Genomic DNA, 57,671 nt, shown 5'->3' on the forward strand with positions numbered 1-57,671 from the left:
ACCGCTTTAACGGTTAATTTATCCGTTTCAAAACTAACGTCAGCGAGTTCTTCGTAGAATGGCTCTCGTTCTTCTTTAAGCGTTTCTAGACGTTGTTCTAAGTCGTCTGTTTGAAGTAACGGTCTTTTGGTATCGCGCTTAGTTCGCTCAAATTGCTGCTGAAGAGATGCTTTCAAATAAATCACCGTACCTCTGGCGGCTAAAGCGTTACGGTTTTCAGGAGACATCACGACGCCACCCCCTGTCGCTAACACAATATTGTTTTTTTGAGTTAACTCTTCAATGACCTTCTGTTCACGTTTTCTAAAGCCTTCTTCTCCTTCAACATCAAAAATCCAGGAAATATCGGCGCCGGAACGGTCTTCTATCACTTCATCGGTATCATAGAACTCAAGTTTGAGCTCTTTTGCCAAAGTACGGCCTATTGTACTTTTACCAGCTCCCATAGGTCCTATCAGAAATATGTTACGTACTTTAACGATGCTCATTTTTTATTACATACCTCTTTTATTGATAATTGTATCTAAACAGTTGTTTCAGATCGCCAGATTATTAATCTGGCCTATTGAGTCATTAACTTAAGTGTTTGAGAACGTCAAACACGCTCTCATTTTTGTACCCTCCCTCACCTCTCTATGGCGTGAGGATAACACAAAGTTTACCCTTTCCAAGGTTTTCTAGGCGGTGTCACACTCATTACCTGTGGTCGTGGCCCTACTGGCTTACCAAATTTATCTAACTCAACCCCTCTTTGATGCACCCGCGGAGGTCCCTTAATCGCTGTGATGGATAAATTGTTGGTTATTATCCTAGGAGTAATGAAAATGAGCAACTCTTCATTGCTTAATCGTGCGGTACTTCGTGAAAATAAATTACCCACTAAGGGTAATTGCCCCAAAAATGGCACACGCGTTACCGAATTGTTTTTATCTTGCTGATAAATCCCACCTAATACAATGGTTTGACCATTGTTCACCAAAACATTGGTTTCAATGGCTTTGGTCAAAATAATCGGCACACCTTGCACCCTTCTCCCTGAATCAGAGTCTTGATTAATCTGCAGATCCATTAAGAGCTTTCCATCTGGGGTAATTTGAGGCGTCACTTTTAAGCTTAAGACGGCTTTCTTAAAAGCCACCGCTGTGGCGCCACTGGATGTGGCTTCTTGATATGGAATGTCTTCCCCTGATTCGATAATAGCCGATTGTTGATTCGTCGTCATTAATCTAGGGCTTGCAATAATCTCCGCTCGACCTTCACTTTCCAAAGCGGATAATTCTAGATCAAGTAAGACACCATCACCAAGTTTTGCTAACGCAATCCCGATAGAAGCCGGTGAGGCATCAATGGGTAGCGCGCCTAAATCCACATTTAAACGATCGGCTATAGGAACATCAGCTGGGGGTGTGCCTGCAGCCAGTTCGTTTGCACCTTCAAGGGTACCACTTAAGTGGTTTGGCCTTGAAACGCCAAAGCGAACCCCAATGTCTTCTGCGCAATCTTTAGTTACGTTGACAATCCGTGCTTCAATCAAGACCTGTTTTACTGGAACATCCAGCTGCTTAACCAATTCACGGATTTCATCAATTTGAGCGCCCGTATCTTGCAGCCAAATGGTATTGGTACGCTGGTCAACACTTACTGTTCCACGCTCAGTAAGTAATGAATTTTCTTTGTCTTTGAGCATGGTAGCGATATCGGCGGCTTTGGCATAATTAATTTGCAGCAATTCAGAACGAATCGGAGCCAACTTCTTGGCTGCCTGAAGTTCGGCTAGTTCTTGATTTTCGCGCTCAGTAAATTGAGCGGCTGTATCGACGATAATAACGTTACCGGTTCGGCGCTTATCTAGGTTTTGAGTTGTTAAAATAATGTCTAACGCCTGATCCCAGGGCACATCATTTAATCGCAACGTGATATTCCCTTTAACGTTATCACTTACAACAATATCAATGCCCGTAAACTCCGCTAATAGATTTAGAACAGAGCGAATGGGAATGTCCTGGAAGTTTAAGGAAATTCGTTTTCCTGTAAACACTTTTTTCTTGAGTTTTTCAGCTTGTATTTCTTCCGGAGTTAACGGGAAAACATCGATAATAAATTGTTTATTAACCTGATAGGCAAAATGTCCAAAATCTCCTTGATTCAAAATTGTAATTTTAGCATCTTTACCCTGTTGGGTCGCGCTTACAATCCGAGCAGGGCTATGAAAATCAACGACATCAAACCGTTTGCGCAAACTTTGCGGCAAGCGGGTGCTATTAAATACTGCTTCAATCGTTTTTCCAGTTTGTGTGACCTCAATCGGAATACCGGCATCAGTTACATTGATGATTACTCGCCCTCCTTTCTTGGCCGTACCCCGAAAATCAATATTTTTTATGGCATACCGTGCATTAACTGGGCGATTCGTTACAAAAATTTCTTTGCGCTGCGGAACGAGCTGCTCCGATTTGCCTTTGATCATTAAGCTATAGACATTGCCAGCAGTGTGACCTGAATAAGCCACCGTATCCGACAAATCTAAAATCGCACGCACTCGATCCTTAACCGAGACAATACGGTATTTCACCAAAGAGGCAAGTTCAATGTTCTTAAACTTATCTTGCGGGTCAAGCAAAGCTAACTGAGTATTGATAAAATCCAGCACAAGCCGCGGGGGTTTTTGAGTAATAAAACTCGCTGGCAATTGTTCTAAGGGCTGTGCAAAACAAAAGTCGACCCGAATCCGATTATCGGGCATGGACTTGACCTTAACGGACTGTAATGCGTTATCTTTTGCATGCAGATTAGTAAACGCTCCCGCAAGTAATAAGAGCACAATAATAAATTTTCTCAAAGCGATCTCCCTTTTGAGAATTACTAAGGAATGTGATCGTCACGTTCCCTCAGGTTTATTAAGCTTGAGCGTAGTGGGTCTTTTTTCCCACTTACCGCCAACTTGTACCGTTTCTACCAGCTTAATTGTATCGTTTGTAATTTGAGTAATTTGTCCGAAATTCTTCCCCATATAATCGCCAGCCTTCACGCGTGTAATTAATCCATCTGGCTGACTAATGAGTCCCCAAGTTGTTGAGTTCACCTTGACGATCCCAACAAACTTCAATGCGTCTAGAGGAAAGACTTCTAAAGGTTGTTTTGGCCGATTAATATTTGGCGCTTGAATATCTTCTGTTTCAGCCACCTTTATCGGCTTAAATGGACTCCGTCTAATTGGCTGCTCAGGGTAAGTGAATTTCTTAGGCGCTTCAAATTCTGGAATAGGTTCAATTGGTTTCGAAGGTCTTGATTTAACTTCCTGCATGTAGTTTCTTAGTTCCGTATCATCTGGACCACAGCCTGCTAAAATAGCGCTCAAGCATACAAATACAAACCAGCTTAACCGTTGTCGGCGACACAAAATAGCTTTAAGACTGTAAGTTTTATTGTATGTCATAAGGTTTTATACCGGTAAATTTTTGCTGTCATTTGCATAATGAGTTGATCACCTGATTTTTTTTGTTTCTCAGTCGTGGCTGGTTCAATGACAAAGTCATGAATGGTAACAATTCGCCCAAGCTGAGCTACCCGACTTAAAAAAACAGCCAGTTGGTGATAATTGCCTACTACGGATATTTTTATAGGAAGCTCTATATAAAAATCATGTTGAATTTCAGGCATCGGGGCAAACAATTCAAAGGTTAAACCACTGGATAACCCCATTCTTGAAATATCTTCCAATAAACCAGGCATTTCATGTTTCAAGGGTAATTGTTTCAGCATCATGCCAAAACGACCCTCCATAATTTCCATTTGATTGCGATACGCTCGAAGATTAGCGGCTTTATGCTGAGTACGCTCGAACTCTGTCCGTAGCTCCTGTTCTTGTTGCTGCAAAGACTCATACTGTTCCAAATTAGATTTGATGATAAACCAATACCCGAGACCTAGGATCAAAAGCGCAGCAACAACAATTGCTGCTATCTTAATTTGTTTTGGCCATTGTCCAATATTTTCTAATGTTAGTTCATTTAGGCTGAGGTTTTTCATTCACCACACCGTTTGTTTAGGGCCAAGGATAAAACTCAATTTAAAGGTATTATCTACATTGTCTGGTGAGTCCTTTGCCTTTTTAATTTCCGTAAGTTCTGGTGATTGAATCCATTGGTTGGCTTCAATACTTCTCATGAGCTCTGAAATATTAGTATTGGACTCAGCATAACCAAAGAGCGTTACTTTATCACCCTCACGTTCGATCTGAGTAAGATAAACTCCTTTTGGTAATACGTTTACTAGTTCATCGAACATACGTACAGTTAAGATGCGTGTGGCTTGCAACTTTTGAATGATACTCATTCTAGCAATCAGAGCCTCGCGCAGCTTTTTAAGCTCTTCAATTTCTTTAATCTGCGCTTTCAAACGAGAAATTTCGGTTTGTAATAGTTGATTACGATTGGTTTGAGCTTCAATTAAATTTTTTGCATACATATTCCATAAAAATACAATAATTGCTGCCGCGGCTAACCCCACCCCAAGGTATACCGAAAATTCCTTTTTTTCTTTTTCGCGCCTAGCTTCACGCCATGGCAATAAATTGATTTCAGTCATTAATCAATCCTATACTTTAAGGATGTCTCCTAACTTAGAGCCTCTCTCTAGTTATTTTCTTTCTGAAGCTCTTAGCGCTAAACCACAGGCTACTAAATAGGTTGGTGAATCTTTATACAATTGATCCGGGTTAACTTTTTTAGTCACGTCCATGTGTTTAAATGGATTTGCAATTTGTGTTGGGATATTAATATGTTCTTGCAGTACTCGTGCTAAATCTGGTAGCTTCGCAACTCCGCCAGCTAACAAAATATAATCAACTAACGTATAGTGTGTGGATGAAAAAAAGACCTGCAATCCACGCTTAATCTGTAGCAGAATTAATTCGATGAATGGCTGCAATATTTCATTTTGATAATCTTCAGGTAAAGTTCCTTCCTCCAAAGCCTTCTCAGCCTCTTCCCTTCCCATCCCATAGGTTTCCATGATGGATTGAATCAGTCGTTCCCCCCCAAACTCTTCTTCACGCGCAAAAATAATTTTCTTGCCTGAAAGTACAAAAAAATGGGTAAACACGGCACCAATGTCAATGATGGCGATTACTTTATTTTCTTCTTCGGCAGGTAGATCCGATGCCAAAAGATGGGCAACTCGTTCAACGGCGTATGATTCGACATCTACAATAACTGCTTCCAGTCCTGCGCGGGTTATCGTCTCAACGCGTTTACTAACATTCTCGCTACGAGATGCAACGATGAGAACATCTTGCATGGCCGTGTTTTTGACTGAAGGACCAATAATATTAAAATCAATATTAATTTCATCAATCGGATAAGGAATATATTTATCAGCTTCTATAACTACGAGCTCTTCTATCTCATCTTCAGTCAAGCCTTGGTGCACTTGTATTGTGCGACTAATCGCCAAGGAATCTGGAACCGCCACCGCTGCTTTCCTTGAACTTAAGCGTGCTTGAGCCAGTAACGAACGAATAGCATCCGATACGGAATCAACGTTTTTGACAATCGCCCCTTCCATGGCCTGTTCGGGAAGCTTAACAAAACCGTAACCATCAAGAGAGTACTTACTGCCACTTGAAGAAATTTCAACAATTTTGACAGACGTCGAACTAATATCTACGCCAAGAATGGTTCGCTGTCGAGGGCTTAGCAGTTTGAACACTTGCCTTGTCTCCTTATTATGGCAATAAAATATCCATAGACCCCTGATGCACATGCCCGTGATCGTTCAAAATGCGTGATTTATACCACACAAAAAATCATATCGCCTAAACTATCGCATTTTGAAGTCTCTTGGGTATATTAACGTAAGTTATTAAAAAATGAAATTTTTATCCTGTCTAAGGGTATGAAATTAACAATTGCTTCATCCATTCTTGCGCACATAGCCTGCATTGCACTATAGTGGGTGTTGAAAATCTGTGCGTTTGTGATCTAAGGAGTAGCTATGCTGGATTTAAATGATTTAAAGCACGCCCTGTTAACGGTGGTTATTCGATATCACAGTGAAGTCAAAGACTGCCCACTCGAACGAGAAGAAGCTGAAACTAAAGCCGATAATATTTTAAAAGATATTACGACCCCCTTTGAACACCATCTGAAACAATTGGTTGATGAAGCCGTCAAGAGCGCTCCGACTCATCTAAACTTATTAACTTATCTCTCCAAAATCATGGTACTGCTTCATTCGGTAACCAATCCAATCGATAATGTATCTGAGGCATTGTTTTCGAAATTAAATGAACTGATAACAGGCATTCGGCAATTACAAACACTAAATTCTAGCAGCACTGTTCTATTTAGGCATGGAGAGGAGGAATATCCTTGTTATGGCCATGCTCCACGATTAGGGGCATCGGGCTCACGCCTAGGAAAGCTCTTAAATGAAGAAGTGTTAATGCGATTAGGTTTGAATGTAAACTCTTCCAATGAAAAAATCGAAAAAATATTAAGTCAACTAAAACTTGCGCACCAGAAACAATTGGAATTAATGCACTATCGAACAAGAGAGTTTATCTATAAGCCTTTGACCTTTGCTCCGCGATTAGGCTTTGGAGGGTTGTTTTTTTCATTATTTGCACCCCCACCGTGCCTGGCAGAGGAGCAAGCATCTGGCGAACAAGCGGCTCCTTTCAGCAAATAATTCGCATCCAGGCTAGAATTCAAGATATAATATTGTCAATTAAATTATCGTGATCATCTAGATGAATAAAACTGCTTATTTTTGGCGCAAGGGCCTTTGGGCTCTTATCAGTTTATTTTTTATTGGCCTTGTCTCATTGAGCCTGCTTTATCTCTACTTGCAAAGTCAATTACCTAACGTCGACTCTTTAAAAACGGTGCAATTGCAAGTTCCTTTGCGTATTTACACTCAAGATGGATTACTCATTCAAGAATATGGCGAAAAAAGACGCATACCCGTAAGCTATGAAAACATTCCTCCCATGTTGATTCACGCCGTGCTAGCCACAGAAGATCAGCGTTTTTTTGAGCACCCTGGCGTTGATGTTCTTGGGCTCGGCCGTGCTGCAATTCGCATGATCCAAACTGGCACAAAGTCACAAGGTGGAAGTACCATTACTATGCAGGTGGCCAGAAATTTTTTCTTGGATCGCGAAAAAACTTTTTTAAGAAAGTTCAATGAAATTCTATTGGCCATTAAAATTGACCAAGAACTAAGTAAAGAAAAAATATTAGAACTGTACCTAAATAAAATTTACTTAGGAAATCGAGCCTATGGTGTGGGGGCCGCCTCGCATGTTTATTATGGCAAACCATTGAATGAACTCAGTCTTGCTCAATTAGCCATGATCGCTGGATTGCCTCAAGCCCCTTCGACTCAAAACCCTATCGCGAACCCTTTGGCCGCAAAAAAACGACGCGATCATGTTCTTGAGCGATTGCTAGAAGAAAAATACATTAGCGAAGATGAATATCATCAAGCCATTAATGAACCTCTAACGGCAAAATACCATGGCGCTACGCTGGATGTAGATGCGCCTTATGTGGCTGAGATGATCCGCCAGTCTTTATATGATCACTTTGGCCCTGATGCTTACACGAAAGGCTATAAAGTGTATACCACCATTAAAGGGCCTATGCAGAAAGCGGCAAATCAAGTTATCGAAGAGAATTTGATTGCCTACGATAAGCGTCATGGGTATCGCGGACCCGTTGCAAAATTGGGAAGCTTAGATGAACTGTCAGAAGATAAACTTCATAAGAATTTACTGCAATATCCGATTATTAGCGATCTTCAGCCTGCTATTGTCGTCGATGTTCAATACCGAGAAGCTAAAGCCATTAATCGCATTGGGCAGACGGTTACCATTCCCTGGGAAGGCTTATCCTGGGCTAGACCCGCTCTTAAAAAAGGTTGGGTAGGTAAGCAACCCGCAGAAGCTTCCAACGTTGTTTCAGTGGGTGATGTCATTTATATCCGAAAGCATCAGGATACTTGGCACTTAGCTCAGATCCCCAAAGTCGAAGCCGCTTTAGTTGCGTTAAACCCTAAAAACGGTGCAATTGAAGCATTGGTAGGTGGATTTCATTTTGAGCGCAGTAAATTTAATCGTGCGACCCAATCAAGCCGCCAGCCAGGTTCGAGTTTTAAGCCATTTGTATATGCGGCCGCTTTAAACAAAGGATATACCTTGTCCACTATGGTCAATGATGCTCCTATTGTAGTCGACGATCCCAGTCAGCCAAATTTATGGCGCCCTCACAATGATAACCGTAAGTTTAATGGCCCCATGCGCTTGAAAGAAGGATTAGTTCGCTCGCGGAATATGGTTTCTATACGTATTCTTGATGATATTGGCATTGATTACGCCGTAGATTTTATTTCTCGATTTGGATTCCATAAAGAGCATCTCCCACGTGCGTTATCTTTAGCGCTAGGAAGCCTTGCTGTTAGCCCTCTGGATATGGCAGCAGCGTATGCCGTGTTTGCCAACGGGGGGCATAAAATTGAGCCTTTCTTAATTGACCGAATTACTGATAATGAAGGCAAGGTATTGCTACAAGCAAAGCCTGTCATAGCGTGCGGCAATCAATGCGAGGAACAAAACATTGATCCAGATTTAGTAGCGCCTCAAATCATTCCTGAAGACATCGCCTTTTTAATGGACTCTGCCCTTAAAAGCGTGGTTCAGCACGGTACGGCTAGAGGAGCTAAGGTTTTAAATCGCCAAGATATCGCGGGAAAAACAGGAACCACAAATGATAAGGTAGACGCATGGTTTGCTGGCTATCAAAATGAACTCGTGGTTACCGCTTGGGTTGGGTTTGATACCCCCACCCCACTTCATGAATATGCATCGCAATTAGCACTTCCTTTATGGGTTGATTTCATGAAAGTCGCATTAAAAGATATCCCCGAACAACACACCAAAATACCTGAGAATATTATATCGTTACGTATTAATCCCAAAACAGGTTTAATCGTGCCTGATAATGATCCCGAGGCTATCGTTGAATATTTTCGTGAAGAAGAAGTGCCTGTTTCAGACGACGACACTTCAAGTGCGTTTACTTCACAAAGTTATGAAACTCAGGAGCATTTATTTTAGTTCGGAATACTCCTGAGTCCATGGGTATCGAGTCTGTTGATTTTAGCGATTTTCCGCTCTAGCTACCCGTTTGCTTGCAAACGGGTTACATAAATTTCTTTCATGCTGTGAGTGCATCGGTTGCGGTTACATAGTCATAGCCTAAATCACGCGCAACCGCTTCATACGTGATCATACCTTTATGCACATTTAAGCCATTTAATAAATGTCCGTCACTTAGCAATGCGAGTTTAATTCCTTTCGTTACTAAACTGATTACGAAGGGCAATGTGGCATTGTTTAATGCAAAGGTAGAAGTTTTAGGAACAGCTCCAGGCATATTCGCAACGCAGTAATGCACGACATTTTCCTCTACGTAGGTTGGCTCTTGATGCGTTGTGGGACGACTTGTTTCAAAGCAACCGCCTTGATCGATCGCCACATCCACCACCACGGATCCAGGACGCATGGCTTTTAGCATCTCGCGGGTTACGAGTTTTGGTGCAGCCGCTCCAGGCACTAACACAGCCCCGATGACTAAATCAGCCGCGGTCACATATTTTTCTGTGGCTTCAACGGTAGCATAAATGGTGTTTAATTTAGATCCGAATTGAAAATCAAGTTCTCGTAAACGTGGCAACGATTTATCAAGTACGGTGACGTGAGCTTCCATTCCCATCGCCATACGCACTGCATTCGTTCCTACTACACCACCACCAATGACCACAACATCTGCTGGCGCAACGCCTGGTACTCCACCGAGCAAAACACCACTTCCACCTTGAGCCATTTCCAAGCAGTGGGCGCCGGCTTGGATAGACATGCGACCAGCCACTTGGGACATGGGCGTTAATAGAGGTAATCCACCATCATTCTGCGTAACCGTTTCATAGGCAATTGCCGTTACCCCTGATTCCTTGAGTAATCGTGTTTGTTGGGGATCGGGGGCTAAATGCAAATAAGTAAAAATAGCTTGATTTTCTCGAAGTTGTTTACATTCCACAGGTTGCGGCTCTTTTACTTTAACAATCAAGTCTGAGCGTGCAAAAATCTCCTCAGCAGAATCTGCAATGTTAGCCCCTGCCCCTTGATATTCTTCATCGGTAATGCCAATGCCTATGCCTGCATTTTTCTCAACTAGAACCTGTCCACCATGCCTTATTACTTCTCGCACACTAGCTGGAACGAGACCCACACGATTTTCTTGAGGCTTTATTTCTTTTGGTACACCTACTAACATAGTCAAACTCCATTAGCGCTGTAACTGTTGAATTAATTCGGGAACGATTTCAAATAAATCACCCACCAAGCCATAGTCTGCAATTTGAAAAATCGGAGCATCTTCATCTTTATTAATGGCCACAATCACTTTGGATTCTTTCATGCCTGCAAGATGCTGCACCGCACCAGAGATACCAATAGCAATATATAAAGCCGGAGCAACCACTTTTCCGGTTTGACCAACCTGGTAATCATTAGGTGCAAATCCTGCATCGACCGCTGCCCTGGAAGCACCAACGGCAGCTCCTAATGCATCGGCCAACGCTTCAATCATTTTAAAATGCTCAGCATTTTGTAATCCACGTCCACCTGATACAACCACCCTTGCACTGCCTAATTCTGGCCGATTCGACTTGCTTAATTCCTGGCTAACAAATTGAGTATTGGTTAACGGAAATACTTTATCGATACGTTCAATACAACATGCTTCTTGCTCCCCTGTTACCGGCTCAAAAGCGGTCGCTCTGACGGTCAGTACCTTTTTCGAATCGAGAACCTTAACTGTTTCAATCGCATTTCCAGCATAAATGGGGTGCTCGAAGGTATCTTCATCAATAATTGCCGTTATATCCGATACTTGGGCAACATTTAATAATGCGGCTACCCGTGGAAGAATATTTTTGCCGAACGTGGATGAGCTAGCCATGATGATCTGAAACGAATCAGCCAACTCGACCAATACTTTACTGACATTTTCTGCTAGTTGGTGCTCGTAAACAGAATCATCCACACGCCAAACCGCTTCCACTCCGTTTAAAGTCGAAGCTTTTTTCGCGACTTCTTCACATTGACTTCCGACGACGAGCAACGTTGGCTTTTTTCCAAGCGTTAATGCTGCTGATACGATATTTTTTGTGGAAGGATGCATTTCCATATTATTATGTTCAACAAGTATTAATACGCTCACAGTCCCTCCCTATCAAAGCACCTTGGCTTCGTGTTTTAATTTGTTGACCAATTCTGAAACAGACTCTACCTTTATTCCACCGCTTCTCATAGGAGGCGCTTTAATACTTAGAACATCCACATGTTGTTTTAAATTCAGATCTAAGTCGTTAAGACTAATTTTGTCAATTGACTTGCGCTTTGCTTTCATAATATTAGGCAAACTCGCGTAGCGAGGTTCATTTAAACGCAAATCTGTACTAATGACTGCCGGCATTGCCACCTTCAAGGTTTCAAGGCCCCCATCGATTTCTCTTGTTACAAGTAATTGATCACCTTCGACTTGAATCTCTGAAGCAAATGTTGCCTGAGGCCAATCTAACAAAGCCGCCAGCATTTGTGGTGTTTGATTGTTATCTCCGTCAATCGATTGTTTACCCAATAAAATAAGTTGGGGCTGTATATCCCTTACCATTTTTTCGAGAATTTTAGCGATATTTAAGCTTTCAAGCGCTTTTTCGGTGTGAACATGAAAGGCTCTATCTGCCCCTAATGCTAACCCGTGGCGCAATGTTTCCTGAGACGCATCAGGACCAATCGATACTAAAATCACCTCAGAGGCTACCCCTTTCTCGCGTAATCTTAACGCTTCTTCGATGGCTATTTCATCAAAGGGATTCATCGACATCTTTACATTGTGCGTTTCTACCCCTTTTCTATCAGGCTTTATTCTTATTTTTACATAAGGATCGATTACCCGCTTTACTGCAATCAATATTTTCATAGTTCCTCACTGGAAATATCGGTTAATTTTGATTTTGCCAGAGATGAACGCAAAAAGGAAATCGTCGTCCGCAGCGTTTGCGGCGACCCTACACTCAAAAACCACACTGGCCTGATTTGCTCACAGAACATCTCTTGAGAGAATAGACCTTGACCGAGCATGATTCACAAGGTGAAAATAACTAGAGTTCTTTAGCGTTTTGTAAGAATTGGCAAAAAGCCTCCCCTATTTCAGGGTGACGCTTTCCAAAAGCAACCATGGCTTGCAAATAACCAAGTTTTGATCCACAGTCATAACGCTTGCCATCAAATTGATACGCTTTTACGGATTCTTGTTTTAACAATTGCTGAATACCATCGGTTAATTGAATTTCACCACGACCGTCAAGGGTTGTTTGCTTTAAACAAGAAAAAATAGTCGGTGTGAAAATATACCGGCCAACGGACGCTAAGTTAGAGGGAGCAGATTCTCTCTGGGGCTTTTCTACCATGGCACTAATATCAGAAAAATGAGCATGGTCATCCGTAACACGGACTACTCCATACTGATGAACTTCGGCCCATGGCACAGGTTGCACCGCCAATACAGAACGTTTAGCAGTATTAAAATAATCCACCATGGCGCCTAGACAAGAATGATTTGCATCGTCGATCAAATCATCCGCCAACAATACTGCAAATGGTTCTTCACCCACCACGTGTTCTGCACAGAGCACCGCATGCCCAAGACCTAGTGGTTGATGTTGTCGAACGTACGTAAATTGGATACCTGGTGGAGAAATATTTCGGACTAAATCCAGTAAGCCCTCTTTTCTCTGTTCCTGTAATCTCGATTCTAATTCAAAATTATTATCAAAATGATCTTCAATGGCCCTCTTACTCGAGCTGGTGATAAAAATCATATGATGGATACCTGCTCGAACGGCCTCTTCTACGGCATATTGAATGAGGGGTTTATCTACGATGGGTAACATTTCCTTGGGATTTGCTTTCGTTGCAGGAAGAAACCTAGAGCCCAATCCAGCTACAGGGAAAACGGCTTTTTTTACGTTCATAAACTAAAATCCTTCTCAATGCCCACGGGGGGTCTTCCAACGGAATAATACAACGCAATTCCCGATTGAATCACTTCTGATAATGGAAAACAATTGCGCCCATCAATTAAAGGCGTCTTCTTTAGAGTGTGCGCCAGATTTTGAAGGGGATAGGATTTAAATTCATCCCATTCCGTTGCAATAACCAATCCATCAAGGGAATTGGTTTGAATCGCTTCTTGTGCACTTCTACACCAGGTAATCGTATCATGTTCGGGTAGAATTTTTTTAGCCGCACTCATCGCTACTGGGTCATACAATCTTAAATTTACCCCGGCATTTAATAAAGCGTTTATGATCACTAAACTACTCGCTTCCCGCATATCATCCGTACCAGGTTTGAACGATAGCCCCCAGATTGCGATCGTTCGGTTAGTCAAATCATGATTATAGTGCTGTAATAATTTATTATATACCCAGTTTTTTTGATGGTTATTAGCAGCATCAATGGCTTCTATTAAAGGGGCATTAATTCCTTTTGCAAGCGCGGTATGTTTTAAAGCGCGGATGTCTTTAGGAAAACAAGATCCGCCATATCCAATCCCTGCTTGAATAAAGTACGGTCCAATGCGATGATCAAACCCCATTCCTTCACGCACTTCTTCAATATCTGCGCCCGATTCTTCCGCAATTAAACTGATCTGATTCATAAAACTGATTTTGCAAGCTAACATAGCATTCGCCGCATATTTGGTTAATTCAGCCGATTGACGAGTCATGCTTACTAATGGAACACCCTTTGCAATAAGGGGTTTATAAATAGCTTTGAGAGGCTCTAGTGCCTGTTGTTCACCACCCAGTATAATCCTATCAGCGTTTAAAAAATCATAAACAGCAGATCCTTCTCGTAAGAACTCAGGATTAGAAGCCACGTCAATTATAAAGTTACTGGCTCTCGTTTGCTGTATGTTTCTAATAAGCGCGCTTAGTTTATCGCCAGTTCCGACAGGAACGGTTGATTTTGTTACCACTAAGGTATCTTTTTCGGTTTGATTAGCAATCTGTTGAGCAATCACAAGAACTTGTGATAAATCCGCATCTCCGTTAGACAAACTCGGCGTGCCAGTAGCGATGAAATGGACTTGCCCAAATTCAATAGCATAGAATACATCCGAAGAAAAAGTTAGTCGGCCCGATTCGAGTTCTTCGTGTAATAGTTCTGGCAATTGCTCTTCAAAGATTGGGCACGTTCCGTGCTTTAAGAGATTGATTTTTGACTCATCAATATCAATGCAGAGAACTTTATGTCCCATATGCGCAAAACAGACAGCGGAAACCAGACCGACATAGCCTGCTCCATATACGGAAATGTTCATGTTTTTCTCAAAAAATAAATGTGAGCATTATCGATAAATTTTGTGGAAATGACAAATTTAGTTTATCCCCGTGATCGTTCAAAAGACATGTTTTTAGGCGCCTTTATTGTTTGTCCTGTCGCATTTTAAAAAGCGAGTAACGGCTCATTCCCTTGCGAGTTTTTTAAAATGCGGCAGTGCGAAAAGCATAAATCACGCATTTTGAACGATCACGGGTATAGGTATCTCTATAGAGAGTCTTTAACTTACTGTGGCTTGCATCTCATATAAAGCTACCGTGCAAAAATCTCTCACTACTTAATTCTTACCTATGATAATATCCTATACTGTTTAATGAACCCTCATATCGAGTTTTATTTAAATGAATATTAGTTTTTTTGATTTATTTTCCATTGGTATTGGACCTTCCAGCTCCCACACCGTGGGACCTATGTATGCCGCAAATGAATTTTTAAAACTCCTTGTTGATAGAGGACAGTTTGATCAAGTTGCGCGCGTTAAAGTCGAGCTTTACGGCTCACTCGCTCTAACCGGCAAAGGGCACGGTACCGATAAAGCGATATTGAACGGACTGGAAGGTAAAGATCCGGAATCCGTTGACCCAGAAAGCATGGTTCCCAGGATGACAGAAATTATTTCCAATAAAGAACTGCTACTGGCTGGCAAAAAAATTATTTCTTTTCAGGAAAAAGATTTTATTTTATATCAAAAAGAAGTGCTTCCGAAACATAGCAATGGCATGAAATTTACTGCGTTTGATGCAAATAATCATTATTTATTAAGCCAAATCTATTATTCCATTGGTGGTGGTTTTATTACGACGGATGAAGCATTTGATCAATTAGAAGCGGATGACATTCAATTACCCTACCCCTTTGATACAGCGAAACAACTACTTGATTTGTGTAAAACGAATGGTTTGACCATTACTGAATTAATGTTTGCCAATGAAAAAAGCTGGCGTGATGAAGAGGCTATTTATTCAGGGATTTTAGAGATAGCCAGGGTTATGTGCGAATGCATTGACAATGGCTGTCATCATCCAGGCGAACTTCCAGGTGGCCTTAATCTTAAACGCCGAGCGCCTGATCTCTATAACAAATTAAATACGCAAAATGGCATTCCTAGCGCTTATGAGCGTTCTGATATTATGAATCGGCTGAATTTATACGCCATGGCTGTAAATGAAGAAAATGCCGCGGGGGGGCGAATTGTTACCGCCCCAACCAATGGGGCAGCGGGAATAATTCCTGCCGTTTTTAAATACTGTCAAGACGCTCATGGTAAATTAGATAAAGAGGATGTCTATACCTATTTCTTAACTGCCGCTGCCATTGGTATTTTATATAAAAAAGGAGCTTCCATATCCGGTGCTGAAGTGGGATGTCAAGGTGAAGTTGGCGTGGCGTCATCTATGGCAGCCGCAGGACTTACCGCCGTCTTGGGCGGCAGCATCGATCAGATCGAAAATGCTGCCGAGATTGCCATGGAACATCATCTTGGAATGACTTGTGATCCTGTATTAGGACTTGTCCAAATCCCATGCATTGAGCGCAACGCCATGGGTTCAGTAAAAGCCGTGAATGCCTCTCGCATGGCGTTAATAGGCGATGGTCAACATAAAATTTCTTTAGATAAAGTCATCAAAACCATGAAACAAACCGGGTTGGATATGCAAAGTATTTATAAGGAAACATCGACGGGTGGTCTCGCGGTCAATTTCACGGAATGCTAGATTTTCGCCCAGGATGAGATTCTTTAATGAGAAATAATACCAAAATTAAGCTTAAGAAATAACAACATGGCATAACCAACAGTGCTTTTTGATAGCTGCTAACGGTATACGTTGTAATACCATTTACAATGTCATAATCACCGAATCGGTGCAAAAACACACCAACCAGGGGCTGAAAGATGGCCCCGCCAATTAATACCGAAAGATTGTTAAATCCAGACGCCGTTCCAACTAAATGATTGGGATTATTGTCTTTAACTACGGCAAAACTAACCGTTTGACCGCCAGCGCCTAAGCCCAAAACAAACAAGACCAAATACATCCAGCTCATTTCAACACCAGGAACATAAAGTAGAACGCAAGTAGCCAAGAAACCGAAAAAAGCGCTTAATCCCAATGCTAAGCGTCGACTGTAGAACCGATCGCTTAACCAGCCTAATACTGGGCTGCCTATTCCTATGCCAAGCCAGATCATACTGCACATACCAGAAGCTTCAACAACACCGATTTGATATTTTTCTTCAAGATAAGGAACGCCCCAAAGTGCCGCAAACACCGCTATGGGAGTCCATATCGTAAAGGCATACGCCCCTGTTTTCCACGTATAAGCGTGTTTACAGACCGCCACTAATCGCTGCCATTCATCGCGAAACCGGTGCAATGGCTTTTCTTGAGTGGGATGATTTGGATAATCGCGGATAAAAGTCCAGAGAAAAATAGCGAGGATAAGTCCCATAATCGCTAAAATAAAGCTGGCCTCGCGCCAACCAAGCGCTTCTGTCATTGCCGCCAGCGGCATTTCTCCAAACATAGCACCCACTGAACTCATCGCCTGTGCAATGCCAGCGAGTATTGCAAAATATTGGGGGGGAAACCAACGAGAGAGCAACACCAATACACCAATAAATGAAAACGCTGAACCAATTCCAATTAAAAATCGCCCCATGGCTGCGGTAAATACACTGTCCGTGGAAGCAAAAAAGAATGAACCAATTGCACAAAGCACTAAAGCAAAGGTCATTAATTTACGCGGACCGTAGCGATCAAACAAAACACCGGCTGGCAATTGCATTGGGGCATAAGCATAAAAATAAAAAGCCGAGATAATGCCAAATCCTTCAGCACTGACTTTAAACGTTTTCATCATCGGATCGGCCATGACGCTGGGCGCTACTTGCAAGATAAATTCATACATGTAAAAAGAAGCTGCCAGAAAGAAAATAAAGTAAGCTTTCAAGAGACTATGTTCTGATGATTTTGATGGATATGTACTCAAAGCAATACCAGCGTTATAAAATACACATTAGACCCAAGCTAAATTCTTTTGTCAAGGCGTTCATTTTTAATCCATGATTCAGCTCTTATTTAAGATTAAACTTAGGCTGATTTTTCACTCGTTCGTGTTTGCCACCGGACATTTTTTTAGGTGGCTAGAGGTTGATGCAATCCAGTAGTTCTAGCTGAAATTGCTAAATTACAAGATTTTCGCTATCGCTCAACTATAATAAATTGCGCCCAAGATGGCGGGTTTTTGGGCACCTGTAATCGTACACATATCGACCGGCGTTTTTGTCATTGTTTTCTTAGCGAGCCAAGCAAACATCATAGCTTCAATATAATTAGGATCAACCCCGATGACCTCTGTGCTGCTTACGTTTGCCGCAGTAAGCTTCGCTGCTATTTCACTTAAAAGCTTAGTATTTTGCGCACCACCACCACAAACATACACCTTTTTAGGTTTGAAAGAGCTTTTCTCAATTGCATCGCATATTGTATTCGCGGTTAAGGCAAGTAAAGTCGCCTGCACATCTTCGAGTTTATAATGTTCTTCAAGATAATGCGTTAGCCAGTCAGAAGAAAAATATTCTTTACCAATGCTTTTAGGGATCGGTTTATGAAAATAAGGATCTTGTAAAAAATGATCCAGCAATGCGTGATTTACAATCCCTGTAGAAGCCCAATCTCCATTCGCGTCGTATGGGCGATGAAGATGCTTTTTAGTCCAATAATCCATTAAGCAGTTTCCAGGTCCAGTATCAAATCCGCGACTGGCCTGGCCTTTGTGTAAAAACGTCACGTTTGCGATCCCGCCAATGTTTACAACAGCAACAGGGTCTTCTGATAGAGTCTCGAATAAAGCTTGGTGATAAACTGGCGCAAAGGGCGCACCAATTCCACCAAGTGCTAAGTCACGCGTTCTAAAATCTGCAACCACGGTGATCCCTGTCTTCACAGCGATTGTGTGGGCGCATCCTAATTGCAATGTATAAGGTATCGTTGTCGTCACATCATGAGCAATGGTTTGCCCATGACTACCAATGGCCCGAATATGGTTAAAGGAAATTTGAGACTGCAATAAAAGTTCATTTACAGCGTCTGCAAAATCATGTCCGATTAAGGTATTTAATTGAGGGATAATGCCTAGAGAGTATTTTTTTTGAGTTAAAACTTCATTTAATAATTCTAAGGTTTGAGCGCAATAAGAAGTTGTAATGCCTGCAATTAATCGATTGCTATCAACATCAACGAGTGCTGCGTCAATACCATCCATGCTTGTTCCAGACATTAACCCAATATACAAATTCACAATTTAAACCCCAGAAATTAACTATATTCCGGCTTTAGCATTCCTTTGAATGCATTATAACGCGCCTGTACCCATGATTCAAAAGAATCTTCACGCGTGAATCTTGCTTTATCATCTTCTTTCCATCCTTCAATTAATGTCATCAGTGGTCTGGATAATAAACTGACAGATGATTTGAGAAAAAAACAAACACCTACCAATAACATAGCCCCGGAAAATAACAAACATTGAATGGCTTTGTTGCTATGGTTCTCTCCGTCTTTTTGCTTTATTCCAGCGTTAATGGCTAACAGCTGTATACTTTCCCAAAAAGCTAACGCAAGAGACGTTAAAGAAATGGATATCCCTAACAGTGAGACCGCGGTTGCCCCAACAATCTCATCGAAATAATCATACCGATCATAAATCGGTTCTAACATAGTTAATCGCTTTAATACCTCCTGGCTAATTTTTGATAATGCAGTATTAACGTCTCCTTGAGAGAGATCATTTTCAATATCATTCATTGTTTCGGTTAAATCCTCCAGTAAGCAATTAATATGATCATAATAATTTTGGAAAGTATTTTTTGTACGGCTTGGTTTTTTTTGTTTTTTAAAAATGGTATACACTGAAATTTCCTTAATAACACTTAAACAGGTTCTTAAAATATTTAATATGGTATGATGTAGTTGATTTTAAACAAATAAATTCGCCAGACATGCCAAAAAGTCGCGAGCAAGCTAATTGGGGTAAGTATATCTGTAAATAAAACAGGGCCGACATTCCCAGACTTGTAATTACCCATCTTGATCATTTCACGAAGATGACCCCAAGCTACTCCGAATGAGAAAATTGAAAAAGAAACCACAATGCCCGGAGCAAAAACAGGATAAAAATAAGCCAGCACACCGCCGACTCCAAATCCCAAATCGGCATAGCCTGCCTCATGTTGGAAAGGCGAAGGCTTCCAACCCATTTCTCTGGCTGTTTTGCGCGTTTTGTAACAATAATAAAACCATTCTATGATGCTCAAAATCCCAACCGAAAATAACAATAAACAAGATAATAAAGCTGCGAAATAAGTAGGAAATAAAGGAGATACCAAATAAGCGTATATAAACGAGGTGGCGAAAAGCACCGGAGCGAGAAAATTCATGATCAAACCCTTAATAGTTATGAAAAATTTTTGTTACTTTACTTAAATTTATCTTAAATAAATAGTGGGGTTTGGCCGCGTCCCAAGTTTTAAAAAGCAACCAGTATTAATTTTTCCTTGTCAAAGTCGCTTCCTATACTCATTCCACCTGAAGATACTGGTTTTTTCGCGACTTGATTTTTGTGTCAGCGATTTGTTCAAAAGCGAAGTAATTGCGAGCTTTTGAACAAATCGCTGGCGTAAAAAGCGATAGCGAAAATCCAGTACCTTCAGGTGGAATGGGTATATATTGCTCTAATGCGTGTGACAAAAACAAAAAATGCCTTATTAGAAAGGCATTAATGGGCGTAAACGGTAGGAGTGCATGAATAATGATTCGATATTTACTCAAATAACTATTACGATGGCGGCTTTTTTTATTTTACAGGATCAATTTCTTCATATTCTATTAACTTCATATGTAACAGAGGGTATGGTTTACCCTGCCCATCTAATGGTGAACGAGCAATAACTTTAAACCCCATTTTTTCATAAAATCGCCTTGCTTTAGGATTTTCCTCGTTAACATCCACTTCGTCAACATTCATTTCTTTGATAGCAAATTTACACAACAAAGAACCCACCCCCTGCCCTTGATACTCAAGAGAAATAAAAAGCATTTCAATTTTATTACTGGCGACACCTATAAAACCAATCCACTTACTGTCTTTATTTTTAATACCTTTAAGAGTAACTTTGTCGAAATATTGATTCAAAATCAGTGGTTTTAATTCTTTTATATCGTTTTCTTTTAAAAAATCATGCGTTGCCCTAACTGATTTCTCCCATAACTCAATAAGCTCATGCTGGTCTGACTTGGTTATATCGATAATTTTTTCTATCATGCTAGTCTCTATAATATAGCGAACGTTATGCTGCATTTAAGTCTAAATTTTGTTCATGAGTTGTTACTTGTGAATACACTACGTGTACTTATTGCCATTTTCGTTCAGTAAGTCCACGACTTACACCCTGTAACGAACTTTGATTTGTGACTAGAATATACGAAATAATTTTAGGGATAAATTGACAGTGTCGCTCTTCCCTATTCTATCATTCAACAACCCATCGTTTTTAAGACTTGCCACATTTTGAGAAATCTCTTCCAAATGCTCGCTCTCTTTTCATCATGACTTGCTTATGGGCTTTGATAAACTATGCTTGTGAGGCCAGACAGGGATTGTTAAATACGGACTATTTTGAGTCAGAGATGAATCAAGCCGCAAGGAACGCGGCATAATCCTCCGATGTTTAATTAAATTTTTGACTTTTCACTCTTTCTAATTACAGGCGCTTCCTAAAGCTATTTCTCTTATCGAGTCCATGGGTTTAAGTTTTAAATAAACCTTAATGTTTGTAAATCAAAAAATTTGATGGCTAAAATTAATGTTTTAGTTTCTAGTTTTTAACCATTCTGAAATGCCTTTCATGCTTTCATTAATGGTATTAATGGCTTGTTCATAAAGAGATTCAAGAAGTTCGTGTTGATTCGTTTTCCAGTAGCGCTCAAGATATTGACAGGCTATCTTCATTTTTATAGCCCCAACGTAAACGGCACCGCCTTTAATTTTGTGGGCAAGCCTTTGGGTTTTATCCCAGTCGCCTGCATCGTGCGCGTCAATCATTTCTTTTAAATCTTGGGGTAAGGATTGCTCGACCATGAGTTTTAATACATTAGCCAGCATTTCTTCAGAACCTATGATTTTTATACCATCTTCAATATCCAATGTCGGCAAGACAGATAGGTCGAAGAGTTCATCCAGATTGTCTGGCAAATCTGCGACATAAAGTTGGGCTTCTTTGTTCTCTTTTTCTAGAGATTCTTGTTGTGAGTTGCCTGATCCTGGAGCTTTTTTTAATTTTGAGTGTCCAAACTGATAAATGAGTTTTTCAACCAGACCTGCTTTAAGAGGTTTTTCTTTTAAATCCAACAGGCCGGATTGTTTTGCTTTTGCAACATCTTCTTGAGTCGCATGAGCTGAAAGGCCAATGATGGGCGTGACAGGCAACTTTTTTTCTTGTTCGTAATGATGTATTTTTTTCGCTAAATCAAAGCCTGAGAAATCCGGCAGTCCAATATCGGTTATAATAAAATCAAAACGGTGACTTTGGGCTAGCTCATAGGCTTTCGTTGATGTTTCCGCCTGCATGACGCGACAGCCGGTTTTGGTTAACACATCAGCGGCAATTTTGCGCGCGATGAAATTATCTTCGACTAAAAGCACAAAGGCATCTTCATTGTCAGGGGTGATTTCAATGTGGATATAAGATTCTTTTTGAGGTAGGGCAGTTTCTAGTTCAGCACCACTTATCTTCGTGGCAGAGGCTTTCTTCATTGGAATAGTTAAGGCGATGGTGGTGCCTTTTCCTTCTTGGCTTTCGATGTCAACACGTCCATGAAGTTTCTCAAGATAATCGCGTACGATGTACAAGCCAATCCCATAGCCATCAAAATTACCTTCATAAGAGAAAGTTGAGCGATAAAACTGATCAAAGACTTTATGGATGTCTTCTTCAGGGATGCCAATGCCAGTATCGATGACTTTAAAGCAGAGTTTGATGTCATCTTCATGTGTGTCTACTAAATTCACTTGGATAGTAATACGCCCGTTGTGAGTGAATTTAATGGCATTGGATAAGATATTTAATAAAATCCGATACACTTTTTCTTTGTCAGAAAAGACAACATCGGGCACATTAGGCCCCACATCAAGTTTAAAATCAATGTCTTTGAGTTCAAGAGAGGGAAGCTCTAGCTCAAAGAGGTTATTTAACATTTCTTTGATGCTAAACGATTTCAGATTGAGTTTTTTCTTACCTAATGACTTAGTTGAGACCAGTTCTAACACAGCGTTTAAAAGCGATAGCAATTGCTCGCCGCTGATGTTAAGCATGTGGGCGTATTCTTTGATAGTTTCATCGGGGGCTTCATCTTCTAAGATGCTAGATATCCCAATGATGCCCGATAGTGGCGTTCTAATATCATGACTCATATTAGCGATAAATTCGCTTTTGGCTTTATTGGCAGCTTCGGCTTGTTCTTTTGCTTTGGCGAGGTTTAGCTCTAGCATTTTTAAATCATTTATATCAAGTGATACGCCTAGTAGCCCAATAACTTCACCATTTCCGTCTGTTAAAGGTACTTTGTGTGAAAGGTAAATTCTATACCCATTTGCCATTTGGGCTTTTTCTTCCTGAATCATTGGTTTGCCAGTTTGTATAACTAAGTTGTTTACCCGATTAAGATCTTCTGCTTGATCTTTCCACGGCATGTCAAAATTGGATTTTCCAACAATTTCACGTCGGTCATTGAGATTAGCTAACTTTGCTTGTTGATCGTTACAGCCAAGAAATTCATTCTTGGTATTCATCCAATAAATATTTCCAGGAATTTTAGCAATTAAATCCTCATAAAAATCTTTAATTTTTTCAGGCTTTGAATTTTCGCCTAAAGACTTAATCTTTAATTGTAAACGACTAATTTCTTCATCTCGTTGCCGAATTATATTGAGAAGATCGAATTTTTTTTTTGATTTCATCAATAAACCTTTTTATGAAAATTAATATTGATTATAGCTAATAAATAATAAGGATTTACTCACAACGACATCATGGTTGCTTATGTTTGTTTATTGACGCTCGTGGGCAATTAAATTACAATTTGATTTCTTTTTTATTATCTGATTCACAAGGATACGGCATGGTTAAAATAAAAGGCTCAAAGAATGGTGGCATTGTTACGGCCCACTTCGATGGGAAATCAAAGTCCTTGTATCCTTCTCTCAAAAATACCAAGGCTTTGGTGCTTTTGAGTATCACTGGCAATGAATTTTGCGCCGGCGAATATCTTAAAGCTATTGTAGAAAAAGCATGCTTGACTCATGAATTTACAACTTTTTTAATTGCCGATGAAGTGTTTTGGCATAATCTTCGTGTGGATTTTTCATCCAGAGAGGAAGAGGAGCTTAGAAAGCAAGCTTCTGAACTTGGACAAGCTTATTTTGAAGAAAATTTATCAAGCTTTTTAAGTCCTCTTGGCATTTCTCCAGCTCAGTTTGATGAACAAGAACTAAAGCAATTTCCTTTGGATAAAATGATTTGCCTCAATAAGCTTGCCAAAGAAAAAAGTAATTTTGAGGTTGTTAATTGGAGTAGTTGGTTAAATAAATCCAAGAAATTTTTATTAAAACAGGATGAAATTCAATCGTTTTTTTTCACTGAAGATACCTTAATGGACAGTGTAGAAGATACTGCTTCAAATTTTGCTAGAAGACACGCAACGGAAACAAGTACGAAAGATTTACTACTCAAACGGTCAAAAGGCTATCTAATAGAAGAAACACCAGGAGTAATATGGGTTGCAGCTTCTCTTGGTTATAACTTTATTATATATCCAGGTGAGATGATTAAGCCATTCAAGAAAGCAAAAGACTTCTTTGTTAAGAGCCAATCAAAACAAAATGAAATTGAATCCCTAAGTATCCATTCTAAAAAGCCAGAATTACTAGTCAATTGGTTAGAAGTTAGCTTTAAAAGAACACATAATACATCATCAAAAAATAACAATATAAACCATCTAAACAATAACATTAATAAACCCACCAACCAGATTGATGGCGACTTGTTAGCCATAATGAAAGGGGTCACTGAAGGAATTTTTAGTCAATCTATGGGGAATGATGAAAAAATTGAGTGCTTGTCAAAAATAATTTTGAATATTTCTAAGCAAACCTAAAAGCGCTCGTTTCGCAATCATTTGAACTATAACTTTCTATTAAATTAGCAACGCTTTCTTGAGGTGCTTTTTGCTGTGTTTTTAAGGTAATAAGCGCCAAAAAAATCAATACTTAACGAAAAACTACCCTCACACCTGATGATGCCCGAAAAATCTATTTAAAAGAATCGGTCAATATTATTTTACTCCGTTATCAGAATCACCGCTGCGATAGTGACCTAAGGATTTTAAACGCAATACCCAAAGCATGATACCCGTTCGTCCGAGTTGCATGGCTTCCCTCTGCCATTCCTTGTTTTTGGTCTTCACAGGAGGAAACAATTCGCTCCACCCATCTCATCAACACCAATTCAATGCACTTCGGTTTAAACAACGATAACACGCGAGCAATTGTACTCTTTGACGGAAATCCTTTTTTGTTTTTCTTAAACTTGGGACAGCTGGGGTTTGGCGCCTTTTACGCCGTTTGCTTGTCCATCAGAATTTTAGCCTCTCTACCAACGATTTAACCGCCAATCCTAAAACATCGGTAAAAGTTATCGGTGGTTTGAGTCGCTAATTGCTCAATATTGACTCCTCTTAGCTCACTGATTGCTAACGCTACATGTTTGACTAGAGCGGGATGATTTTGCTTGCCTCTAAAAGGCACAGGTGCAAGATAGGGGGAATCTGTCTCAATTAAGATGCGATCGAGCGGTACTTTCTTCGCCACTTCCTGTAAGTCGGTAGCATTTTTAAAGGTTACAATACCGGAAAAAGAAATGTAAAATCCGAGATCCAATGCTTTTTTTGCCATTTCCCATGATTCGGTAAAACAATGTAGAACGCCTCCTATTTCGGCAGCATTTTCTTCCCTCATCAACTTAATCGTATCCTCAACAGCATCACGAGTGTGAATAATTAAAGGTTTTTGAGATTGACAAGCCGCTCGAATATGCTCACGAAAACGTTGTCGCTGCGTTTCAATGGCTTCGTCATCCGCGGTTCGAAAATAATCCAGTCCAGTTTCACCAATTGCAATGCAGGAGCTATGTGAGGCAAGCAATGACAATGCTTTAACGTTAGGCTCTTCTTCAACGCTCGAGTTTGGGTGCAACCCAGCAGAAATATATACGTTTGAATATTTTTCGGCGAGCTTATAAAGCTCTGGCATGTCATTAAGCTCAATGCAAACGCACAGCATTTCTTTTACCCCAGCTTCATGGGCTTTTTGCATTACGTGTTCTAATTTATTATCGAACTCGCTTAAATCTATGGTATGTAAATGGCAATGTGAATCGATAAGGGTCAGATTTGGATTATTCATAAGATTGTAAGTCATAGTAAGTCGTTATAGCGTATCCGTGCCTTGAGTAGATTTTAACTTGCCAGCTAGGATTGTTTCAATTTTAGTGCAGAGAGCTTGGCCATTTTTTCCAGCTAACTGAACGCCAATTCCAACCGGTTTGTTTCCTTGCGCTTCTTTGGGTGTCAACCAAACAATTTTCCCCTCTACTAAAAACTCTTCTGGCTCTTCGGGAAGTTGAACTGACAGCGTAACCTCACCACCAAGCGTATATTCTTTGGCGGTCCGAATAAATAATCCGCCTCCCTTGATAAAAGGCATATAAGCTAGATACAACGCATGTTCATTGCTAAAGTTGCACTCAATTAGGTCAACCATATCATTCATTAAATGTTCCGAATATAATCTAACAACAAATCCTCAAGCGCTAACGTTTGGTTCAGGGTAATGTTTTGGTGTAGTTTTTTTCTTAGTGCGCTTATTTTTTCATTATAGTCAAATAACTTAAATACAGGGATCTGTTGAGACAACTGTAACAACAGTTTATTACTATGCTTTGATTTCTGAAACGAATCATAAACATGAAAACGAATCATTTGTGCATTTACTAAATACAACCACCACAATAGATCATCAAAATTATAAGCACTCCATTCCGCGGCAATCGTTGGGGGTGATGATTTGCCCTCCAGTAGATCGCTAAGCGAATGTATCAGCTTATCGTTGTTTTCAAAAATTACGGCGCGTGGATCCTTGGCCGAATATAATTTACTTAAACTAAAGAAATCAAAGGGATCAGTCTGAATTTCGTCAGAAAAACAGTATTTTTGGCAGCGGCTTAAAATAGTCGCAGGAATGCTATTGATTTGCTCCGCAATTAAGATAAAAATCGTGTGTGAAGGTGGTTCTTCCAACACCTTTAACAACGCATTGGCTGCCGCTAAATTCATTCTGTCAGCAGAGTCAATAACAACAACCCGGTATTTCGCTCGTTTTGGTGTTTGATAGACATCGGCTTGGATGGAGCGGATTTGATCGATTTTAATCGGCTTATCTACCGCCTCTCTAGAAATATAATGTAAATCAGGGTGCACATTTTCGTGCAACCTTTGGCATTGATGACAATGGCCACAACCGTCTGACTGCTCGCAAAACAGGCAGGTAATAACTCTCAGAACAAACATCGAAGCATTGATGTGACGTGGCCCTACAAATAACATCGATTGCGGTATCCGCTGGCTCGCCAACATCGGTTGAAATGATCGCCACAGGCGATCGTGGGCTGCAAAGTGTTCAACCACTAGTGACCCCTACATAGCTATCTAATGCGTCCTTGATTAAATTTTGAACTACTTTTAATGGCTTTCCTGCATCAATAATAATCACATTGTCCATGGTTTTTATGTGTTCATGGTAGCTTTGATAAACGTCTTGAAAAAAGGACAAGTCTTCCTGCTCAATGCGATCGGTAGTGCCCCGAGATTGCGCGCGTTTCAAACCACGTTTGGGGGAAACGTCTAGAAAAATTACTAAATCGGGCTTAAACCCTTGCATGGAGAAGGAGGAAAGTTGCGAAATCAACGTCGGATCCATTTTTCTCCCTCCACCTTGATAGGCAAAGGTGGATAGTTCGTATCGGTCAGCCAAAACCCAAGTTCCTTCAGCAAGAGCGGGCTTAATCACTAATTCCATAAGTTGAATTCGGGCGGCGTATAACAAAAGTAGTTCCGTACGTGGATCTAACGGTTGATCGGGATTAATTTCTTTAATGAGTTCCCGAGCTACTTCACCGACGCGCGTTCCACCCGGCTCACGAGTTAGAATCAAATGCTCTACATGAGATGCCAAATAAGATTTAATCGTTTTTATAGCTGTGGATTTACCTGCTCCTTCCAACCCCTCAACGACAATATAATGTCCTCTTTCTGAACGCATTCTGTTTCCCTTAAACTAGTTAAGATTTTTTCAAGCGGTGTTCCTAACGTTATCGAGGGCTTGAAAATGTTAGGAAAACTGCCTATTTATTTGTTTTTAAAAACCGATGAATGGCTTCTTTTTGTTCTTGATAAGTTACTGAAAAATGATGTGTCCCATCACCTTTGGCAACGAAATATAAATAATCCGTTCTAGTTGGGTTTGCTGCTGCATCAATTGCTTGTTTGCCAACCATAGCAATCGGCGTAGGAGGCAATCCCTTATATTTATAGGTATTAAATGGTGAGTCAACCTGCATATTTTTGTGTGTTAATTTACCATCATATTGCTCGCCAAGCGCATAAATAACAGTTGGATCAACCTGAAGCGGCATGCGCTTTCTAATTCGATTAACAATCACCCCTGAAATGATATATTTCTCTTCTAAGACCGCAGATTCTTTTTCAAGAATAGAGGCTACAATTAACATTTCGTAAGGCGACTTATAAGGAAGTCCCGTTTGTCGTTTCAGCCACCGCTCATTAAGATATTGAAGTAAATCAGTATGAGCATGAGCAATTAATTGAGCAGCATCGCTTCCGGCTTCATATACATAAGTATCTGCAAGAAGCAGCCCCTCATTATTAAGGTGGTCGCTTTTAATAACATCCCAATCCGAGCTGTTATAAGATAAATAAGCTGCCGTTTTTAAATTGGCAATCACTTGTGTTTGTGTGGTGCCTTCCACAATGGTAAAAGGAATCGTTAAAACCTCTCCTTTTGACACACGATTAATAAAATCCCAAGCGGATTCTTCTGGATGAATTTCATAAATACCGGCTTTTAATTGATGGGTAAGTCTGGTGATACGGATTAATAGTAGGAGTAATTGTTGAGAATGAATATGATGTTGCTGTTTAAGGGAATCAACAAACGCTGCTGCTGTTGTGTTTTTTTTAACCTGAAAAATACTCGATGCTTGCGATTGTAGTATTAAAGGTTGAGAAGCCGCACGATAAAAAGCAAAACCCAGCCCAATCATTATGATAAGTGTCAACACTGCTATAAGAGTAACCAATAATTTCATGTGTCTATGAATCATAGTGCCTCTTATGCAAAAAAATTGGTGCGATGTAGCTAGGCTAAGGGAATATACTCATTTCACCTGAAGATAACGGACTTCTCAGGTGAAAACTACTTGCCGACTATCGGTTTAGCGCTTCACGAACCTTACCATTCTTCAAAATTTTATACGCTAATACCTTGAAAAATGTGTGTTATCGCAAATTCATTCAAAACCCATTCATTACATTTTTTTAAATAGTAAGCTGCCATTAGTACCGCCAAAACCGAGTGAGTTACTAAGCGCATAGTTAATGTCACGTTGTTGTGGCTTATTCGGTACATAATTTAAATCACAACCTTCATCTGGGTTTTCCAGATTGATGGTAGGTGGCGCCACTTGATCACGAATAGCAAGTATACTGAAAATAGCTTCAACAGCGCCAGCTGCGCCCAACAAGTGGCCAGTCATGGATTTCGTTGAACTCACAGCCAGTTCATAAGCATGATCCCTAAATACGCGCTTGATAGCCTTAGTTTCATTCAGATCATTTAAGTAGGTTGAAGTGCCATGAGCATTAATATAATCAACTTGAGAAGGTTGAACACCCGCATCTTGGATTGTAATTTCCATTGCGCGTGATGCGCCATCGGCATCGGCATCAGGTGCAGTAATATGGTAAGCATCACCTGACATTCCAAATCCAACTAATTCAGCGTAAATTTCAGCGCCACGAGCTTTTGCGTGTTCATACTCTTCTAACACTAAAATTCCAGCGCCTTCCCCCATGACAAATCCATCTCGGTCTTTGTCAAAAGGACGTGAGGCCTTTTCTGGTTCATCATTACGTTTAGAAAGAGAACGTACCGCAGAGAAACCCGCTAAGCACAAAGGTGTCGTTGTCATTTCTGCACCTCCGCAAACCATCACATCAGCATCACCATACACAATCATGCGCGCAGCCAATCCAATGTTATGGGTACCGGTGGTACAAGCCGTAACCACAGAAATATTTGGGCCTTTTAATTGGTGTTGAATTGAAATTTGTCCAGCCACCATATTGATAATGCCCGCAGGAATGAAAAAAGGTGAAACTTTTCTTGGGCCACCATTCAACAGCTTTTCTTGGTTATTAGTAATGGTTTCAATGCCACCAATACCTGCTCCCACGGCAACACCAGCGCGCTTTGAGAGCGCATCATCGATCTTTAGCCCGGAGTCGGCAATCGCTTCTACAGCAGCAACCATGCCATATTGAGTAAATGCATCCATTTTACGAGCATCTTTTGACGCCAGATAATCTTCGACATTGAAATTCTTTACTTTTGCCCAAATTTTCGTTGGATAGTCAGTGACGTCAAAAGATTCTACTCGGCCAACACCGCTCTTACCTGCTAAGATATTGTGCCAAGATTCTTCTACAGTACGTCCAACAGGAGAAACCATACCCATGCCGGTTACAACTACACGTCGTCTATTGTTCAATGATGACTCCTCAGTATCACTATGAAACGCAATGACTCAGAGAAATATCTTGGGCTATTCACAAGATAAAAACCTAAATCTTTCAGGTATGAAAGATCTAGGTAAAAAAGATTACGCCTCTTCTTTATTTAAGTTTGCTTCAATATAATCAATTGCTTCTTGAATTGTAGTAATTTTTTCAGCTTTTTCATCTGGAATTTCAGTTTCAAATTCTTCTTCCAAAGCCATTACCAGCTCAACGGTATCAAGCGAGTCCGCGCCTAAATCATCAACGAAAGAAGCATCGTTTTTTAACTCGTCTTCTTTTACGCCTAATTGTTCAACAACAATTTTGCGAACTCGTTCTTCTACTGTGCTCATAACTTTTTCCTCTTTAGTTATAAAAGTAATCATGTTTCAAACAATTATTGTTTGAGTGATCTAAAAATTAATGTCGGGTAGTTTATTCTATTCCCTAAATAACGCAAGCCTATTCACACGTTGCAGTAGCATTTAGCAATATAAATATTGTGGTAAAAAGATATTATACCACAAGGGGCCTGGCTAAGATCAATTTCCCCTAATCCATGTACATGCCACCATTCACTTGAATGGTTTCACCGGTAATATAATTACCATAATCTGAAGCAAGAAAAGCAACCACTTCAGCAATGTCCTCAACTTTTCCTAAGCGTTTCAAAGGAATACGCTTTAGCAATTCTTCTTTAACCATATCCGGTAGCGACGCGGTCATATCGGTATCAATAAAACCAGGAGCAACAACGTTAACAGTAATTCCTCGGCTACCAATTTCCTGAGCGAGTGATTTAGAAAATCCAACTAGCCCCGCTTTGGCGGCGGTATAATTTGTTTGACCTGAATTACCGCTGGAACCAACCACCGATCCAATACTGATAATGCGACCCCAGCGAGCTCGAAACATAGACTTAAGACATGCCTTGCTTAAACGATATACGGAATTAAGATTCGTCTCAATAACGCGATACCATTCTTCATCATCCATTCTTAACAACAAATTATCACAGGTGATCCCAGCATTATTAACCAAAATATCTGGCAATTTGTCTTCATCAGATAATTTAGTCATTAAGTCTTCTATACTTTCCTTTTGGGTCACATCCAACACGACGCCACATCCTGCTAAATTTTCTTCTGCAAAATAGTCGCTGATGGCAGAAGCACCCTGTTCACTAGTTGCTGTTCCAACGACGTAGGCCCCTTTCCGGGCCAATGTCAATGCGACAGCCTGGCCAATACCTCGACTAGCGCCAGTCACGAGCGCTGTTCTATCCTGTGAATTGCTCATACAAACGATTTCCTCTATTGATTTATTTCACGTAAGGCATCGGATAAGCTAGATTCATCGTGAATGCTAAGTGTTTTTAGAGATCGATCGATGCGCTTTACTAATCCGCTTAAAACTTTTCCGGGACCACATTCAATTAATAACTCAACGCCCTTTGCCTTCATCAACTGAATGGTTTCAACCCATCTTACAGGTTTATAAAGTTGTGCTTTTAACAGTGTTCTAATCTGCTCAGGTGATTCATAAACAGTTAAATTAACATTGCTAATTACAGGAACCTCAGGGGTTTTAAAGGGTGCATTCTCTAAACTTTCGGCGAATACATCAGCCGCGTAAGTTAGAAGTTGGCAATGACAAGGCACGCTGACCGGAATAATTTTCGCCAGTTTCGCGCCTTGCTCGAGCGCGAGCGAGACCGCTTGTTCAACCGCCGGGGTGTGGCCTGCGATAACAATCTGGCCTATGGCATTATAATTTGCTGGAGTCACCAAGAACTCAGATGTGCTCACTTGCTCACAAAGCTTGCGAACCGCTTCATCATCCAGACCAATAACCGCAGCCATGGCTCCTTTTCCCAATGGAACTGTTTGTTGCATGAGTTGCCCACGTTTCGCGACAAGTTCTGCTGCATCAGGCAGGCTAATTGCATTCGCGCAAACTAAAGCCGCATATTCGCCGAGACTATGGCCTGCCATTACGGAAGGGGGTATTATTTGTTGTTGTTGTAGTGTTTTATAGATAGCCACATCAGCAGTTAACATGGCTACTTGCGTACACTCGGTTTGATTGAGTTTTTCTTCAGGACCATTTTGAACCAGATCCCATACATCATAACCCAGTCGCTCGGAAACTTCAGAAAATAGCTCCGATATAAGTGAATGAGTTTGTGCAAGATCATTTAACATTCCAACGTATTGCGAACCTTGCCCAGGAAATACAAAACTGATTGTTTTCATATTGAACCCTATCCTCGAAGTCTTGAATCAGTAGCGAATAACCATGGCACCCCAGGTCATGCCACCGCCGAAAGATTCTAGTAATAAGAGATCCCCCCGCTTAATGCGGCCCTCACGGATAGAGTGGTCAAGCGCTAACGGAATAGAAGCAGCTGAGGTATTGCCTTGTTTTTCAATCGTTACAACCACTTGCGACATTGGAAGGGATAATTTTTTAGCAATGCCTTGAATAATGCGAATATTTGCCTGGTGGGGAACCAACCAATTGATATCTGACTTTTGCAAATGACTGGCTTCAAGCACTTCATCTACAATATCACCCATAATGTTAACCGCGATTTTAAACACTTCATTGCCACGCATACCTATTTGCGTTTTTTGTCCATTCTCGCTTTGGGTCGCATACGTCAATAATTTCCCTTCATCAAAGGAGGAATGTAGTACGGAACCTAAAATGCCTGCCTCACCGGCTGCGCTTAAGACCACTGCTCCAGCGCCATCGCCAAACAAAACGCACGTGGTACGATCCGTCCAGTCCACGGCTTTAGACATGCTTTCGCTGCCTACCACCATCACGTGTTTGGCGCTACCTGCTTTGATGTATTGGTTTGCGATATCCATGGCGTAGACAAAGCCACTGCAAGCAGCGCTAATATCAAACGCAGGAATGGTTCTTGAAATATTTAATGTTTTTTGTACATGGCAAGCCATGCTTGGGAAAAAATGATCCGGTGTACAAGTTGCGACAATGATTAGATCAATATCATCAGGGTTAAGTGAAGCAGCGTTCAACGCTTGTTTAGCCGCTTCACACGCCATATAAGACGTTGTCTCTTCTACCGATGCAACGTGCCTACTTTTTATACCTGTACGTGAATAAATCCATTCATCAGAGGTCTCAAGTGTTGCTTCTAGCTCTGTATTGGTAAGCTCACGCTTAGGAAGATAACTGCCGCTGCCGCTGATGATCGCGTTGTTCATAATAACAATCCTTCATTGATAAAGTCTGTAATTTGATTTCTTACCAAATCAGTGACGTTATTTTTTACCTGCAAGACTGCCTCTTCAATCGCATTCTGGAAGGCCACTTCATTCGCGCCCCCATGACTTTTAACGACGATACCATTCAAACCTAACATACTAGCGCCATTATAGCGTGCGGGATCCATGCGTTTTTTTAAATGTGCTAAAGCAGGATAAGCAAACATACCAGACAATTTTGCCAACCAATTGCGGCTAAAGGATTCTTTCAACACTGATAACATTAATTTTGCTAACCCTTCACTGGCTTTGAGGGTTGCATTCCCGACAAATCCATCACAAACCACAAGATCAACTTCGCCGGAATAAAATTGATCGCCCTCTACATAACCAACGTAATTCATAATTTTACATTCAGCGAGCATGTGGGCGGTGCGTTTGACTTGGTCGTTGCCTTTAATTTCTTCGACGCCAATGTTTAGCAAGCCAATTTTAGGTTTGGGTTTCTTATCTTCAGCCTGAATTAAGGCTGAACCCATGATTGCAAACTGGAATAAATGCTCCGCGCAGGAGTCGACATTAGCGCCTAAATCGATGACACGAGTCCTACCTTTCATGGTAGGTAGCTCCGCAATAATGGCAGGTCTATCAATACCTGGCAAAGTTTTTAAAACAAAACGGGCCGTAGCCATTAAGGCTCCGGTATTACCAGCGCTAACGCAAGCCTGTGCATTTCCTTCTTTAACCTGATTGATTGCCACGCGCATTGATGAGTCTTTTTTGTTCCTCAAGGCATGAGAAGGCAACTCATCCATGGTCACGATTTCTGATGCATGAACAATCGAGATCTGGCTATGGGACGCCTGACCTTGCTTTTTTAACGCACGAGTAATTTTAGCTTGATCTCCGACCAATATAAGTCTTAAATCCGAGTTTTTTTGAATCGCACGAATGCAAGCTGGGATCACTACAGGCAATCCATGATCCCCGCCCATCGCGTCAATCGCAATGGTAATGGTATTCAAAGACATTACTCAGCTTCGTAAACGTTCTCGGTTTCCAAAATTTTACGACCGCGATAGTAACCATCTTCAGTAATATGGTGCCGACGATGTGTTTCACCTGTGGTTGGATCAACAGAAAGCGTTGGCTTTGTTAATGCATCATGTGAACGACGCATATCGCGTTTTGATCGTGATTTTTTATTTTGTTGCACAGCCATTGTATTACTCCTAAACAATTTGTTTTCTAAGGGCCGGAATATTACCGGCTTTTTACTTGTAATCCAAGTATTGTTGGCACATATTATACCTGAAAAAAATCGCTTCTGGGTAGAGAAATTCAGCAACTTATTGAACCTTTATCATTTTTTTGATTTTTTAATCATCGCAAAGAACAAATTGTATGCATCAAAAAATACACCAAAAGCGCCAACCATAGTCTTAATGAAATAAAAATAACCATTATTGCGAGATTGATTAAGGAAACTTTAGGAACGTTCCCCAATAATAGCGAGCATTTCTAGATCACATTTAACCAATTCCAGGTGCTTTTCAGGAAGATTTAAGTGCAAATCGTCGGTTAATACTTCAATTATATCCAATTGATAATTAGGGCTAACAATGCATTCATAATGAGACATCAATTTTTCAGCAGTTTGCTCGTTATCACAGACCGCAATTTCAACTTGATTCTTATACTCATAAGGGAACGTCTGTAAACATCGCTGACATACTAAGACAATGTTTGCCTTAATCTTTAGCGTTAAAAGATAATAGCCCTCTTCATAAACCCGGGCGCTTAAGTCGCAGTGAATTGTGCACGGACCTTCTACATGAGTAGGCAAGCGTTCTTTGATTTTTAATTCAACATCCTGAAGTGCTTGTTCTTTAGCAAACTTCGGTAAAAAAATTTTCATGAATCAGATATTCTCCATGTCAATAAAACCTTAAAAATGAAGCAACAATTCCAGTCCTGAGAGCCCTGTGCGGTTAAGCTCTATGGCCCAGATAGCTTTAGCAAAACCCGTCAGAAGCCATGCATGAAGCTCGTGGTCGATGACCCTTGCTATCAAGATTATTCAAAGCGCTGCGAATTGCTTTAAATGAAACAACATTCATTGTATCCGTGCAAAGTATAGCGTAAAATAGGCAAATTTTATACATTTTGAACTTGATTATGAAAGGCAAAGTCATTGTAGGCCTGTCTGGCGGAGTGGATTCATCCGTCGCGGCCTGGTTATTAAAAGAACAAGGATATACCGTTGAAGGCCTATTCATGAAAAATTGGGAACAAGATGATCGTAACGGGTATTGTGCAGCAGCGAACGATTTGGCCGATGCCAAGGCCGTATGTGATCAATTAAACATTCCATTGCACACGGCCAATTTTTCTGAAGAATACTTACAACGGGTGTTTAATCATTTCTTAGATGAATATGAGCATGGCCGCACTCCTAATCCTGATGTCCTATGTAATAAAGAAATTAAGTTTAATGCGTTCTTAAATCATGCTCTGACGTTAGGAGCTGATTTCATTGCGACCGGCCATTACGCACGCGTCAAGAAAGAGGGTTCTATAGGCGTGCTGTTTAAAGCGAAAGACCGAGAAAAAGATCAAACTTACTTTCTACACGCAGTTGATCCAACTGCTCTTGCTAAAACTCTTTTTCCCGTGGGTGATTATTTAAAGCCCCAGATTCGAGCAATGGCTAAAGAACAAAATCTAGTCACGCATTCAAAAAAAGATTCGACGGGGATTTGCTTTATTGGCGAAAAGCGCTTTAAATCTTTTTTAAATGAGTACATGCTGGCTAAACCTGGCGAAATAAAAACGGCATTGGGGCAAGTCATCGGTCGTCATGATGGGTTAATGTTTTACACGCTCGGCCAGCGCCAAGGTCTTGGTATTGGCGGGACTCAGGCTGGCAGTGATGAGCCTTGGTATGTTGTAGATAAAGACACGGCTAACAACACATTAATCGTGGCACAAGGCAGCCAACACCCGATGCTTTATTCCCAAGGACTTAAATGTGGGACTATTCATTGGCTAACCGAATCTGAGCCCGATTTACCGCTCACTTGTTATGCGAAAACGCGCTATCGCCAGTCTGAACAAGCGTGTGTTGTGTCTCCTAAACAAGGGGATCATCATTACATCATGTTTGCTGACCCGCAACGTGCCGTTACTCCAGGTCAGTATGTGGTTTTTTACCATAAAAACCAATGTTTGGGCGGTGCGACAATCGAACAAATTATTCGCTAATCAAGTATACTTATACTTATACCTTTGTTATTGGACTTTGGCCATTTTTTACAAAATTGTTTAATAATGCGTCTTTGCGAGCGTTAGCGAAGCAATCCAGCTTGGTACTTTTATTGAAAATAGTTTTGGATTGCCGCACTTCGTTCGTAAAGAAGACACTTGCTGGCTCATTTTTAAAATGACCAAAGTCCAATGTTAATAACGGGACGAAATTGTCTCCTTTACGACCCCTGACTTTTGAGGAACTATTATGAGCATTATTAATGCATCACCAATCACACCAAATGTTGTGTTCACCGTTAGTGCAGCAGACAAAGTCGCTTCTTTGATTGCAGAAGAAGAAAACCCAAACTTACATTTAAGAGTCTATATTACGGGCGGTGGCTGCTCAGGCTTTCAATATGGGTTTACGTTTGATGAAAGCATTCAGGAGGATGATGTGATTATTGAACAAGCGTGCACTGATGGTGAACAGTCTGTGGCACTTCTCATTGATTCGATGAGCTATCAGTATCTAAAAGAAGCTGAAATTGATTACGTACAAGGCATTCAGGGAGAACAATTCGTTATTCGAAATCCAAATGCTAAAACAACCTGCGGGTGTGGCTCCTCATTTAGTATTGATGAAGAGCATAGTGTTGATGAGGAGTAACTAATTACTCCTCTCTTAGAAACAGCCGTATTTCGTTCAACCTGCACTCAAATTCGACCGTTTTTTAAGAGTTTTACATCGAGGCGAGCAGTTACGATGAAGAAGATTAGTAGGGTCTTTTGACAATTATAATGAGTAATTTCTGATCAAAATTCAGGTGGCTTAATAGGATTTTACAATTACTTTTGAACCTATTTTCAAAAAATTGTTATAAAGCCACTTTGCTGCTGAAGGCTTCACACGTATGCAGCCATGGCTTGCATTATAGTTAGGCACATCCGGTGACCCATGGATGGCATAGTATTTACTAAAAAACATGCAATATGGCATTGGTGCTCCCCCTTTTCCTAAGGGATATTTGCTGGAGCGGCAGTTAGCCCCCCGTTTACTAATGATGTTATAGGTTCCACTGGGCGTCCGGCAGGCTCGTTTGACGTCTTTACAATATTTACTTCCTCCAGATCCCTTACCTGATCGAATGACTTTTCCATTTTTAACGGCTTTCCAAGTCAATGTTCTGGGATTATAAATAAAGGTATTTGTTGCTAATTGTGTGCCCGCTATGATTTGATTAGGTTCACGAGACTCGCTCGACGCATTAGCGGTAGATATGAAAACTAAAGAAGCAAGTGCCACACTGAGCATTCCATTTCGTAGGATGTTGAGATTCTTTTCTTCCATGAGTAATCCATTTTTTTATCGCCTTATTGATTAAATATAGTACAAATGGTTCAGGTTTGTTAATATTGGACTTTGGCCATTTTGAAATAAAGTCCATTTTTTTGTTCTAAAAAGCTATTTGTCATCCCCGCGAAGGCGAGGAACCATGCATCATTAGGTACTGTTTTAAACAAAAAGATAGATCCCCGCCTTCGCGGGGATGACAAAACAGCAAATGGCCAAAGTTCAGTTAATAAAGACGATAAATTTTTTACTCATCTAGGCAACGTATATGGACTCATCCGTTGCCTAGGAATTATTTTGGATGTCCCATAGATTAATACCAGATCTGTCGGCAATGAATTCAATAAAAGCTTGGTGTTGCGCTAACTCATGTTTATCTGCTGTAATCACCGGAGAATGATTGGATAAGGCTTGGACGGGTTTATGGGTATTTTTGTTTAATTCAGTATCGCTTTGGGTCGACTCAGCAAATAGGCTTACTTGTCCCCCAGTCATGGCGAGATAAACCCAAGCTAGGATTTCAGCATCTAATAAAGCCCCATGAAGCTCACGATTGGAATTATCAACTTCATAGCGCTTGCACAATGCATCTAAGCTATTTCGCTGGCCTGGATGTTTTTGTCGGGCCATGACTAAAGTGTCTAAAATACGACAATGTGTTTCTAATGAGTTTTGCCAATTAGCCAATTTTAATTCTGAATTTAAAAATCCTACATCAAAGGGCGCGTTATGAATAATTAATTCCGCCCCATCGACAAATGCAATAAACTGCTGAAGAATCTCATTGAATCTTGGCTTATCCTGTAAAAATTCAGTACTAATGCCATGGACCCGGAATGCCCCCTCATCCACTTCTCTATCTGGATTTAAATAAACGTGATAATGCTTGCCAGTTAGGGCGCGATCAACGATTTCCACACATCCTATTTCAATCACGCGATGACCCTGTTCGGGGCCGATTCCGGTTGTTTCTGTATCTAAAACAATCTGACGCATAACGTGCACCTATAATAATTCTTCTATAGCTTTATTAGCTAATTCGTCTGCCAACTCGTTTTCTGGGTGACCTGAGTGGCCTTTAATCCAATGCCAATGAATCGTGTGTTTTTGAGCTAATCCATCTAGTGCTTGCCATAAATCAGCATTTTTCACTGGTTCTTTCTTCGAATTACGCCAATTATTTTTTTTCCACTGGACAATCCAGGTCGACATACCCAAGCGTAGATATTGAGAGTCGGTATAAAGATCCACTTGGCAGGGTCTATTTAATGCTTCAAGACCTTTAATCGCTGCTGTTAACTCCATGCGATTGTTGGTGGTTTGAGGTTCGGCACCGTACAATGTTTTTTCAGCCCCTTTATGTCGCAATAAAACGCCCCATCCACCAGGTCCAGGATTACCCTTACACGCCCCATCTGTATAAATTTCAACCATTAAAAATACTCAATTATTTAAAGGGTCCTAATTCCTTCCATAGGCAACCATAAATTATTTTCTTTTGCGCTCTGCTTTGCCAGTTCATAACCTGCATCGGCATGGCGCATCACACCAGTAGCAGGATCATTGGTCAACACACGCTTCAAACGGTTGGCTGCTTTTTCCGTGCCGTCTGCTACGATAACCAGACCCGCATGTTGTGAATAGCCCATGCCGACTCCACCACCATGATGAATACTAACCCACGTCGCGCCACTAGCACAATTTAAGAGCGCATTTAATAATGGCCAATCGGAGACGGTATCACTCCCATCAAGCATCGATTCTGTTTCCCGGTTGGGGCTAGCTACGGAGCCTGAATCTAAATGATCGCGGCCAATTACGATAGGAGCCTTAAGTTCACCTGATTTAACCATCTCATTAAACGCCAACCCTAAACGTGCCCGATCTTTCAATCCTACCCAACAAATTCTTGCGGGTAAGCCTTGAAACGAAATTTTGTCACGAGCCATATCCAGCCATTGATGCAAATGGTAGTTCTCGGGAAGAAGCTCTTTTACTTTTTCATCCGTCACGTAGATATCCTCTGGATCACCCGATAACGCGACCCAGCGAAAAGGCCCTATCCCCTCACAAAATAAAGGACGGATATAGGCAGGAACAAAGCCTGGAAAGCCAAAGGCATTGTTTACTCCGACATCATAAGCCATTTGGCGTATATTATTTCCATAATCAAACACCGGAATTCCTTTATCTAAAAACGCTAGCATTGCTTTGACCTGAATCGCCATAGAGTTTTTCGCCGCGGCAATGACTTTCTCAGGATTGTAAATTCTAGCTTCTTCTGCTTGTTTTAGTGTCCAGCCTGCAGGTAAGTATCCATTTAAAGGATCATGAGCGCTGGTTTGATCGGTGACTAAAGCAGGATTAGCGTCGCGTTTAAGTAACTCAGGATAGACTTCAGCTGCATTGCCTAATAACCCTACCGAAATAGGCTCATTATCCGAACAAGCTTTATTAATCCATTCCAATGCTTCATCAAGTTTATCAGTATAACGATCGAGATAGCGGGTTTTGATTCGTTTTTCAATGCGTTCGAGATCGCATTCAACTGCAAGCATACTGGCTCCAGCCATAGTTGCCGCAAGAGGTTGCGCTCCCCCCATTCCTCCAAGTCCTGCGGTTAATATCCATCGACCCGATAAATCACCTTGGTAATGTGTTTTGGCAGCTGCAACAAAGGTTTCATAAGTTCCTTGTACGATTCCCTGCGAACCAATATAAATCCAACTTCCGGCCGTCATTTGACCGTACATCATTAACCCTTTTTTATCCAGTTCGTTGAAATGTTCCCAGGTTGCCCAATGAGGAACAATATTTGAATTGGCAATTAAAACCCGAGGCGCATCTTCATGGGTTTGAAAAACGCCAACGGGTTTACCAGACTGAATTAATAGCGTTTGATCTTCTTCAAGTTCTTTTAAGGTATCTAAAATTGTTTCAAAACATTCCCAAGAACGCGCGGCTTTTCCAAGTCCGCCATACACAATTAACGACGAAGGATTTTCAGCCACCTCTGGATCAAGATTATTACACAGCATTCGAAGGGGTGCTTCGGTTAACCAGCTTTTCGCTCGTAGTTCAAGGCCACGTGGGGCTCTTATTAATGGCGTTTCATTGGTCTTTGACATTCATCTTCTCCATGAATATTTATGCATGGCACTATACACCATGGTCAACTATAAACTCTAGTTTTACGCCATGCTCAGTGAAACATTGAGCATCGCCATATTTTAATGAGGTGATCTTGCTGTGAAATCTCAAGGCTTAATTGTGGAAAATAGAACAGCTATGTTAAACTGATCTTTTTTAACACATAGAAGTACGATTGTGCAAAACGGACTCTCCAACCATCCTCCTTCCTTAAAAATATTTTTCGCCACTGAAATGTGGGAGCGATATGGATTTTATGTCGTGCATACCCTCTTGGTGCTATATCTGGTCATGCATTTCGAATGGGGAGATCATCGTACCTATCCTTTAATTGGTGCGTTTACTGCCTTAACCTATCTCTCTCCCGTGATTGGAGGTTGGATTGCCGATCGACTTTTGGGTCAAAAGTTAAGCATAATTATTGGGGCCGTCGTCCTTTTTTGTAGTTATCTTATGATGACTTATTGGACCAACATAATTGGATTATTTTACTCCTTATCAGGAATCGCTGTAGGGACTGGTCTTCTCAAACCCAATATCTCTTCCTTGCTAGGGAATGAATATCATGATGATTCTCCAAGACGAGAACGAGGATTTACGATTTTTTACTTGGGAATAACGACGGGAATCATACTAGGCACTACCCTACCCAGTTATATTCAATCCGAAAAAGGATGGCCAGCAGCGTTTTTCAGTGCAGCTGTAGGTATGATCTTTGCTATTATAATCTTCTCCTATGGCATAAAGCATTATGCTATTAAAGATTATTCTCCCTCTAAACATACCCTTAAAAAAGTATTTTCAGCATTGGTCATTATAGTAGCCCTGTATTTTGGATCGTTTTACATTTTACGCCACTCTGCCCTAGCTAAAATTCTATTTACCTGCATCGCTTTATTCTCAGTAGCCTATTTGCTTATAACTATTATGCAAGAAACAGGACAACAAGCGCGCCAAACGATGGTTATTGGTCTATTATGTCTGATTTCAATGATGTTCTGGTCGTTTTATTTTCAGATGTTTTCTTCCATTATGGTATTTCTAAAACGCATTACCCAACCTTCATTATTTGGACTTCCATTTCCTCCTCCCTACTATGTCGCAGTACAAAGCGTTGGAATGATTGTCTTGGGATTGTTTCTCGGCAAAAATTCACAACAAATTACGATTCATAAACGAACAATTCAAACTGGAAATAAATTTGTACTCGCAATGGTATGCATGACTGTTGCTTACCTATTTCTCATTGTAGCCTGTACCTTAGATAAAGGCTTTGGGCTACTAACTCCGCTCTACTTTATTCCTTCTTTTTTAATGATCGCGCTGGCCGAATTATTGCTGTCTCCCATTGGGCTCGCAGCCATGACGTTGCTTTCCAGCAACAAGAGAGTAAGCACCATGGTAGGAATATTCTTTGTCTCCTTAGGAATGGGTGGGTTTCTATCTGGTCGCATTGCAACCATTGCTGCCATTCCGAAAGAAAAGCTCGACTTATTAACCATTGCCGAATTAAAAACAGAATACGCTGCTTCGTTTACTCACATGCTTTATCTTTTGATAGGAGCAACGTTAATTAGCATTCTTTTAAATTTCGTTATTCGATCTTTAATGACTCAAAAACAGGCATAGCTCTACCAGGGTTCTTTGTCTATCGATTCAAATCCTGTTATACTCCGCGCCGGTCTATACTTCTAATAACAGGATAACTAATTCACCTTATGGCCAATTATAACGCACCTCTGGATCAACTGCTCACTGCCTTGGAAGACATGCAAGCTTCCGATATCACAGTTCTTGATGTTCGAAACCAAACCACAATCACGGATTATATGGTGATATGCACTGGCCGATCATCTCGCCACGTAAAGTCTATTGCTGAACAAACCGTTGAAACAATGAAATCTGTAGCACATCCTCCTATCAGCAGTACTGGCCTTGAACTTGGAGAGTGGGCATTAATTGATTTTGGGGACTTCATCTTGCATGTAATGCAACCAGATAGCCGGGCGTTTTACAATTTAGAAGGTCTTTGGCAAAGCTCCTAATGCTTAAAATTACGCTCATCACTATTGGTAGTAAGATGCCCCGCTGGGTCGATGAGGCTGTAAATGAATTTTCAAAGCGACTTCAGGATGGGGTTACCCTTTCCTTAATTGAACTTCCTTTACAGAAACGAGGAAAATCAGCTGATTTGCCTCGTATTCTTGAAAAAGAAAAACTAGCCATTGAAGCGGCCATCCCAACTAGTGCTCGATTAATTGCATTAGATATCCAAGGTGAACTATTCACGAGCGAACAACTTGCTAAAAAAATTGAGCAATTACAGCATATCAACAGCCATCTATGCTTTTTAATCGGAGGACCAGAGGGATTACCAAACGAATTAATTGCAAAAAGTGCAGAACGTTGGTCCTTGTCCAGACTTACTCTTCCCCACACTTTGGCTCGGATTGTCTTTTTAGAAGCAATTTATCGAGCCTGGTCTATATTACAGAACCATCCTTATCATAAGTAACTATTTTTCTAAGCGCTTTAAGAGCTTATACGTAAAGAGCAACACAATCGATCAAAATTTCCTAGACCCCTTAGACTCACTTAAACAAGCTTTGTACGGTACAATTTTTCATAGATTCGTCTTTGCGAACGCTAGCAAAGCAATTGTAAGTTTAAAAAGTAATTGATCTGGGCAGTTCTTGCTTTTTAGGTTAATATAGTAGCCAAAAGCAACAGGTTAACCAAAATTTCATAAGCCGTTTTCTTAAATATTTTTCTAGGTAATATGGATTTACATTCCGTTAAAAACGATCGCCAAGAATCTCAAATACATCGCTTTCGGCTTAGTCTGTTAGTCGCTATTCTTATTGTTTTATCCTGCGTTCTAATTTTACGCCTAGCCTATTTACAGCTTTCAGAATACAAACGTTATGCAACCCTCTCTCTAAAAAATCAGATGAGTATTCTCCCCATCGCCCCTCCTCGTGGAATCATATTAGATCGAAATGGAGTCATATTGGCGGATAATATACCTGTATATGTTCTAGAAATTGTTCCTGAACGCGTCAAACACCTTGATTTAACGCTCTCTAAATTACAAGAACTCATTCCGTCGATTACCGAAGAAGATATCGAACACTTCAAACGCGCCCGCAGCCAAAATCGTTCGTTTACACCAATTCCTCTTAAATTAAAATTATCCCCAGAAGATGTAGCTATTTTTGCGAGCAATCAATTCCAGTTTTCTGGAGTAAGCATTAAAGCCCGATTGATGCGGTATTATCCTTTGGGAGAAATTACCGCACATATAGTGGGTTATGTGGGCAGGATCAATGAAAAAGAGTTACAGCAAGTTGACTTCACCAATTACCGTGCCACCAATTTTATTGGGAAAACAGGAATTGAGCGGTTTTATGAAAACACGTTGCATGGTCAAGTAGGGTATCAACAAGTAGAAACTGATGTCAGTGGACGGACTTTGCGCGTTCTAAGCAAACAAACTCCTATTTCAGGCGAGAAAATGTATCTCACCCTAGATGTAAAGCTGCAAGAAGCAGCCTATAACGCATTAATAGGCAAACGTGGAGCAGTCGTTGCCATGAGCACCCAAAATGGGGACATCTTAGCAATGGTGAGCTCCCCTAGCTTTGATCCTAATCTGTTTGTCAATGGAATTAGTAAAACCAATTATCAGAAATTAGCGAATGCCCCAGATAAGCCCCTATATAATCGTGCTGTACGTGGGCTTTATCCTCCTGCCTCAACCGTAAAGCCTTTTTTAGCGTTAGCAGGACTTGATAAAGGCATCATAACGCCCGGTACTAAAATTTTTGATCCCGGATGGTACCGCCTTCCTGGTGTCAGTCATAAATATCGTGATTGGAAGCGTGTAGGGCATGGCATCATCAGCTTGAAAAAAGCGATCATGGTTTCTTGTGATACCTATTTTTATCAACTAGGAAATAAATTAGGAATTTCTGCAATTGAAGATATTCTCATGCAATTTGGCTTCGGCCAGTCAACGCATATTGATTTATTGGAAGAATTACCAGGAATTGTTCCAGGTCCAGGCTGGAAAAAACGAAGCCGCGGGGTAGTCTGGTATCCTGGAGATACTATCATTACCTCCATTGGACAAGGTTTCATGTTGGCGACTCCGCTGCAATTAGCTAATGCAACCGCGGCTATGAGCTCAAAGGGTCGGAAATTTCGACCCCATTTATTGAGTAAAACTGTGCAAGATCAAGGCCATGAGCATTCCTACAAGCCTCTTGAGGAATACCCCATTCAATTAAAAGACAATAGTTATTGGGCCATTATCGCTGAAGCAATGCAAAGCGTGGTTGCTCCAGGTGGTACTGGTCACCGATTCGGACATCATGCTCCCTATACTGTGGCCGCGAAAACAGGTACCGCTCAAGTCTTTAGTGGTAATCAATATGAGAAAAAGCGCTACCATGAAATTCCCGAGGCACTCCGAGACCATTCCTTATTTATTGCATTTGCCCCAGTAGAAAAACCAGAAATTGCTATTGCGGTTTTGGTTGAAAATGATTTTGTCGCGTCAGTAGTTGCTCGTAAAGTGTTAGATGCTTATTTTGGGACTGAATCATCATGAAAATAAATACTGCAAGGCCTGTTTATCGATTTACCCCGAAGGCATTACATGTGGATTGGCCACTAATGGGGTTAATTTTTTTACTGGTTCTGCTTGGGTTAATCATTTTATATAGTGCATCAAACGAAAATATAAGTATGCTTATTCGACAGTCATTAAGACTCGTTGTAGCGTTTGGGATTATGATGGTCTTTGCATTCATCCCGCCCCATAAGTACAAATTATGGACGCCCTGGATCTATGGACTTGGTCTAACCTTATTGATTGCTGTTATCGCCATGGGTAAAATTGGTAAAGGCGCCCAGCGATGGCTTGACCTTGGCCTGTTTCGCTTCCAACCCTCTGAAGTTATGAAACTGGCGGTTCCTATGATGACCGCCTGGTATTTTGATAGGAACTCATATCCCGTTAATCTTAAAATGCTTTGTTACTCCGCCTTGATTATTTTTATCCCCGCCCTACTCATTGCTAAACAACCAGACTTAGGTACTGCGATCATGGTAATCTTTTCAGGATTATCCGTGGTGTTCTTGGCTGGCATTCCGATGCGCATTATCTTATTTTTTGCGGCAATCATTGGAAGCGCTGCTCCCTTTTTTTGGCATATCCTGCATGATTATCAGAAACAAAGAATCATTACTTTTCTAAATCCAGAAAATGATCCATTGGGGGCTGGTTATCATATTATTCAATCAAAAATTGCTATTGGTTCAGGGGGCGCTATTGGGAAAGGTTGGCTAGAAGGTAGTCAATCTCATTTAAATTTCTTACCGGAACATGCTACTGATTTTATTTTTGCGGTGTCTGGCGAGGAATTTGGATTTGTAGGGAGTGTTATCATTATTTTATTAATTATTATGATTTCTCTAAGAGGCTTGCATATTGCAAAACAAGCCCAAACGACATTCACTCGTTTACTTGCCGCCAGTCTTTCCATTACTTTTTTTCTTTCTGCATTTGTAAATATTGGTATGGTTATGGGCTTAATTCCAGTCGTTGGAGTACCACTACCTTTGGTCAGTTATGGAGGTACCGCCATGGTCACATTTCTAGCAGGTTTTGGAATTTTGATGTCCATAGGCACTCATCGCATTTTATTTAATGCTTTGTAATCGATGACCATCTGGTGTAAGTAACCTCTTAGGAAACGTCCCTAAAGTTTTTTGCAATCTTCTCACTCTTAATCTGAGCATAGATGTTTCAGTTTTACTTCGATCTGCCCCCTCTCCCGCGCTAAGAGTTTGAGTCGTGGGTCCGACCCGGTCATATTTGTTACCGATGTGACCGGGTCGGACCTGCTTCGTACTGGTGCTGCATGGCGAGATTTGCCAAGAGACTATCGTCACTGGAACAGTGTTTATAATCGTTATAACAACTGGTCGAAAAAGGGTGATATTGGCGGAATTAAAAAAAAAGATGGCGATCACGAATGGCACATGCTTGATGGCTCTATTATAAAAGTACATCAAGATGCGATGAGAAGCGGTTACGACAAAGCCTCGGAAGCAATCGGTTCTAGCGTTGGCGGTCTTAGCACCAAAATTCATGCTGTTGTCCATGGGCAAAGAGACTCTGGTATATCTCTCCAAGGTGCTCCTGTTCTTAACTTCCAAATAATTGCTTCCATGATGTTACGGTCATTTTTCCAGCAGTGACATCCAAATAACTTCATAGTTCGTTGAATCTGTTCCCAAATTTCATCCGTTAAAACACATCGAGCCACTTTAAAATCATCCCTATAAATCCAGTAATTTTACATGAGATGGGGAAAAGTTCATTTCAATGATTTGAATGGCGAGCGAAATCAGGTCTTTAAGGTCATTAAAAAATCATATTGGTTGGATTAATGGGTTCATGTGGTGAAAAAGTGGGCTTCAATTGAGGACACGTCCTAGTCAATGATGAAGAATATATTCCACCTCAAGCTGTGCTTTAAAGCACAGCTCGAGGGAAGTTTGGGGTTATTCGTTATTTTTTTTTATATCTTGCTTCAAAGGTAACGCTTTCTCTACTTTAGGAAGCTCAACATGGGCTTTAACTTCTGGAGCGCTAGCATCACGAATAATTTTATCAGAAGCTCTATCGCCTGTGAAAAATAGTAAATACACCAGCAATAGAACAATGATTGCTATCACTACCCTTAACGCCTTGGTCTTAGTACTTGTTTTCTTTGTTTCAAGTTCTACTTTGGCCATTATGCATTCTCTCTCGATGCCCCTAACATCCAGCGATACTTTTCATGCGCTTCAATACGATTCGACAGTAAATTAACCGTTCCCTCATCATTATCACTCTGCGCCATATCCATTGCCTTATACAAGTCTTTTACCAATTGGCCATGATCATTGGCTAATTCAGTCACCATCTCATTTGCTGTGGAGTTTGAATCACCATCTTTTAACGTTTTTAATTGCTCGTATTGACCAAACGTAGCTGGCGCGTTGTGACCTTTAATTAGGATTCGTTCAGCCACCTCATCCACAGCTTCGGCTAACTCACGATATTGCACTTCAAAAAGCTCATGCAAAGATTTAAATTGAGGCCCTTTTACATGCCAGTGGTAGTTTTGAGTTTTCAAATATAAAGCATAAGTATCAGCAAGAAGAATAGATAATTTCTTAACCAGATCACTCATAACCAACTCCTGTAATAGTTAACCCTGTAAAAAAAATGCCTTAAAGCATCCTTCAGGATATTTTTGAAAAATAACAATCAACTTTTACAGGATAGTTGATATTATTCAAAAATAGCAAGCCCGCATTGATCACTTAACGGCGATAGCGACGTTTAAGAGCGAAGTTTTTAAGCTTGGTGCGTTCAGGGAAATTTTAGGCGTGGTTCAGTAACATAAAAAACTAAGAAACTAATAAGTTGTAAACTGAGTCTTAGTATATGAATGTGTTCGAATTCGTACTCTATAAATATTTCATCTAATAAAATAAAACATGCAGTCATTGCAAAGCTGAGCATAAACGCTGTGGAAATATTTTTAGAACTAAACGACCAAATGGATCTCCAAAACGCATACGCAATCAAAACTGACCATGCAATTAATAAAAAAAAACCGTAAGGGATAAAAATTCATATTGAAGGTGATAAACCGATAAGGTTTTTACTACCAATGAATAATTTTTTGAAGAGAAACTAAAGTTTGGAGATACGATCCCAAAGCGCTGCAAAAAGTTTGTAAAATCAGACAAGGAAACTAATGAAAACCAAAATGCCCAAAATAAGATAATTCCATTTGATATTACTTTATTTTTCATTGTGGGCTCCTTTCCATACAATCGCAGGATAAGCGTTTGCTTAACTTATCGTGCCCTATTTAAGCAATAGGTTCAAGATAATTTCTTTCACTTTGTGATGCCATATCATGATATGGCTTAACTTGCTTGAAACGAGCTTGCTACAGGATTGCTACGGACTTTCACTGTTTTTTCTAAGATAAAAGGAGCGTGGTTTATAAAAAAGGAACGCGCTTTAGGGCAAAAAAAAGCCTGCCTATGGTTTCATAAGCAGGCTTTTAGGAAGTGGAAGCGGTGGCTTACATCATGCCGCCCATGCCTCCCATTCCACCCATGCCGCTCATATCAGGAGCAGCCGCTTCTTTCTTAGGCAAGTCAGCAACCATACACTCAGTTGTTAACATTAAGCTAGCCACAGAAGCCGCATTTTGCAGAGCGGTGCGAGTAACTTTAGTTGGATCAAGAATACCCATCTCAACCATATCACCGTATTCACCAGTTGCTGCGTTAAAGCCAAAGTTACCTTTATTTTCAGCCACTTTATTGATGGTAACTGACGCTTCGTATCCGGCATTGGAAACGATTTGGCGAAGTGGGGCTTCGATAGCGCGACGTAGGATATCAATCCCCATGTTTTGATCATGGTTATCGCCTTTTAAGTTTTTCAATGCTTTTTGAGCACGAACTAAGGCAACACCACCACCAGCTACAATGCCTTCTTCAACAGCAGCACGAGTTGCATGCAATGCGTCTTCAACGCGCGCTTTCTTCTCTTTCATTTCAACTTCAGTTGCAGCACCCACTTTAATCACAGCGACACCACCAGCAAGCTTAGCAACGCGCTCTTGTAATTTTTCACGATCATAGTCAGAAGAAGTTTCTTCCATTTGAGCGCGAATTTGAGAAATACGAGCACTGATTTCTTTAGCTTTGCCTTCGCCATCGATAATAGTTGTGCTTTCTTTGGTGACAACCACACGCTTAGCAGAACCAAGATCTTCTAAAGTAGCGCTTTCTAAGCTCTTGCCAATTTCTTCAGAAATCACCTGGCCGCTTGTTAAAATAGCAATGTCTTGCAACATGGCTTTACGACGATCACCAAATCCTGGCGCTTTAACTGCACAGACTTTAACAATACCACGCATGTTGTTAACAACTAATGTCGCTAATGCTTCGCCTTCAACGTCTTCAGCAATAATCAATAAAGGACGTCCGGATTTTGCAACACCTTCCAGCACAGACAACATATCACGAATGTTCGCGATTTTTTTGTCAACCAATAAAATGAACGGACTTTCCAGTTCAGTTGACATATTTTGTTGGTTGTTGACGAAGTATGGAGAAATATACCCGCGATCAAACTGCATACCTTCAACCACAGATAATTCATTTTCAAGGCTGTTGCCATCTTCAACCGTGATAACGCCTTCTTTTCCAACTTTTTCCATCGCTTCAGCAATAATTGAACCTATTGCTTCGTCAGAGTTAGCAGAAATGGTACCCACTTGAGCAATTGCTTTACTGTCTTTGCATGGCTTAGACATTGATTTCAATTCTTTGGTAATTTCTATTACTGCTTTGTCAATACCACGCTTTAGATCCATTGGGTTCATGCCAGCTGCTACCGCTTTGTGGCCTTCAACCAAGATAGAGCGAGCTAATACCGTTGCAGTGGTTGTGCCGTCACCAGCAGCATCCGATGTTTTAGAAGCCACTTCACGGACCATTTGCGCGCCCATATTTTCAAAGCGGTTTTCAAACTCAATTTCTTTCGCTACAGAAACACCATCTTTGGTAACGGTTGGTGCACCGTAAGATTTTTCTAAAACTACGTTACGGCCACGTGGACCCATAGTCACTTGTACAGCGTTTGCTAATGCATTTACACCAGCAAGCATTTGTTGGCGAGCTTCATCACCAAATTTTAAATCTTTAGCCATTGTGTTATCTCCTTAATAAATAAAATTACTTCTCAACAACACCCATGATGTCATCTTCACGCATCACGACTAGTTCTTGACCGTCAATTTTGACTTCGGTGCCAGAATATTTGCCAAATAAAACAACATCGCCAGCTTTGACCGCTAAGGCACGCACATCGCCATTTTCCAGCACTTTACCGGCGCCAATAGCAACGACTTCACCTTGCATTGGTTTTTCTTTCGCGCTATCGGGAATTACAATTCCACCGGCTGTTTTTAGCTCTTCTTCTAGACGTCTAACAACAACACGATCGTGTAATGGACGAATCTTCATACTTGTATCTCCTGGTTGGTTAACACGTTCAGAGTATTCTCTGACATTCCTGCGATGAATAGGGAGTCCATATTCATCGCTGATGACAGGCATATGGGGGCAATAACGTTTCTTTCAAGGGTAGAATGAAAAAAATTTAAAAAATTTTTAAGGTTTAACATCAACTATAGTTTGCGTCTGACCCCTGATCTTGGTTTGTTGCTGGGTTGGTTTTAGATTACAATGGTCAATAAATAGTAAGTTTTTTGGGTTAAGAATGAAGAAGTTTGGGTTATTTACATTATTTCTAATCATGCCTATTTTAGGCTGGGCTGCCCCTCCACCCTCTGCGGAAGTATTTAAGCTAGATGCAACCATTCAAGATCCAAATACGTTGTTGCTGAATTGGCGAATACAGTCTGGTTTTTTTCTTTATAAAGACCGAATTAAAATTAATCCATCTCCGGAAAGCAATTTTACAGTGGGATACATTTCTTATCCACCTGCAAAAGAGCGAAAGGATAAACGGGGGCAGACTTATTCAGTCTATCGTGATCAATTAAAACTCCCTGTTCCAGTACTAGCTAGCGAACCGGGTGAGTCCATACTAGGCATCAAATTTCAAGGCTGTGCGGACGATGGGTTTTGTTATCCTCCTGAAACCGTAACCTTGAAACTCTCGTTTAACTCGGCGCTGGCATTAACGCAAGTATCAAGAGAAACTGCTATTGAAGGTGAGCCTGCCGCTGAAAAGACACGTTCTGAATATGAACAACTGTTTTCTACTGATAATTTAGTCTTGATTATTTTAGGATTTCTCGGGTTTGGCTTATTGCTTTCTTTTACCCCCTGTGTTCTACCCATGGTACCGGTTTTGTCTGGACTAATTGTTGGTCATGGTAAAGATTTAACAACCCGTAAAGCATTTATACTCTCTTTAAGTTATGTATTGAGCATGTCTTTAACCTACGCTGCGGTAGGGGCGGTCGTGGCTTTATTGGGCAATAACCTACAAGTGGCCATGCAATCACCCTGGAGCATTAGTATATTTAGTCTAATTTTTGTTTTACTCGCATTATCCATGTTTAATTTTTATGATTTACGCTTACCTTTATCTTGGCAAAATAAATTAGCAAGCATTACTCGCAGCCATGCAGGCGGGCATTATTTAGGCGCAGCCCTAATGGGATGCTTATCCACCTTAATTCTATCTCCGTGTGTCACAGCGCCTTTAATTGGGGCTTTGGGATATATTGCTCAAACGGGAAATATTGCCCTTGGCAGCATCGCCTTATTTTCTTTAGGGCTTGGAATGGGTTTGCCGCTACTGTTAGTCGGAATTTCTGCGGGCAAATTACTACCTAAAGCTGGACAATGGATGAATGAAGTCAAATCCTTTTTTGGCGTCGTGTTATTGGGCATGGCAATCTATTTAATGAGCCGTATCATTCCGTCAGTGTTCGCCATGGCTTTGTGGGGCAGCTTATTAATTTTTTCTGGTATTTATCTGGGTGCTTTAACCCGTTCCGTGACGAGTTTAGAAAAGTTCAATCAAGCCTTAGGAATCATATGCATTGTATATGGCATTTTAATTCTAGTCGGTGCAAGTCAGGGAAATAATAATCCCCTACAACCCCTAGCCACCACTGCGCTCGATGAACTTAAAAAAGATGTCCCCACCATGAACGTGGTAACTTCTCTAAACCAAGCTCAAAATGCCATTGCTGCAGCTGAAGGCAAGCCAGTATTGCTGGACTTTTATGCCGATTGGTGTACTACTTGCAAAATCTTTGCTGCAACAACGTTAAAGGATCCAAACGTCGTATCTGCATTAGAAAAATTTGTCGTGATAAAGGTCGATATCACTTCCAATAACGCGCAGTCAAAAGCATTGTTAAAGCATTTTAATGTGGTTGCTCCGCCTACCTTTATTTTTTTCAGCGCAACGGGTAACGAAATAACTCAATTACGTGAGGTGGGGGATGTGTCGACCGACGAGTTTACCGCGAAGTTGCATAAGGTTTTAGCTTTGCATCGCTAATCATTTAGACAAACTCCCAATAAATCCGCTATAATCCGCGCATTTTTTAAACACTAGGTTATTATGAACAATCGAGTTGGATTTGTAAGCTTAGGATGCCCGAAAGCGTTGGTCGACTCTGAGCGAATTATTACCCAATTGCGTGCTCAAGGGTATGAGTTGGTTTCCAGTTATCAAGAAGCTGGTGTCGTGGTCATTAATACTTGTGGATTTATAGATTCCGCAGTCAAGGAATCCTTGGATACTGTAAAAGAAGCCATGGCTGAGAACGGTCGTGTCATTGTTACAGGATGCCTTGGGGCAAAAGCGGATCTGATTCGTGAAGCTTGTCCAGATGTTCTTCACATCAGCGGTGCGCATGCGTATGAGTCCGTGATCCAGGCCGTCCATGAGCATTTGCCTCCGCCTAAAGATCCGTTTATGCAATTGATTCCACCGCAGGGCATCAAGCTTACCCCGCGTCATTATGCTTATTTGAAAATTTCAGAAGGTTGTAATCAAAAATGCTCCTTTTGCATCATTCCCACCATGCGAGGAAAACTGCAAAGTTATCCCCTTCAACAAGTGTTAACTGAGGCCAAGAAGTTAAAAGAAGCGGGGGTTAACGAATTATTAGTCATTTCGCAAGATACCAGCGCTTATGGTGTGGACACACGCTTCCAAGAAGTACAATGGCAAAATAAAACGATTCAAACTCGATTTTATGATTTGTGTGAGCAGCTTGGCGAACTTGGACTTTGGGTGCGATTACATTATGTTTACCCTTATCCTCACGTGGATGACATCATTCCTTTAATGCGCGACGGTTCTATTTTGCCTTATCTTGACATCCCTTTGCAGCATGCTAATCAACGAGTTTTGAAAGCCATGAAACGACCGGCTAGTAGTGAAAATACTTTAGCTAGAATCGCTAAATGGCGTGAAATTTGCCCTGATATCACCATTCGCTCAACCTTCATCGTTGGCTTTCCAGGTGAAACCGAAGAGGAGTTTGAAGAACTGCTAGATTTTCTAGAGAAAGCCCAACTGGATAGAGTAGGCTGCTTCCAATATTCTCCAGTCAATGGTGCGAAAGCCAATGATCTCGCCGATCCTGTACCTACCGACATTAAGGAAGAACGATATCATCGCTTTATGCAAATTCAAGCAGAAATTAGCCGTAAAAAGTTACAAGCAAAAATTGGCAGCCAGCAGGTGGTACTTGTCGATTCAATTGACGAGGATTGCATCATTGCACGAAGTTCAAGTGATGCCCCAGAAATCGATGGTCTGGTTTATTTGCCCATGAATCCAAAGATTAAATCCGGTACTTTCGTTCAAACCATGATTACAGATAGTGACGATTACGATTTGTATGGGAATTATGTAGAATAACGCAATGCTGCCAACAAGTCCAAGAGCATGGTCTATACTAAAATTATGTTTCGTTGTTAAAGACATAGGTGAAGTCGCCTTAAGAGAAGCAACGGTGAGAAAGATTTGTGTATGTAGTTAATCCACCGGCTTATAAATGGGTATTATGCGTTTCAAGAAACCATCACATCTAAGTTCGAGAGGTAGGTCAGCGGACGTAATGAAATGGACCCGTTCTCCCAATCGGCTTCGAAATGAGCCATGAATAAGTTGATATCCACAGATATCTTAATCGAAAGGAGACGAGGCCATTTCATTACGCCGGCTACTATTTATCTCTTTACACATGGTAGTACTGTTTGCTGAGCTCTGAAACAAACCGTTGTTCTTTTTCAATGTTTAAACGTTTTGACTGTAATAAAGATTGATGCAAGGCTTTATGAAAGCGTCTAAAAGCATGATTTAAGCGGTTAAATTCCTCATCGTTTATAACGCCCTCTTCATGCAAGCTTTTTAGTTGCTGCAAGGCGTTGGTTTTCCTAGCCATCGTTTTGTTTGGATAGGCAAGCACTAAATATTGAATTAAGAACTCTAAATCAATTAATCCCCCTTGAGTGTGCTTCAAAGCATCATTTTCAGTATGAGCACTAATTTTTTCTCGCATTTTTTGGATTTCACAAGACAGTTGATGCTTATCCCGCTCAGAGATTAAGATTTCTTCTTTTAATTGATAAAACTGATTTTTAATGATTTTATTGCAAAAAATTATTCTGGCTCTTACCAATGCTTGATGTTCCCAAGTCCACGCTTGGTTTTTTTGATATTCTAAAAAGGCATCAATATTACTGACCAAAAGCCCTGCTGAGCCAGATGGGCGAAGTCGAGTGTCGACTTGGAACAAAACCCCGCCCTGGGAAGGCAGTGTCAGTCCATGAATTATTTTTTGCGTCAGCCGATTTACTACAGCCTCTTCAGATGGCTTAGCCGCGTGTAAAAATACTAAATCCACATCTGAGTTATAATTCATCTCTCGCGCCCCAAGCTTGCCATATGCGACGATAGCAAAGTGGCTAAGAACCTGCTTTATGGCTGGAAAACGCAACGATAATTGTTCGCAGGCCAAAGAAACGACTTCGTTAATGACGACTTCGGCTACATCCGCCAAAAATCTCGCGGTTTGTATTGCATTGCATTGACCATAAAGTTCAGCTCGAGCCGCCAATAACCAACACGTAAGTTTGAATTGCCTCAAGGTTTCAATTTGCGATTCTTCATCGCTGCAATGAATGAGTTTAGCTTGTAACTGCTGTTGTAACTTCGATTTGTTAAGCGGTTTCCAGCGTTGATCTTGATCAATGAGAACTTCCAATAAGAATGGCTGATTAACCAACAAAGAAGTGATATAAGGACTATGTTGAAACCAATGCAATAATTCCTGTAACACCGAAGGATTTTCAATTAATAAAGCCAAATACGCACTACGTCCAACAATACGCTCAAGCAAATGAATGACCTGCAGTAAAACTTCATCAGTACGATTTACGTGGGTTAATTCATTCATTAATAGAATCATAAAACGATCCAGTCGTAATCTAGAAATCTGCGATAGTCGTCGGCAACGAGGGCCATGACGAAAGGCGCTCAACATCTGATAACAACGTTCAGGCTCCTGATATCCTAAACTGGCTAATAAATTAATGGCCAAACCCGACTCCACATGGCCATGCCATAAGCTGGTTAACTGATTCGCCAGTAAACGCTTTTCATCTTCATAAATGTTCGCTTTCGCCAATACTTTTGAAAAAGAATGATTTATTATCCTTCGATATTGCTCAATCAGTTTAAACGCGTCTTCCCAGCGTTCGAATCCCAAAGCTAAGGCAATTTGCATGCAGGATGTTTTATCCGAAGGTAGATGATGCGTTTGTTGATCAGCTTTTGCTTGAAGGGCATTTTCTAATCGACGCAAAAACCAATACGCTTGCTCTAAGGACTTAGTATGGGAAACAAGCCCTTCCTGTCTTAAGACCTGTAAGGCACTCACCGTATTTTGTTCTTGTAGTTGTGGCAATCGTCCTCCTCGGATAAGTTGGAATGACTGAATAATAAATTCAACTTCTCGGATTCCTCCCCGTCCTCGCTTAATATCATCTAACATCGGATTTAATTGCACTTCTCGCTCAATCATCGCTTTCATACTTCTCAGTGATTCAATGACACTAAAATCAACATAACGGCGATACACAAAGGGTTTTATCAATCGCTCGAACCATCGACGGTTACCGTGATCATCAAACTCTAACAACCTTGCCTTCACCATGGCATACCGTTCCCAATCTCTACCCTGTTCCTGGTAATAGGTTTCCATAGCCGCCACTGAACTAACCAATGGCCCGCTATCGCCATAGGGTCTTAAACGCAAATCAACGCGAAATACAAACCCATCTGGGGTCATCGTCTGAAATAACTGCATAAAGAGTCGGATTAAACGGGTAAAATATTCCTGGTTGGTAATTTCCTGAACACCATTGGTCTTTCCCGCACTAGAGTATGCAAAGATCAGATCGATGTCGGACGAAAAATTTAACTCCCTTCCACCTAGTTTTCCCATCGTTAATGCAAACAATCCCACAGGACTGCCACTTTTATCACAGGGACTTCCGTATTGAGCCTTCAAAATTTTATGACAAAATTTGACAGCATGACCAATCATTGCTTCCGCAAAATATGACCAATCCATGGTGGTAACTTTTGT

The 57,671-nt window shown here is 40.8% G+C and carries 53 protein-coding genes and 2 pseudogenes (2 of these 55 cut by a window edge); 14 read left to right on the forward strand and 41 right to left on the reverse strand.

What is annotated here, in order from left to right; translation table 11 throughout:
- The 6 genes from aroK to pilM all read right to left on the reverse strand — a co-directional run.
- Positions 1-488, reverse strand: partial view of a shikimate kinase AroK gene (gene aroK, locus E1O47_RS02915; RefSeq protein WP_133129773.1) — the 5' portion only. Its footprint begins 40 nt before the window's first position; the window shows 488 of its 528 coding nt (coding positions 1-488); it begins with the start codon at positions 486-488; its stop codon lies off the left edge, out of view.
- A gap of 170 nt (positions 489-658) precedes the next feature.
- Positions 659-2,839 (reverse strand): type IV pilus secretin PilQ, encoded by a 2,181-nt coding sequence (locus E1O47_RS02920; RefSeq protein WP_133129774.1) that lies wholly within the window; start codon positions 2,837-2,839, stop codon positions 659-661.
- A gap of 39 nt (positions 2,840-2,878) precedes the next feature.
- The gene (locus E1O47_RS02925) at positions 2,879-3,436 is read right to left on the reverse strand and encodes a pilus assembly protein PilP (protein ID WP_133129775.1); all 558 of its coding nucleotides are present in this window, start codon (positions 3,434-3,436) and stop codon (positions 2,879-2,881) included.
- Positions 3,433-4,029, reverse strand: a complete 597-nt coding sequence (locus tag E1O47_RS02930; protein ID WP_133129776.1) for a type IV pilus inner membrane component PilO — start codon at positions 4,027-4,029, stop codon at positions 3,433-3,435. The genes E1O47_RS02925 and E1O47_RS02930 overlap by 4 nt, the downstream gene beginning before the upstream one ends.
- Positions 4,030-4,587, reverse strand: a complete 558-nt coding sequence (locus tag E1O47_RS02935) for a PilN domain-containing protein (protein WP_133129777.1) — start codon at positions 4,585-4,587, stop codon at positions 4,030-4,032.
- Positions 4,588-4,638: 51 nt separating this feature from the next.
- Entirely contained in the window at positions 4,639-5,709 is a 1,071-nt protein-coding gene (gene pilM / locus E1O47_RS02940) for a type IV pilus assembly protein PilM (RefSeq protein WP_133129778.1), read from the reverse strand.
- A gap of 285 nt (positions 5,710-5,994) precedes the next feature.
- Between pilM and E1O47_RS02945 the strand changes: the two genes are divergently transcribed.
- Both E1O47_RS02945 and E1O47_RS02950 read left to right on the forward strand, forming a co-directional pair.
- On the forward strand, positions 5,995-6,690 hold the full coding sequence (locus tag E1O47_RS02945) for a hypothetical protein (protein WP_133129779.1): 696 nt from the start codon (positions 5,995-5,997) through the stop codon (positions 6,688-6,690).
- A 61-nt stretch (positions 6,691-6,751) separates the two neighbouring features.
- Complete coding sequence (locus E1O47_RS02950) at positions 6,752-9,118, forward strand: penicillin-binding protein 1A (protein WP_133129780.1); 2,367 nt, start codon at positions 6,752-6,754, stop codon at positions 9,116-9,118.
- 100 nt (positions 9,119-9,218) lie between these two features.
- Here E1O47_RS02950 and ald read toward each other — a convergent pair whose 3' ends face one another.
- From ald to E1O47_RS02975, 5 genes are all read right to left on the reverse strand, one after another.
- Positions 9,219-10,337: an alanine dehydrogenase gene (gene ald / locus E1O47_RS02955; protein WP_133129781.1), complete on the reverse strand. Its 1,119-nt coding sequence runs from the start codon at positions 10,335-10,337 to the stop codon at positions 9,219-9,221.
- A 12-nt stretch (positions 10,338-10,349) separates the two neighbouring features.
- Positions 10,350-11,285, reverse strand: a complete 936-nt coding sequence (locus E1O47_RS02960) for an electron transfer flavoprotein subunit alpha/FixB family protein (protein WP_133129782.1) — start codon at positions 11,283-11,285, stop codon at positions 10,350-10,352.
- 12 nt (positions 11,286-11,297) lie between these two features.
- Positions 11,298-12,047 (reverse strand): electron transfer flavoprotein subunit beta/FixA family protein, encoded by a 750-nt coding sequence (locus E1O47_RS02965; protein WP_133129783.1) that lies wholly within the window; start codon positions 12,045-12,047, stop codon positions 11,298-11,300.
- Positions 12,048-12,228: 181 nt separating this feature from the next.
- On the reverse strand, positions 12,229-13,101 hold the full coding sequence (gene galU, locus E1O47_RS02970) for a UTP--glucose-1-phosphate uridylyltransferase GalU (protein ID WP_133129784.1): 873 nt from the start codon (positions 13,099-13,101) through the stop codon (positions 12,229-12,231).
- Positions 13,098-14,456, reverse strand: coding sequence for a UDP-glucose dehydrogenase family protein (locus tag E1O47_RS02975; protein WP_133129785.1), 1,359 nt, complete (start codon positions 14,454-14,456; stop codon positions 13,098-13,100). The genes galU and E1O47_RS02975 overlap by 4 nt, the downstream gene beginning before the upstream one ends.
- A 361-nt stretch (positions 14,457-14,817) precedes the next feature.
- Between E1O47_RS02975 and E1O47_RS02980 the strand changes: the two genes are divergently transcribed.
- Positions 14,818-16,191, forward strand: a complete 1,374-nt coding sequence (locus E1O47_RS02980; protein WP_133129786.1) for an L-serine ammonia-lyase — start codon at positions 14,818-14,820, stop codon at positions 16,189-16,191.
- On the opposite strand, the gene E1O47_RS02985 is transcribed toward E1O47_RS02980, so the two are convergent.
- The 6 genes from E1O47_RS02985 to E1O47_RS03010 all read right to left on the reverse strand — a co-directional run bounded on the left by E1O47_RS02985 (position 16,178) and on the right by E1O47_RS03010 (position 23,494).
- Positions 16,178-17,467, reverse strand: coding sequence for an MFS transporter (locus tag E1O47_RS02985; RefSeq protein ID WP_278025358.1), 1,290 nt, complete (start codon positions 17,465-17,467; stop codon positions 16,178-16,180). The genes E1O47_RS02980 and E1O47_RS02985 overlap by 14 nt on opposite strands.
- A 219-nt stretch (positions 17,468-17,686) precedes the next feature.
- A complete protein-coding gene (locus E1O47_RS02990; protein ID WP_133129787.1) occupies positions 17,687-18,778 on the reverse strand; it encodes an anhydro-N-acetylmuramic acid kinase in 1,092 nt (363 codons plus the stop codon).
- 17 nt (positions 18,779-18,795) lie between these two features.
- Positions 18,796-19,389: a hypothetical protein gene (locus E1O47_RS02995; protein WP_133129788.1), complete on the reverse strand. Its 594-nt coding sequence runs from the start codon at positions 19,387-19,389 to the stop codon at positions 18,796-18,798.
- 41 nt (positions 19,390-19,430) lie between these two features.
- Positions 19,431-19,916, reverse strand: a complete 486-nt coding sequence (locus E1O47_RS03000) for a DUF6790 family protein (RefSeq protein WP_133129789.1) — start codon at positions 19,914-19,916, stop codon at positions 19,431-19,433.
- A gap of 416 nt (positions 19,917-20,332) precedes the next feature.
- Positions 20,333-20,800, reverse strand: coding sequence for a GNAT family N-acetyltransferase (locus tag E1O47_RS03005; RefSeq protein ID WP_133129790.1), 468 nt, complete (start codon positions 20,798-20,800; stop codon positions 20,333-20,335).
- A gap of 546 nt (positions 20,801-21,346) precedes the next feature.
- Positions 21,347-23,494: a PAS domain-containing hybrid sensor histidine kinase/response regulator gene (locus E1O47_RS03010; RefSeq protein WP_133129791.1), complete on the reverse strand. Its 2,148-nt coding sequence runs from the start codon at positions 23,492-23,494 to the stop codon at positions 21,347-21,349.
- A gap of 161 nt (positions 23,495-23,655) precedes the next feature.
- Between E1O47_RS03010 and E1O47_RS03015 the strand changes: the two genes are divergently transcribed.
- Positions 23,656-24,690 carry a hypothetical protein gene (locus E1O47_RS03015; protein WP_133129792.1) on the forward strand — a complete coding sequence of 345 codons (1,035 nt, stop codon included), beginning with the start codon at positions 23,656-23,658 and terminating at the stop codon, positions 24,688-24,690.
- Between the two features lie 505 nt (positions 24,691-25,195).
- Here the strand turns inward: E1O47_RS03015 and E1O47_RS03020 are convergent.
- The 13 genes from E1O47_RS03020 to E1O47_RS03080 all read right to left on the reverse strand — a co-directional run bounded on the left by E1O47_RS03020 (position 25,196) and on the right by E1O47_RS03080 (position 35,598).
- Positions 25,196-26,011: a TatD family hydrolase gene (locus tag E1O47_RS03020; RefSeq protein ID WP_242601979.1), complete on the reverse strand. Its 816-nt coding sequence runs from the start codon at positions 26,009-26,011 to the stop codon at positions 25,196-25,198.
- A gap of 9 nt (positions 26,012-26,020) precedes the next feature.
- Complete coding sequence (locus E1O47_RS03025; RefSeq protein WP_133129793.1) at positions 26,021-26,362, reverse strand: PilZ domain-containing protein; 342 nt, start codon at positions 26,360-26,362, stop codon at positions 26,021-26,023.
- A complete protein-coding gene (locus tag E1O47_RS03030) occupies positions 26,362-27,276 on the reverse strand; it encodes a DNA polymerase III subunit delta' C-terminal domain-containing protein (RefSeq protein WP_133129794.1) in 915 nt (304 codons plus the stop codon). The genes E1O47_RS03025 and E1O47_RS03030 overlap by 1 nt, the downstream gene beginning before the upstream one ends.
- Positions 27,269-27,910, reverse strand: a complete 642-nt coding sequence (gene tmk, locus E1O47_RS03035) for a dTMP kinase (protein ID WP_133129795.1) — start codon at positions 27,908-27,910, stop codon at positions 27,269-27,271. The genes E1O47_RS03030 and tmk overlap by 8 nt, the downstream gene beginning before the upstream one ends.
- A gap of 82 nt (positions 27,911-27,992) precedes the next feature.
- Positions 27,993-28,991 carry an endolytic transglycosylase MltG gene (mltG, locus tag E1O47_RS03040; protein ID WP_133129796.1) on the reverse strand — a complete coding sequence of 333 codons (999 nt, stop codon included), beginning with the start codon at positions 28,989-28,991 and terminating at the stop codon, positions 27,993-27,995.
- 204 nt (positions 28,992-29,195) lie between these two features.
- Complete coding sequence (gene fabF / locus E1O47_RS03045; protein ID WP_207384283.1) at positions 29,196-30,437, reverse strand: beta-ketoacyl-ACP synthase II; 1,242 nt, start codon at positions 30,435-30,437, stop codon at positions 29,196-29,198.
- 111 nt (positions 30,438-30,548) lie between these two features.
- On the reverse strand, positions 30,549-30,830 hold the full coding sequence (gene acpP, locus E1O47_RS03050; RefSeq protein ID WP_423202751.1) for an acyl carrier protein: 282 nt from the start codon (positions 30,828-30,830) through the stop codon (positions 30,549-30,551).
- A gap of 166 nt (positions 30,831-30,996) precedes the next feature.
- Entirely contained in the window at positions 30,997-31,743 is a 747-nt protein-coding gene (gene fabG, locus E1O47_RS03055; RefSeq protein ID WP_133129797.1) for a 3-oxoacyl-ACP reductase FabG, read from the reverse strand.
- 14 nt (positions 31,744-31,757) lie between these two features.
- Entirely contained in the window at positions 31,758-32,699 is a 942-nt protein-coding gene (gene fabD, locus E1O47_RS03060) for an ACP S-malonyltransferase (protein ID WP_133129798.1), read from the reverse strand.
- A gap of 27 nt (positions 32,700-32,726) precedes the next feature.
- A complete protein-coding gene (locus tag E1O47_RS03065) occupies positions 32,727-33,680 on the reverse strand; it encodes a beta-ketoacyl-ACP synthase III (RefSeq protein WP_133129799.1) in 954 nt (317 codons plus the stop codon).
- A complete protein-coding gene (gene plsX, locus E1O47_RS03070; RefSeq protein ID WP_133129834.1) occupies positions 33,677-34,705 on the reverse strand; it encodes a phosphate acyltransferase PlsX in 1,029 nt (342 codons plus the stop codon). The genes E1O47_RS03065 and plsX overlap by 4 nt, the downstream gene beginning before the upstream one ends.
- A 5-nt stretch (positions 34,706-34,710) precedes the next feature.
- Positions 34,711-34,902 carry a 50S ribosomal protein L32 gene (gene rpmF / locus E1O47_RS03075; RefSeq protein WP_133129800.1) on the reverse strand — a complete coding sequence of 64 codons (192 nt, stop codon included), beginning with the start codon at positions 34,900-34,902 and terminating at the stop codon, positions 34,711-34,713.
- 267 nt (positions 34,903-35,169) lie between these two features.
- Entirely contained in the window at positions 35,170-35,598 is a 429-nt protein-coding gene (locus E1O47_RS03080) for a YceD family protein (RefSeq protein ID WP_133129801.1), read from the reverse strand.
- Positions 35,599-35,858: 260 nt separating this feature from the next.
- On the opposite strand from E1O47_RS03080, the gene mnmA reads away from it, so the two are divergent.
- Both mnmA and erpA read left to right on the forward strand, forming a co-directional pair.
- Positions 35,859-36,944: a tRNA 2-thiouridine(34) synthase MnmA gene (mnmA, locus tag E1O47_RS03085; RefSeq protein WP_133129802.1), complete on the forward strand. Its 1,086-nt coding sequence runs from the start codon at positions 35,859-35,861 to the stop codon at positions 36,942-36,944.
- A 250-nt stretch (positions 36,945-37,194) separates the two neighbouring features.
- Positions 37,195-37,596: an iron-sulfur cluster insertion protein ErpA gene (gene erpA / locus E1O47_RS03090; protein WP_133129803.1), complete on the forward strand. Its 402-nt coding sequence runs from the start codon at positions 37,195-37,197 to the stop codon at positions 37,594-37,596.
- Positions 37,597-37,758: 162 nt separating this feature from the next.
- Here the strand turns inward: erpA and E1O47_RS03095 are convergent, their stop codons facing one another.
- The 4 genes from E1O47_RS03095 to hutU all read right to left on the reverse strand — a co-directional run bounded on the left by E1O47_RS03095 (position 37,759) and on the right by hutU (position 41,408).
- Positions 37,759-38,277, reverse strand: a complete 519-nt coding sequence (locus E1O47_RS03095) for a L,D-transpeptidase (RefSeq protein WP_242601981.1) — start codon at positions 38,275-38,277, stop codon at positions 37,759-37,761.
- A gap of 288 nt (positions 38,278-38,565) precedes the next feature.
- Entirely contained in the window at positions 38,566-39,276 is a 711-nt protein-coding gene (dnaQ, locus tag E1O47_RS03100) for a DNA polymerase III subunit epsilon (RefSeq protein WP_133129804.1), read from the reverse strand.
- Between the two features lie 9 nt (positions 39,277-39,285).
- A complete protein-coding gene (gene rnhA / locus E1O47_RS03105; protein WP_133129805.1) occupies positions 39,286-39,714 on the reverse strand; it encodes a ribonuclease HI in 429 nt (142 codons plus the stop codon).
- 17 nt (positions 39,715-39,731) lie between these two features.
- Complete coding sequence (hutU, locus tag E1O47_RS03110) at positions 39,732-41,408, reverse strand: urocanate hydratase (RefSeq protein ID WP_133129806.1); 1,677 nt, start codon at positions 41,406-41,408, stop codon at positions 39,732-39,734.
- Positions 41,409-41,607: 199 nt separating this feature from the next.
- Here hutU and E1O47_RS03115 point away from each other — a divergent pair, with 199 nt between their 5' ends.
- From E1O47_RS03115 to E1O47_RS12470, 6 genes and pseudogenes are all read left to right on the forward strand, one after another.
- Complete coding sequence (locus E1O47_RS03115; protein WP_278025359.1) at positions 41,608-43,059, forward strand: peptide MFS transporter; 1,452 nt, start codon at positions 41,608-41,610, stop codon at positions 43,057-43,059.
- An 89-nt stretch (positions 43,060-43,148) separates the two neighbouring features.
- On the forward strand, positions 43,149-43,475 hold the full coding sequence (rsfS, locus tag E1O47_RS03120; RefSeq protein WP_133129807.1) for a ribosome silencing factor: 327 nt from the start codon (positions 43,149-43,151) through the stop codon (positions 43,473-43,475).
- Complete coding sequence (gene rlmH / locus E1O47_RS03125; RefSeq protein WP_133129808.1) at positions 43,475-43,945, forward strand: 23S rRNA (pseudouridine(1915)-N(3))-methyltransferase RlmH; 471 nt, start codon at positions 43,475-43,477, stop codon at positions 43,943-43,945. The genes rsfS and rlmH overlap by 1 nt, the downstream gene beginning before the upstream one ends.
- Positions 43,946-44,209: 264 nt before the next feature.
- Positions 44,210-46,042, forward strand: a complete 1,833-nt coding sequence (gene mrdA / locus E1O47_RS03130) for a penicillin-binding protein 2 (protein ID WP_133129809.1) — start codon at positions 44,210-44,212, stop codon at positions 46,040-46,042.
- Positions 46,039-47,154 carry a rod shape-determining protein RodA gene (gene rodA / locus E1O47_RS03135; protein WP_133129810.1) on the forward strand — a complete coding sequence of 372 codons (1,116 nt, stop codon included), beginning with the start codon at positions 46,039-46,041 and terminating at the stop codon, positions 47,152-47,154. The genes mrdA and rodA overlap by 4 nt, the downstream gene beginning before the upstream one ends.
- Before the next feature lie 168 nt (positions 47,155-47,322).
- Positions 47,323-47,421 (forward strand): annotated as a pseudogene (locus tag E1O47_RS12470) (transposase); the annotation flags it as partial.
- Positions 47,422-47,588: 167 nt separating this feature from the next.
- Here E1O47_RS12470 and E1O47_RS03145 read toward each other — a convergent pair.
- The 6 genes and pseudogenes from E1O47_RS03145 to groES all read right to left on the reverse strand — a co-directional run.
- A pseudogene (locus tag E1O47_RS03145) lies at positions 47,589-47,765 on the reverse strand (transposase); the annotation flags it as partial.
- 238 nt (positions 47,766-48,003) lie between these two features.
- Complete coding sequence (locus tag E1O47_RS03150; protein WP_133129811.1) at positions 48,004-48,237, reverse strand: hypothetical protein; 234 nt, start codon at positions 48,235-48,237, stop codon at positions 48,004-48,006.
- Positions 48,237-48,677, reverse strand: coding sequence for a Dps family protein (locus E1O47_RS03155; RefSeq protein WP_133129812.1), 441 nt, complete (start codon positions 48,675-48,677; stop codon positions 48,237-48,239). The genes E1O47_RS03150 and E1O47_RS03155 overlap by 1 nt, the downstream gene beginning before the upstream one ends.
- A gap of 415 nt (positions 48,678-49,092) precedes the next feature.
- Positions 49,093-49,308 (reverse strand): hypothetical protein, encoded by a 216-nt coding sequence (locus tag E1O47_RS03160; RefSeq protein ID WP_133129813.1) that lies wholly within the window; start codon positions 49,306-49,308, stop codon positions 49,093-49,095.
- 278 nt (positions 49,309-49,586) lie between these two features.
- Positions 49,587-51,227, reverse strand: a complete 1,641-nt coding sequence (groL, locus tag E1O47_RS03165; RefSeq protein ID WP_133129814.1) for a chaperonin GroEL — start codon at positions 51,225-51,227, stop codon at positions 49,587-49,589.
- Between the two features lie 25 nt (positions 51,228-51,252).
- Positions 51,253-51,543 carry a co-chaperone GroES gene (gene groES, locus E1O47_RS03170; RefSeq protein WP_133129815.1) on the reverse strand — a complete coding sequence of 97 codons (291 nt, stop codon included), beginning with the start codon at positions 51,541-51,543 and terminating at the stop codon, positions 51,253-51,255.
- 256 nt (positions 51,544-51,799) lie between these two features.
- On the opposite strand from groES, the gene dsbD reads away from it, so the two are divergent.
- On the forward strand, positions 51,800-53,563 hold the full coding sequence (gene dsbD / locus E1O47_RS03175; protein WP_133129816.1) for a protein-disulfide reductase DsbD: 1,764 nt from the start codon (positions 51,800-51,802) through the stop codon (positions 53,561-53,563).
- Between the two features lie 63 nt (positions 53,564-53,626).
- Positions 53,627-54,937, forward strand: a complete 1,311-nt coding sequence (gene rimO, locus E1O47_RS03180; protein WP_133129817.1) for a 30S ribosomal protein S12 methylthiotransferase RimO — start codon at positions 53,627-53,629, stop codon at positions 54,935-54,937.
- A gap of 319 nt (positions 54,938-55,256) precedes the next feature.
- Here the strand turns inward: rimO and glnE are convergent, their stop codons facing one another.
- Positions 55,257-57,671: the 3' portion of a bifunctional [glutamate--ammonia ligase]-adenylyl-L-tyrosine phosphorylase/[glutamate--ammonia-ligase] adenylyltransferase gene (glnE, locus tag E1O47_RS03185; protein ID WP_133129818.1), read on the reverse strand. The gene runs 303 nt beyond the window's last position; 2,415 of the gene's 2,718 nt are visible here — the last part of the coding sequence; the start codon falls outside the window, past its right edge; the stop codon is at positions 55,257-55,259.

This window comes from Legionella yabuuchiae, assembly GCF_900640115.1.
Lineage (GTDB): Bacteria > Pseudomonadota > Gammaproteobacteria > Legionellales > Legionellaceae > Legionella_A > Legionella_A yabuuchiae.

Bases quoted from the DNA above. Each gene is read 5' to 3' on its own strand.
- hutU (WP_133129806.1), bottom strand. From the start codon at position 41,408: ATGTCAAAGACCAATGAAACGCCATTAATAAGAGCCCCACGTGGCCTT.
- E1O47_RS02930 (WP_133129776.1), bottom strand. From the start codon at position 4,029: ATGAAAAACCTCAGCCTAAATGAACTAACATTAGAAAATATTGGACAA.
- E1O47_RS03080 (WP_133129801.1), bottom strand. From the start codon at position 35,598: ATGAAAATTTTTTTACCGAAGTTTGCTAAAGAACAAGCACTTCAGGAT.
- E1O47_RS03000 (WP_133129789.1), bottom strand. From the start codon at position 19,916: ATGAATTTTCTCGCTCCGGTGCTTTTCGCCACCTCGTTTATATACGCT.
- E1O47_RS03020 (WP_242601979.1), bottom strand. From the start codon at position 26,011: ATGACTTACAATCTTATGAATAATCCAAATCTGACCCTTATCGATTCA.
- E1O47_RS03155 (WP_133129812.1), bottom strand. From the start codon at position 48,677: ATGAGTGATCTGGTTAAGAAATTATCTATTCTTCTTGCTGATACTTAT.
- E1O47_RS03010 (WP_133129791.1), bottom strand. From the start codon at position 23,494: ATGAAATCAAAAAAAAAATTCGATCTTCTCAATATAATTCGGCAACGA.
- rnhA (WP_133129805.1), bottom strand. From the start codon at position 39,714: ATGGTTGAAATTTATACAGATGGGGCGTGTAAGGGTAATCCTGGACCT.
- E1O47_RS03015 (WP_133129792.1), top strand. From the start codon at position 23,656: ATGGTTAAAATAAAAGGCTCAAAGAATGGTGGCATTGTTACGGCCCAC.
- groES (WP_133129815.1), bottom strand. From the start codon at position 51,543: ATGAAGATTCGTCCATTACACGATCGTGTTGTTGTTAGACGTCTAGAA.
- groL (WP_133129814.1), bottom strand. From the start codon at position 51,227: ATGGCTAAAGATTTAAAATTTGGTGATGAAGCTCGCCAACAAATGCTT.
- E1O47_RS03025 (WP_133129793.1), bottom strand. From the start codon at position 26,362: ATGAATGATATGGTTGACCTAATTGAGTGCAACTTTAGCAATGAACAT.
- rimO (WP_133129817.1), top strand. From the start codon at position 53,627: ATGAACAATCGAGTTGGATTTGTAAGCTTAGGATGCCCGAAAGCGTTG.
- fabD (WP_133129798.1), bottom strand. From the start codon at position 32,699: ATGAAAACAATCAGTTTTGTATTTCCTGGGCAAGGTTCGCAATACGTT.
- ald (WP_133129781.1), bottom strand. From the start codon at position 10,337: ATGTTAGTAGGTGTACCAAAAGAAATAAAGCCTCAAGAAAATCGTGTG.
- E1O47_RS02950 (WP_133129780.1), top strand. From the start codon at position 6,752: ATGAATAAAACTGCTTATTTTTGGCGCAAGGGCCTTTGGGCTCTTATC.
- fabG (WP_133129797.1), bottom strand. From the start codon at position 31,743: ATGAGCAATTCACAGGATAGAACAGCGCTCGTGACTGGCGCTAGTCGA.
- mltG (WP_133129796.1), bottom strand. From the start codon at position 28,991: ATGATTCATAGACACATGAAATTATTGGTTACTCTTATAGCAGTGTTG.
- E1O47_RS03065 (WP_133129799.1), bottom strand. From the start codon at position 33,680: ATGAACAACGCGATCATCAGCGGCAGCGGCAGTTATCTTCCTAAGCGT.
- mrdA (WP_133129809.1), top strand. From the start codon at position 44,210: ATGGATTTACATTCCGTTAAAAACGATCGCCAAGAATCTCAAATACAT.
- rlmH (WP_133129808.1), top strand. From the start codon at position 43,475: ATGCTTAAAATTACGCTCATCACTATTGGTAGTAAGATGCCCCGCTGG.
- acpP (WP_423202751.1), bottom strand. From the start codon at position 30,830: ATGATTACTTTTATAACTAAAGAGGAAAAAGTTATGAGCACAGTAGAA.
- erpA (WP_133129803.1), top strand. From the start codon at position 37,195: ATGAGCATTATTAATGCATCACCAATCACACCAAATGTTGTGTTCACC.
- E1O47_RS03095 (WP_242601981.1), bottom strand. From the start codon at position 38,277: ATGGAAGAAAAGAATCTCAACATCCTACGAAATGGAATGCTCAGTGTG.
- E1O47_RS02975 (WP_133129785.1), bottom strand. From the start codon at position 14,456: ATGAACATTTCCGTATATGGAGCAGGCTATGTCGGTCTGGTTTCCGCT.
- rsfS (WP_133129807.1), top strand. From the start codon at position 43,149: ATGGCCAATTATAACGCACCTCTGGATCAACTGCTCACTGCCTTGGAA.
- E1O47_RS02980 (WP_133129786.1), top strand. From the start codon at position 14,818: ATGAATATTAGTTTTTTTGATTTATTTTCCATTGGTATTGGACCTTCC.
- E1O47_RS03150 (WP_133129811.1), bottom strand. From the start codon at position 48,237: ATGGCCAAAGTAGAACTTGAAACAAAGAAAACAAGTACTAAGACCAAG.
- rpmF (WP_133129800.1), bottom strand. From the start codon at position 34,902: ATGGCTGTGCAACAAAATAAAAAATCACGATCAAAACGCGATATGCGT.
- dsbD (WP_133129816.1), top strand. From the start codon at position 51,800: ATGAAGAAGTTTGGGTTATTTACATTATTTCTAATCATGCCTATTTTA.
- E1O47_RS02945 (WP_133129779.1), top strand. From the start codon at position 5,995: ATGCTGGATTTAAATGATTTAAAGCACGCCCTGTTAACGGTGGTTATT.
- E1O47_RS02925 (WP_133129775.1), bottom strand. From the start codon at position 3,436: ATGACATACAATAAAACTTACAGTCTTAAAGCTATTTTGTGTCGCCGA.
- dnaQ (WP_133129804.1), bottom strand. From the start codon at position 39,276: ATGCGTCAGATTGTTTTAGATACAGAAACAACCGGAATCGGCCCCGAA.
- E1O47_RS03160 (WP_133129813.1), bottom strand. From the start codon at position 49,308: ATGAAAAATAAAGTAATATCAAATGGAATTATCTTATTTTGGGCATTT.
- E1O47_RS02935 (WP_133129777.1), bottom strand. From the start codon at position 4,587: ATGACTGAAATCAATTTATTGCCATGGCGTGAAGCTAGGCGCGAAAAA.
- tmk (WP_133129795.1), bottom strand. From the start codon at position 27,910: ATGCGTTCAGAAAGAGGACATTATATTGTCGTTGAGGGGTTGGAAGGA.
- galU (WP_133129784.1), bottom strand. From the start codon at position 13,101: ATGAACGTAAAAAAAGCCGTTTTCCCTGTAGCTGGATTGGGCTCTAGG.
- E1O47_RS03005 (WP_133129790.1), bottom strand. From the start codon at position 20,800: ATGATAGAAAAAATTATCGATATAACCAAGTCAGACCAGCATGAGCTT.
- E1O47_RS02965 (WP_133129783.1), bottom strand. From the start codon at position 12,047: ATGAAAATATTGATTGCAGTAAAGCGGGTAATCGATCCTTATGTAAAA.
- mnmA (WP_133129802.1), top strand. From the start codon at position 35,859: ATGAAAGGCAAAGTCATTGTAGGCCTGTCTGGCGGAGTGGATTCATCC.
- rodA (WP_133129810.1), top strand. From the start codon at position 46,039: ATGAAAATAAATACTGCAAGGCCTGTTTATCGATTTACCCCGAAGGCA.